50 protein-coding genes and 6 tRNA genes (2 of these 56 running past the window's edge) are annotated in these 57,671 nt (G+C 57.7%); 17 read left to right on the top strand and 39 right to left on the bottom strand.

The window, feature by feature from the left end; translation table 11 throughout:
• The 3 genes in view from rsfS to IY73_RS06840 are tightly spaced (at most 7 nt apart) and all read right to left on the bottom strand, a layout consistent with a single transcriptional unit that may run on beyond the window.
• Positions 1-194 carry the start of a ribosome silencing factor gene (rsfS, locus tag IY73_RS06850; protein ID WP_053962424.1) on the bottom strand. Its footprint begins 217 nt before the window's first position, so only the first 194 of its 411 coding nucleotides appear in the window; its start codon is at positions 192-194; its stop codon lies beyond the left edge, outside the window.
• A complete protein-coding gene (gene nadD, locus IY73_RS06845) occupies positions 191-904 on the bottom strand; it encodes a nicotinate-nucleotide adenylyltransferase (protein WP_082345510.1) in 714 nt (237 codons plus the stop codon). The genes rsfS and nadD overlap by 4 nt, the downstream gene beginning before the upstream one ends.
• Before the next feature lie 7 nt (positions 905-911).
• Positions 912-2,162 (bottom strand): glutamate-5-semialdehyde dehydrogenase, encoded by a 1,251-nt coding sequence (locus tag IY73_RS06840; protein WP_053962423.1) that lies wholly within the window; start codon positions 2,160-2,162, stop codon positions 912-914.
• A gap of 174 nt (positions 2,163-2,336) precedes the next feature.
• On the opposite strand from IY73_RS06840, the gene IY73_RS06835 reads away from it, so the two are divergent.
• On the top strand, positions 2,337-2,870 hold the full coding sequence (locus tag IY73_RS06835) for a hypothetical protein (protein ID WP_053962422.1): 534 nt from the start codon (positions 2,337-2,339) through the stop codon (positions 2,868-2,870).
• Positions 2,871-2,908: 38 nt separating this feature from the next.
• Here IY73_RS06835 and IY73_RS06830 read toward each other — a convergent pair whose 3' ends face one another.
• The 17 genes from IY73_RS06830 to IY73_RS06750 form a co-directional block, all read right to left on the bottom strand.
• The gene (locus IY73_RS06830; RefSeq protein ID WP_053979133.1) at positions 2,909-4,735 is read right to left on the bottom strand and encodes a YibE/F family protein; all 1,827 of its coding nucleotides are present in this window, start codon (positions 4,733-4,735) and stop codon (positions 2,909-2,911) included.
• Positions 4,736-4,788: 53 nt separating this feature from the next.
• Positions 4,789-5,862, bottom strand: coding sequence for a fibronectin type III domain-containing protein (locus IY73_RS06825; RefSeq protein ID WP_053962420.1), 1,074 nt, complete (start codon positions 5,860-5,862; stop codon positions 4,789-4,791).
• A 178-nt stretch (positions 5,863-6,040) separates the two neighbouring features.
• Complete coding sequence (locus tag IY73_RS06820) at positions 6,041-7,462, bottom strand: metallophosphoesterase (RefSeq protein WP_148562353.1); 1,422 nt, start codon at positions 7,460-7,462, stop codon at positions 6,041-6,043.
• A 161-nt stretch (positions 7,463-7,623) separates the two neighbouring features.
• Positions 7,624-8,793 (bottom strand): glutamate 5-kinase, encoded by a 1,170-nt coding sequence (gene proB, locus IY73_RS06815; protein ID WP_082345509.1) that lies wholly within the window; start codon positions 8,791-8,793, stop codon positions 7,624-7,626.
• A gap of 7 nt (positions 8,794-8,800) precedes the next feature.
• Complete coding sequence (obgE, locus tag IY73_RS06810; protein WP_053962418.1) at positions 8,801-10,276, bottom strand: GTPase ObgE; 1,476 nt, start codon at positions 10,274-10,276, stop codon at positions 8,801-8,803.
• Between the two features lie 112 nt (positions 10,277-10,388).
• On the bottom strand, positions 10,389-10,652 hold the full coding sequence (rpmA, locus tag IY73_RS06805) for a 50S ribosomal protein L27 (protein WP_053962417.1): 264 nt from the start codon (positions 10,650-10,652) through the stop codon (positions 10,389-10,391).
• Positions 10,653-10,679: 27 nt separating this feature from the next.
• The gene (gene rplU / locus IY73_RS06800) at positions 10,680-10,976 is read right to left on the bottom strand and encodes a 50S ribosomal protein L21 (RefSeq protein ID WP_053962416.1); all 297 of its coding nucleotides are present in this window, start codon (positions 10,974-10,976) and stop codon (positions 10,680-10,682) included.
• A gap of 207 nt (positions 10,977-11,183) precedes the next feature.
• Positions 11,184-14,498, bottom strand: coding sequence for a translation initiation factor IF-2 N-terminal domain-containing protein (locus IY73_RS06795; RefSeq protein ID WP_053962415.1), 3,315 nt, complete (start codon positions 14,496-14,498; stop codon positions 11,184-11,186).
• A 348-nt stretch (positions 14,499-14,846) separates the two neighbouring features.
• On the bottom strand, positions 14,847-15,266 hold the full coding sequence (gene ndk, locus IY73_RS06790) for a nucleoside-diphosphate kinase (protein WP_053962747.1): 420 nt from the start codon (positions 15,264-15,266) through the stop codon (positions 14,847-14,849).
• 162 nt (positions 15,267-15,428) lie between these two features.
• On the bottom strand, positions 15,429-16,952 hold the full coding sequence (locus IY73_RS06785) for a bifunctional folylpolyglutamate synthase/dihydrofolate synthase (protein ID WP_053962746.1): 1,524 nt from the start codon (positions 16,950-16,952) through the stop codon (positions 15,429-15,431).
• 668 nt (positions 16,953-17,620) lie between these two features.
• Positions 17,621-20,350 (bottom strand): valine--tRNA ligase, encoded by a 2,730-nt coding sequence (locus tag IY73_RS06780; RefSeq protein WP_053979132.1) that lies wholly within the window; start codon positions 20,348-20,350, stop codon positions 17,621-17,623.
• A 140-nt stretch (positions 20,351-20,490) separates the two neighbouring features.
• Entirely contained in the window at positions 20,491-21,477 is a 987-nt protein-coding gene (locus IY73_RS06775; protein WP_053979131.1) for a malate dehydrogenase, read from the bottom strand.
• Between the two features lie 335 nt (positions 21,478-21,812).
• Entirely contained in the window at positions 21,813-23,087 is a 1,275-nt protein-coding gene (gene clpX, locus IY73_RS06770) for an ATP-dependent Clp protease ATP-binding subunit ClpX (protein WP_053979130.1), read from the bottom strand.
• A 100-nt stretch (positions 23,088-23,187) separates the two neighbouring features.
• Positions 23,188-23,817, bottom strand: a complete 630-nt coding sequence (locus tag IY73_RS06765; protein WP_053962411.1) for an ATP-dependent Clp protease proteolytic subunit — start codon at positions 23,815-23,817, stop codon at positions 23,188-23,190.
• Between the two features lie 15 nt (positions 23,818-23,832).
• Positions 23,833-24,402 (bottom strand): ATP-dependent Clp protease proteolytic subunit, encoded by a 570-nt coding sequence (locus tag IY73_RS06760; RefSeq protein WP_053962410.1) that lies wholly within the window; start codon positions 24,400-24,402, stop codon positions 23,833-23,835.
• Positions 24,403-24,512: 110 nt separating this feature from the next.
• Positions 24,513-25,883, bottom strand: a complete 1,371-nt coding sequence (gene tig, locus IY73_RS06755) for a trigger factor (RefSeq protein WP_053979129.1) — start codon at positions 25,881-25,883, stop codon at positions 24,513-24,515.
• Between the two features lie 48 nt (positions 25,884-25,931).
• Positions 25,932-26,008 (bottom strand) — tRNA-Pro (locus IY73_RS06750).
• Between the two features lie 118 nt (positions 26,009-26,126).
• Here IY73_RS06750 and IY73_RS06745 point away from each other — a divergent pair.
• Positions 26,127-26,201, top strand: a tRNA-Gly gene (locus tag IY73_RS06745).
• A 77-nt stretch (positions 26,202-26,278) separates the two neighbouring features.
• On the opposite strand, the gene IY73_RS06740 is transcribed toward IY73_RS06745, so the two are convergent.
• Positions 26,279-26,779, bottom strand: a complete 501-nt coding sequence (locus tag IY73_RS06740; RefSeq protein ID WP_053979128.1) for a hypothetical protein — start codon at positions 26,777-26,779, stop codon at positions 26,279-26,281.
• A gap of 243 nt (positions 26,780-27,022) precedes the next feature.
• Positions 27,023-27,511 (bottom strand): hypothetical protein, encoded by a 489-nt coding sequence (locus tag IY73_RS06735; RefSeq protein ID WP_053979127.1) that lies wholly within the window; start codon positions 27,509-27,511, stop codon positions 27,023-27,025.
• Between the two features lie 204 nt (positions 27,512-27,715).
• Here IY73_RS06735 and IY73_RS06730 point away from each other — a divergent pair, with 204 nt between their 5' ends.
• The gene (locus IY73_RS06730) at positions 27,716-29,242 is read left to right on the top strand and encodes an aminopeptidase P family protein (RefSeq protein ID WP_053979126.1); all 1,527 of its coding nucleotides are present in this window, start codon (positions 27,716-27,718) and stop codon (positions 29,240-29,242) included.
• 157 nt (positions 29,243-29,399) lie between these two features.
• Here IY73_RS06730 and IY73_RS06725 read toward each other — a convergent pair whose 3' ends face one another.
• The 7 genes from IY73_RS06725 to IY73_RS06695 all read right to left on the bottom strand — a co-directional run bounded on the left by IY73_RS06725 (position 29,400) and on the right by IY73_RS06695 (position 36,854).
• Entirely contained in the window at positions 29,400-31,871 is a 2,472-nt protein-coding gene (locus IY73_RS06725) for a hypothetical protein (RefSeq protein ID WP_053979125.1), read from the bottom strand.
• 363 nt (positions 31,872-32,234) lie between these two features.
• The gene (locus tag IY73_RS06720) at positions 32,235-32,717 is read right to left on the bottom strand and encodes a ribose-5-phosphate isomerase (RefSeq protein ID WP_053962404.1); all 483 of its coding nucleotides are present in this window, start codon (positions 32,715-32,717) and stop codon (positions 32,235-32,237) included.
• Between the two features lie 159 nt (positions 32,718-32,876).
• Positions 32,877-33,485, bottom strand: a complete 609-nt coding sequence (locus IY73_RS06715) for a mycothiol-dependent nitroreductase Rv2466c family protein (protein WP_053962403.1) — start codon at positions 33,483-33,485, stop codon at positions 32,877-32,879.
• Positions 33,486-33,633: 148 nt separating this feature from the next.
• Complete coding sequence (locus IY73_RS06710; protein WP_148417784.1) at positions 33,634-34,167, bottom strand: VOC family protein; 534 nt, start codon at positions 34,165-34,167, stop codon at positions 33,634-33,636.
• Positions 34,164-34,976 (bottom strand): hypothetical protein, encoded by an 813-nt coding sequence (locus tag IY73_RS06705; protein WP_053979124.1) that lies wholly within the window; start codon positions 34,974-34,976, stop codon positions 34,164-34,166. Before IY73_RS06705 ends, IY73_RS06710 begins: the two co-directional genes overlap by 4 nt.
• 2 nt (positions 34,977-34,978) lie before the next feature.
• Positions 34,979-35,986, bottom strand: a complete 1,008-nt coding sequence (locus IY73_RS06700; protein WP_053979123.1) for a transketolase family protein — start codon at positions 35,984-35,986, stop codon at positions 34,979-34,981.
• A gap of 4 nt (positions 35,987-35,990) precedes the next feature.
• Positions 35,991-36,854, bottom strand: a complete 864-nt coding sequence (locus IY73_RS06695) for a transketolase (protein WP_053962399.1) — start codon at positions 36,852-36,854, stop codon at positions 35,991-35,993.
• Between the two features lie 479 nt (positions 36,855-37,333).
• On the opposite strand from IY73_RS06695, the gene pepN reads away from it, so the two are divergent.
• Positions 37,334-40,174, top strand: coding sequence for an aminopeptidase N (gene pepN / locus IY73_RS06690; protein WP_053979122.1), 2,841 nt, complete (start codon positions 37,334-37,336; stop codon positions 40,172-40,174).
• A gap of 29 nt (positions 40,175-40,203) precedes the next feature.
• Here pepN and IY73_RS06685 read toward each other — a convergent pair whose 3' ends face one another.
• From IY73_RS06685 to IY73_RS06670, 4 genes are read right to left on the bottom strand one after another with little or no spacing between them, the layout of a single operon-like run.
• A complete protein-coding gene (locus IY73_RS06685) occupies positions 40,204-41,580 on the bottom strand; it encodes a site-specific DNA-methyltransferase (RefSeq protein WP_053979121.1) in 1,377 nt (458 codons plus the stop codon).
• Complete coding sequence (locus tag IY73_RS06680) at positions 41,577-42,008, bottom strand: acyl-CoA thioesterase (protein WP_053979120.1); 432 nt, start codon at positions 42,006-42,008, stop codon at positions 41,577-41,579. Before IY73_RS06680 ends, IY73_RS06685 begins: the two co-directional genes overlap by 4 nt.
• 45 nt (positions 42,009-42,053) lie before the next feature.
• Positions 42,054-43,727 carry an energy-dependent translational throttle protein EttA gene (ettA, locus tag IY73_RS06675; RefSeq protein WP_053962395.1) on the bottom strand — a complete coding sequence of 558 codons (1,674 nt, stop codon included), beginning with the start codon at positions 43,725-43,727 and terminating at the stop codon, positions 42,054-42,056.
• 34 nt (positions 43,728-43,761) lie between these two features.
• The gene (locus IY73_RS06670; RefSeq protein ID WP_053979119.1) at positions 43,762-44,148 is read right to left on the bottom strand and encodes a single-stranded DNA-binding protein; all 387 of its coding nucleotides are present in this window, start codon (positions 44,146-44,148) and stop codon (positions 43,762-43,764) included.
• A 152-nt stretch (positions 44,149-44,300) separates the two neighbouring features.
• Between IY73_RS06670 and IY73_RS06665 the strand changes: the two genes are divergently transcribed.
• From IY73_RS06665 to IY73_RS08780, 4 genes are all read left to right on the top strand, one after another.
• Positions 44,301-44,373, top strand: a tRNA-Arg gene (locus tag IY73_RS06665).
• Between the two features lie 313 nt (positions 44,374-44,686).
• The gene (locus IY73_RS06660; protein ID WP_053979118.1) at positions 44,687-45,097 is read left to right on the top strand and encodes a hypothetical protein; all 411 of its coding nucleotides are present in this window, start codon (positions 44,687-44,689) and stop codon (positions 45,095-45,097) included.
• Between the two features lie 311 nt (positions 45,098-45,408).
• On the top strand, positions 45,409-46,149 hold the full coding sequence (locus tag IY73_RS06655; protein WP_148565066.1) for a tyrosine-type recombinase/integrase: 741 nt from the start codon (positions 45,409-45,411) through the stop codon (positions 46,147-46,149).
• A gap of 26 nt (positions 46,150-46,175) precedes the next feature.
• Complete coding sequence (locus IY73_RS08780; RefSeq protein WP_315861661.1) at positions 46,176-46,412, top strand: excalibur calcium-binding domain-containing protein; 237 nt, start codon at positions 46,176-46,178, stop codon at positions 46,410-46,412.
• 182 nt (positions 46,413-46,594) lie between these two features.
• Here IY73_RS08780 and IY73_RS06650 read toward each other — a convergent pair whose 3' ends face one another.
• Together IY73_RS06650 and IY73_RS06645 are read right to left on the bottom strand one after the other, a co-directional pair.
• Positions 46,595-46,795: a helix-turn-helix domain-containing protein gene (locus tag IY73_RS06650; RefSeq protein WP_053979116.1), complete on the bottom strand. Its 201-nt coding sequence runs from the start codon at positions 46,793-46,795 to the stop codon at positions 46,595-46,597.
• Between the two features lie 487 nt (positions 46,796-47,282).
• Positions 47,283-47,993 carry an HNH endonuclease family protein gene (locus IY73_RS06645; protein ID WP_082346611.1) on the bottom strand — a complete coding sequence of 237 codons (711 nt, stop codon included), beginning with the start codon at positions 47,991-47,993 and terminating at the stop codon, positions 47,283-47,285.
• A 275-nt stretch (positions 47,994-48,268) separates the two neighbouring features.
• Here IY73_RS06645 and cmrA point away from each other — a divergent pair, with 275 nt between their 5' ends.
• The 5 genes from cmrA to IY73_RS06620 all read left to right on the top strand — a co-directional run bounded on the left by cmrA (position 48,269) and on the right by IY73_RS06620 (position 50,540).
• Positions 48,269-49,078 (top strand): mycolate reductase, encoded by an 810-nt coding sequence (gene cmrA, locus IY73_RS06640; protein ID WP_053962392.1) that lies wholly within the window; start codon positions 48,269-48,271, stop codon positions 49,076-49,078.
• Between the two features lie 2 nt (positions 49,079-49,080).
• Positions 49,081-49,719 carry an oligoribonuclease gene (orn, locus tag IY73_RS06635; RefSeq protein ID WP_053962391.1) on the top strand — a complete coding sequence of 213 codons (639 nt, stop codon included), beginning with the start codon at positions 49,081-49,083 and terminating at the stop codon, positions 49,717-49,719.
• Positions 49,720-49,767: 48 nt separating this feature from the next.
• Positions 49,768-49,843, top strand: a tRNA-His gene (locus IY73_RS06630).
• Positions 49,844-50,051: 208 nt separating this feature from the next.
• A complete protein-coding gene (locus IY73_RS06625; protein WP_053962390.1) occupies positions 50,052-50,279 on the top strand; it encodes a CsbD family protein in 228 nt (75 codons plus the stop codon).
• Between the two features lie 188 nt (positions 50,280-50,467).
• Positions 50,468-50,540: transfer RNA gene (locus tag IY73_RS06620), tRNA-Lys, on the top strand.
• Between the two features lie 61 nt (positions 50,541-50,601).
• Here the strand turns inward: IY73_RS06620 and IY73_RS06615 are convergent.
• Positions 50,602-52,017, bottom strand: a complete 1,416-nt coding sequence (locus tag IY73_RS06615) for a DUF5692 family protein (protein WP_237023729.1) — start codon at positions 52,015-52,017, stop codon at positions 50,602-50,604.
• Positions 52,018-52,331: 314 nt separating this feature from the next.
• Between IY73_RS06615 and IY73_RS06610 the strand changes: the two genes are divergently transcribed.
• From IY73_RS06610 to IY73_RS06600, 3 genes are all read left to right on the top strand, one after another.
• Positions 52,332-53,372, top strand: coding sequence for a hypothetical protein (locus tag IY73_RS06610; protein WP_096334774.1), 1,041 nt, complete (start codon positions 52,332-52,334; stop codon positions 53,370-53,372).
• Positions 53,369-54,472, top strand: coding sequence for a DUF5692 family protein (locus IY73_RS06605; protein ID WP_237023728.1), 1,104 nt, complete (start codon positions 53,369-53,371; stop codon positions 54,470-54,472). Before IY73_RS06610 ends, IY73_RS06605 begins: the two co-directional genes overlap by 4 nt.
• 400 nt (positions 54,473-54,872) lie before the next feature.
• Positions 54,873-56,030 carry a L,D-transpeptidase gene (locus IY73_RS06600; RefSeq protein WP_053962389.1) on the top strand — a complete coding sequence of 386 codons (1,158 nt, stop codon included), beginning with the start codon at positions 54,873-54,875 and terminating at the stop codon, positions 56,028-56,030.
• A gap of 119 nt (positions 56,031-56,149) precedes the next feature.
• Here the strand turns inward: IY73_RS06600 and IY73_RS06595 are convergent, their stop codons facing one another.
• Positions 56,150-56,377 (bottom strand): DUF3618 domain-containing protein, encoded by a 228-nt coding sequence (locus IY73_RS06595; protein ID WP_053962388.1) that lies wholly within the window; start codon positions 56,375-56,377, stop codon positions 56,150-56,152.
• 114 nt (positions 56,378-56,491) lie between these two features.
• On the opposite strand from IY73_RS06595, the gene bcp reads away from it, so the two are divergent.
• Entirely contained in the window at positions 56,492-56,980 is a 489-nt protein-coding gene (gene bcp / locus IY73_RS06590) for a thioredoxin-dependent thiol peroxidase (protein WP_053979115.1), read from the top strand.
• A gap of 39 nt (positions 56,981-57,019) precedes the next feature.
• Here bcp and IY73_RS06585 read toward each other — a convergent pair.
• Positions 57,020-57,100, bottom strand: a tRNA-Leu gene (locus IY73_RS06585).
• A gap of 154 nt (positions 57,101-57,254) precedes the next feature.
• Positions 57,255-57,671 carry the 3' portion of a non-canonical purine NTP pyrophosphatase gene (locus IY73_RS06580; RefSeq protein ID WP_053979114.1) on the bottom strand. 273 nt of this gene lie beyond the right edge of the window, so the window shows 417 of its 690 coding nt (coding positions 274-690); its start codon lies off the right edge, out of view — the gene reads right to left on this strand; it ends in the stop codon at positions 57,255-57,257.

The following is a 57,671-nucleotide window of genomic DNA, read 5'->3' as shown; positions in this document are numbered from 1 at the left end:
TTGAGCAGAGCTTCTTCTACACCGTCCACAATGGCATTGACTTGGCGCTCATTGTCGGCAGAGGCGATGACGAAGCAATCAGTGATGGCAAGCCGCTCAGACACATCCAGAATACGAATATTGTCGGCTTTCTTGCTGTCTGCGGCTTGGGCCGCCCAGGTAGCGATCTCGATTGCGTTAGCAGAGGCTGTCACGCATTCTCCTTCGAAATAGTGGTGTAAGCATCAGGGGGCATTGGAACGGGGGCAGTTGCGACAGCGGTGCCGTCGGCACGCGCAGAATCATCCGGCCGGTACAGGTTGCGCTTCGCAATGTACTGCACAACACCATCGGGAACGAGGTACCACACGGGCATCCCCTCCTCGGTACGACGCCGGCATTCGGTCGATGAGATCGCCAGAGCGGGAATCTCGAGAAGAGTGACACGGCCTTCCGGAAGGCGGCTCTGTAACTCTTCATCAATAGTGTAGCCGGGGCGCGTGACACCAACGAAGTGCGCCATGTCGAAAAGCTGTTCCCAGTTCTGCCACGTCACAATTTTGGAGAGGGCATCGGCACCAGTGATGAAGTAGAGTTCGCTTTCCGGGTGCTGAGATTGGATATCGTGCAACGTATCGATGGTGTACGTTGGCCCCTGCCGATCAAGGTCACAGCGGCTCACCGAGAAGCGTGGGTTGGAGGCGGTGGCGATCACCGTCATCAGATAGCGGTCTTCCCCCGAGCTCACCCGCCGGCCGTGCTTCTGCCACGGTTCTCCAGTGGGGACAAAGACGACATCATCGAGGTCGAAGCGGGCAGCGACCTCGCTAGCTGCCACCAGATGACCGTGGTGGATGGGGTCGAAAGTACCACCCATAATACCGAGGCGGCTAGTGGCGGGAGAGTGCCGTGTGCTATCCATCATTGTGTACCTAGGGTCGAGTTTGGCCAGTTCCCCAAATAACCCACTTGGCACTGGTCAATTCTGGGAGTGCCATGGGGCCGCGCGCGTGCAGCTTCTGGGTGGAGATACCCATTTCAGCGCCCATGCCGAATTGTTCGCCGTCGGTGAAGGCCGTGGAAGTGTTGACGTAGACGGCTGCTGCATCGACGCAGTCGGTGAACTGCTGGGCAACGGTAACATCCCTGGTGATGATGGATTCGGAGTGCCCGGAGCCCCAGGTGTTGATGTGGTCGACAGCTTCCTCCAGACCATCGACTACTTTGAGGGCGATGTCCATGCTGAGGTATTCGTTGCCCCAGTCCTCGTCGGTGGCGGGAACCAGGCCGGGTAGATCCCCATGGACGGTGACGCCGGCGCCGTCCAAAGCGTCGAGCACCGCCTGCAGACCGTCGTCCCCCAGGCCTTTGTCAACTAGTACGGTTTCGGTGGCGTTGCATACGGAGCAGCGGCGCGTCTTGCCATTCAGCATGCAGGCGATGCCCATCTCCAGGTCCGCTGCGGAGTGGAGGTAGATGTGGCAGTTGCCGGTGCCAGTTTCGATAGTGGGAACGGTGGCGTTCTGGACGACTGCATTGATGAGGTTGGCACCACCGCGCGGAATGACGACATCGACTAGTCCGCGTGCCTGAATGAGGTGAGTGACGGTGTCGTGAGATTCTGAGCTGATGAGCTGGACGCCATCTGCGGGTGCCCCACAGGAGGTGAGGACGTCGCGCAGGATCGCGACGAGGGCAGCGTTCGAGCGTGCTGCGGACTTGGAGCCACGGAGGATGACCGCGTTCCCAGACTTGAGGGCTAGGCCGAACGCATCGACGGTGACGTTGGGTCGGGCTTCGTAGACGATACCGACAACACCCAGCGGAACGCGGATCTGCCGCAGTTTGAGACCATTACCGAGAGTACGGCCGCGAAGCACTTCGCCGACGGGGTCGGGCAGACCGGCGACCTGAGTGAGACCGCCAGCGATGCCTTCGATACGGGCCTGGTCGAGCGCGAGGCGATCGACCATGGCGTCGCTGGTACCTTTGCTGCGGGCGGTCTCGATATCCTCCTGGTTGGCGGCCAGGATTTCGTCGACCCGGTTGAGAAGGGTACGGGCGGCGGTCTGCAGGATTTCGTTCTTCTGCGTGGCGGTGAGCAGGCCGATGGCCCGCGAGGCGGCTTTGGAACGAGCAGCGGCGGCGAGAATGTCCTCGCGCAGTTCATCAGTAGCGGTCATGCTGTCTAGCCTACCTTTCCGGCTGAAAGAGGCGGGCGTGCCCGGGACTCCTTCCGGCAAGTTTCTGGCAACTTGCGTGTGTGGAGGGAATTTTTGCCCACAAGCATTTGTCGAACTTCTAAACTTGCCACTACCGCATTTTTATTCTCTTTTCCTTATTTCTCTAGGTGACGTATGTCTGAACCCATCTCGGATGCTGTTCCGCAAGGTCTCGCTGACGCCTTGCGGGATGAGGAGCAGTCTGGGGGTAATCGACGCGAAGGACGGGTCGCCAGTTTTTCTGTGCTGTTCTTGGCGGCTCTCGCACTCGTTATTGGGTTGGTAGTGCGGCCTGAGGACCCTCCGGGACCAATTGACCCCGCGCTGAAAGAAGTGGTCTCCGAGCTGGAGGCGGGATTGCAGACGGCAGATCCGCAGTTGCGCGCGGATCTTGTCCAAAAAGCCTTCTGTACAACATCTTCAGGTGCTGGAGCTGCGGCAATGCTGGAAAATATTCCACCGCTTTCAAGTGCAGCGGCTAATGCGCAAGGGCGTGTGCCCTGGGTGAGCCTTACACTCGACCATGTGGTGGTGGACGGCGCTACTGCGGCAGGTACACTCACCACTCGCTACAACCAGAAGGAGCTTCCGGGTACCCCACTTCCAGAAGATGTAGCTACTATTCCGGTCGCTTTCAGCTACGCCGAAAAGAGTTGGTGCATCCGCTAGTGGTGATTTCGCCGTGGAGGTAGGGCGGTAGTGGGTTGCTAGCGAGAGTGCCGGCCGTGCCGGGCAGGTGCTTCCTCTCCCCCGCTGTCATTTTCGCTGGGGTAGCGGTCTGCGGCGGTGTGGTAGTCGCCTACACCATTGTCGGTTCCCGCTGGTCGGGCGCGGCGCGGCTGGTAGTCGGAGATGGTGGGGGCGTCTCCTGTCGAGGTCACGGTGGGGGGCATGTAGGTGGCGTGGCTGCGGTCACCGCTGGTAAGGTAGCCGTCACCGGTTACCAGGTGGCCGTCACCGACTCGTTGAAATCCGCCCTGTGGCCGCGGGTAGCCGTTGTTGGGACGGGGCTGGCGTTCGGTGGGGAGGGCTGCTTCACTCGGACGCGCATAGCGGCCGGCAGTAGGTGGCGTGTGCGGTTCCCGGCCGCTGGTGGTCGAGTCCATGGGAGGGGATTGCGGATCGGCAGGCCGATGGTAGTTATCTCGGCGCAGGTACCCTCCGCCATTGGGGTGGACGATCTCCGCTTCGACATTTTCTTCTTCCCTGGATTCTTGGGGGGCGGGGATGGGTCGCGAGAGCGGCTCGTCGTCGTGTTCTCCTGCTGATCTGATGAGGGCACCTACTGTGACAGGAGCGCCATCGTCTTCCCGCCCGTGTTTGTGCGGAACTGCCAGCCAGGTAGCAATGGCGTTGGTGAGGGGGAAGGATAGCGCCAAGGTAATAGCACCAACTACCGAGCGGAGGATCTCCACGGCAATTACTTCACCGTTGAGGACTTCCCACATACCACGGGAGGACTGTTGGATGAGGAGGAGAAGTGGCAGCACCGAACCGGTGTAGGCCAGCACCAGAGTATAGAGCATGGAGGAGATATGGTCACGGCCCACTCGCATAGCTCCGCTGAAGACGCGGCTGGCAGATGCAGTGGGGTCCATTTTTGCCAGCTCGTATACGGTGGCTGCTTGGCTGATGGTGACGTCGTTGAGCACACCGATGGTGCCGATGATGAATCCGGCAATGACGAGACCCACAACTGGCAGCTGTCCCATGTACATCTGCATGGTAACGTTTTGTCCTTCTGACATCCCGGTGATGTGTGCCGTCTGCACTGCCAATTGACTCATGGTGACGGCACCCAAGAGGGATATTAGAGTGCCCAGTAGCGCCGAGGCAGTTTTCCAGCTAAACCCGTGGACGAAGAACATCACGAGGAAGAGTACGAGGCAGGAACCGCATACGGCAACGGGGATAACGGGGTGACCAGAGAGGATAGAGGGCAGCATCCACAGCACCACTACTGCCAGGGTGACGATGACACCGATGACGGCTCGCAGTCCTTTCCACGAGCCGGCGAGTAGCACGATGAGAACAGTCACCCCCAGCCAGATGGCCAGGGAGGTACGCCGATCCATGTCCTCAAACACGTAGCGGGTGTTTCCCGCAGATTTGTCTTGCGCCATGCGGATATGGTCGCCTGGTTTCACCATGACGGAGTCGCCCACCACACGGTTATTGAGAACAACAAACTGGGACGCGTTTTCGCCGGTGCGAATCTCCACGACGATACCGGGGCATTGGCCTTTCTTGGCCCCGTCTGTGGGGGTGAAGGAAGAGCCTTCGGGAAAGTGCGGTTGCACATTCATGGGACGTCCGAAGAGGACGTTATCGCAGGCTGTTTGTCCTTCTTCCAGAGCCTTCCCGTAGACCAGACTGTCGTTCATGCCGATGGACTGTTTGAGGGTTTCATCGACCGTCACGGACTTGCCTGAAGGCCACATGAGAATCATGCCGATAAGGGCGGCAAGGCCAAATATCACCAGCGCGATAGTGACCGTTTTCTCAGCAGCCGTCGTTAGGCGGAGTTTTCCCATAGTGAAGGTACCTACCCGTCAGTTGACGCTAGAGATACCCACTATTGTAGCCACTATGCCAGAGCGGACATATCCCGTTTCACGGTAAAGCAGCGATCCTGCATCCGGCTTACAGTGTATTCACCGTAGAAGCCATAGCTCTTGTCGTAGCGGTTGAATGCCGTTTGTGCCAGTGCTTGCACAGTAGGCGTGCGGTGGAAAGTGACGGTGTAGCCGCGTTCGTAGATGTCAAACAGCGTGAACCCACCGGGGAACGGGGTGCTGGCACAGAACTGGGCAAACTGGGGGCCACCGGGCAGGTCGGGGGCATCCCGGTGCGCACGGTGAGTGTGGCCGGCAGCCATGAAGAACACACCAGGTGCTTTCTGAAACAGCTGCTGCAGGCGCAGCGAGTCCTTCTTGTTGTAGATGAAGGGACGCTGGCCAGCGTTGGTGAGGGCAGCTTCTTCTGTCACCGGGAAGTGTGACAGCACCAGGGTGGAGCGCTGCGGGTCGGAGAGCATAGACGCCACCATTACTTCAGACCAGGGCTGTTTGGTGATTCCGGCACCTTCCATACCGATGTGGATGTCGTTGGCAACGGCGACAGTGTGGATGAATTTGCCGGCGGGCTGGGCAAGAGTGGAGACAATGCCGGTGACTTCCGGTTCGTTGAAGATATTGGTGCACCAGAAGCCGGGTTCGGCCTTCTTTCCGAGGGAGCGGCATTCGAAGCGGTACCGGGTGTTGGGTTTGCGGCCTTGGATGGTGACGTAGTGGAAGCCGGTCTTGGAGTAGGCACGGTGGACGCAGCGGAGGGGTTCCTTGGTGTCTGCCCGCGCGAGCCACACCTCGCCGTCGGATGCGACGCGATCATTGGGATAGAGATGGTCGGTGCGGGGAGTCTTAAAGGTCGTCCAGCTAAACACCAGGCTGGTGGGGGTAGCGGTGATGACTTCCAGGTCGGTAACGGTGGCGTCGGCGCCGGAAGTCATGCGGGGAGCAGCTGGTAGCGGGGTGATAACTGGGGTGGCTGCGGATGCGCGTGGCCCGGTGAGGACGGTGGCGGCGCCTAGCCCCACTGCGGCGCTTCCGGCGAGGAAAGAGCGGCGAGTGAGAGTACGGTTGGGCAGAGCATTCTCGTTCATACCTGGCACGGTAAAGGGGCAACGTAACGCCTCTTTAACTGCAAAGTTGCAGCGGTGTTGAAACCGTATGAAATCTTGCTCACCGGTAGATACGCCGACACCCGTCATCCTCTGCAGATGGCAGCAGTCGGAGTGACGGGTGTGCTGGGTCAGACGGGGTCGAGGTGTCTGAGTGAGATTAGCGTAGCGCAGACATGTCGCGTTTTACCGTGAAGCAGCGGTCGTGCATGCGGGAGATGGTGTACTCCCCGTAGTAGCCGAGGGACTGTTTGTAGCGGCTTAGTGCTACCTGCTGGAGGGCTTGTGCGGTGGGAGCACGGTGGAAGGTGACGGTGTAGCCACCTTCGTAGATGTCCATGAGGGTGAATCCGCCGGGGAACGGGGTGCTGGCACAGAACTGGGCAAACTGGGGGCCACCGGGTAGGTCGGGGGCGTCCCGGTGCGCACGGTGAGTGTGGCCGGCAGCCATGAAGAATACACCAGGTGCCTTTTGGAAGATGCGCTGGAGGCGCAGGGAGTCATCCTTGTCGAGGATGAAGGGGCGCCAGCCGACGGTGTTGCGGGCTGCATCTTCGGTGACGGGGTGGTGGGCCATGACGAGGGTCGGGCGTTGCGGATCCTGCATGAGGATCCGTTCGATGTCTTTCAGTTGCTTATCGGTGATAAAGCCGCTGTTGGTCATAGGCCAGGAGGAGTCGATACCGAGGACGCGGAGTTTGCCGTAGTCCATGGTCCAGCAGGTTTGGAGCTTGTGCTTGGGGAAGACGGCTTGAATGGGGTCGAAGGAAGTGGGGGTGGGCATTCCGAAGCCGTCGTGGTTACCGCGGACCATGTAATAGTCCTTCTGGTAGTCGCCGAAGGCGGAGAGGATGCGCTTGAGATCCTTAGCTTCTTCGAGTTTGCCGTGGTCGCAAAGGTCACCGTTGATAAAGATATGGGGGATGCCGCGGCGTTTCACTTCGGCGAGCATGGTGGAGACCATGATTTCCGACCAGGGGGTGGAGTTGATGGAGTCGCCGCTCTTGCCAAGGTGAATGTCGTTGGCGATGGCCACGGTCTGAATGTATTTACCGGTGGGCTGGGCGAGGGTGGTAAGGATTCCGGTGACTTCGGGTTCGTTGAAGATGTTGGTGAACCAGAGTCCGGGTTCGGCTTTCTTTCCGAAGGAGCGGCATTCGAAGCGGTACATGGTGTTGGGTTTGAGGCCGCGGATGGTGACGTAGTGGAAGCCGGACTTGGAGTAGGACTTGTGGACGCAGCGGAGGGGTTGCTTGACATCGGAGCGGGCGAGCCAGACTTCGCCGTCGGAGGCGACGCGCTCGTTGGGGAGGACGTGGTCGGTGTGGGGCTCTTTGAAGGTGCTCCAGGAGAAGGTGATACTGGTGGGGGTGACGGTCATGACTTCGAGGTCGGTGACGGTCACACTGTCTCCCGCAGCTGCTTTGGGCGCGGCAGGGATGAGGGCGTCGTTGACGGTGGCGGCGGAGGCCTGCGGGCCGGGAAGAGTGAGACTTGTGGCTACCCCTAGACCGAGGGCAGCTGAACCAGTTAAGAAGGACCGGCGAGTAATCGGGGAAGTTGTGGTTTCGCTCATACTCATGAAGGTAGTCCTGATGACTACCGTATGTGCAAAAAACACCTGGTAGATCACTTAATTTTCATCAGTAACCTACCGCTGGGGCACCATGAATTCATAGACTATTCATACAAACACTGGACATGTGACCACAAGCGGTCTCCGGACCCTCTCCGGGCCACTTCTTAGACCAGCACTAGATCGTCCGCATGAATGACAGGGGCGTGCATATCTTTAGGAAGCTCATCTGTACTCATGCGGTACATGAACTCCATCTCCCCTGCCGCATAGGACACAATGCCGCGCCCGACCAGCTCCCCCTCCCGGGTTCGCACTTCCACCACATCCCCACCATGGAAATCGCCTTCCCCGGTCACCACCCCAGCGGCCAGCAAACTACGTCGCCTCCGCACTGCCGCAGCTGCCCCCTCGTCCACAATGAGGGTACCTGCGTTGTCCGCGGAGTACCGCACCCAGAACTTCTTGGCGGTCATACGCTTCGGCCGCGCCATAAAAACCGTCCCCACAGAAGCATCCCGGAGTGCAGCATCAGCCTCATAAGATGCCGCCAACAGAACGGGAACTCCAGCATCGGCTGCCAGGAGCGCAGAAGAAAGTTTAGAGGCCATTCCACCCGTACCCAGCGCACCTCCGTCGCCTGCTTCCACACCATCGATAACAGCAGGATGGGCAACCTCAGGGATAAAGGTGGCATTACCTTGGCGAGGATCGGAATCATAGAGACCATCCACGTCAGACAACAGAATCAAGGCGTCAGCAGACACTAGATGCGCCACCAAAGCAGCAAGCCGATCATTGTCGCCGAAACGAATCTCGTCCGTCGCAACAGTGTCGTTTTCGTTGATAATGGGTACACCATGCAGCAGCCGGATTCGGTCCAGAGTATTCTGGGCATTCCGGGCCCGATCGCGCTTCCCCAAGTCACTCGCGGTCAACAGCACCTGCGCCACCGTGCGCCCATAGCGATCAAAGGACTCCCCCCACGCCTTCGCAAGTTCCACCTGACCAACCGCAGCAGCAGCCTGCTTGGTGGCGATGTCCCGAGGGCGCTTATGCAGCTTCAGAGGGGTAATACCGGCAGAGATTGCACCCGACGAAACCACGAAAACATCGGATCCAGCACACATACGCTCCTCCAGCACCGTCGCCAATTTGTCGAGCTTGGCACGATCTAACCCGCCATCGGGATGGGAGATAGATGAGGATCCAATTTTGACGACCACACGACGGGCTGTGCGAATTGCCTCCCGAGTGGGTGAGGACGGCACACGTGGCTGCGCGGCAGCGGCTAAGGGGGAAGAATCCTGCTGGGGTACGGACTGCGAACCGGACATTCTTTTTCTACCAGGTACTTTCGTCATTCATATCGGAGTCTTCATCGGCAAGACCGTGGCGGATACGCTTCGCGTGGCGACGTTCCTTCGCACTCACTCGCGTATTGTGGTCCAGGCGAACGTCGGTGCCACGACCAGTGGGCGTCATGTCGACACCGGCGAGGGTGCTGGGCTCCCAGTCGAAGCACACATCCCCAATAGTGACGGCACTACCTGGAACTGCACCAGCTTCCGCCAGCGCCTCTTCCACACCCAACTTCGCCAACCGGTCCGCAAGGAATCCCACTGCCTCGTCGTTATCGAAAGCAGTTTGCGCCACCCAGCGGGCGGGCTTCACGCCGTCCACAATGAACCCACCCGGAATTTCTGGGTCGTGGAGGATACGGAAACTATCGTCTTCCTTCATCTGCGGACGTACGTAGACGCGCTTCTCCTGCTCTACCGGATGCTCGTCACGATAGGTATGGACCATTTCGGCGAGGGCGAAGGAGAGTTCCTTCAGCCCTTCTCGGCTCACCGCGGAAATCGCGAAGACAGGCCAGCCGCGCGCACTGAACTCATCCTTAACGAACTCGGCAAGCTCTTTTGCCTCGGGAACGTCGACCTTATTGAGAACGACGATGCGGGGGCGGTCGGCCAGATCCCCCAACCCCATGTCACCTTCGAGGGCAGGTTGATAGGCGGCCAATTCGGCTTCCACCGCATCCACGTCACTCACCGGGTCTCGTCCAGGGTCCAAGGTGGCACAGTCGACAACATGGGCAAGCACGGCAGTGCGCTCGATATGGCGGAGGAAGTCGAGCCCCAGACCGCGCCCTTCGGCGGCACCGGGGATCAGGCCGGGCACATCAGCAATGGTGTAGGTAATGTCGCCCGCCGTCACTACCCCCAAGTTCGGCTGCAGGGTGGTGAAGGGATAGTCGGCGATCTTCGGCTTGGCGGCGGAAAGCACACTAATAAGTGACGATTTACCGGCCGAGGGAAAACCCACCAGCCCCACATCGGCCACGGATTTCAGTTCAAGTACCACGTCGCAGCTTTCGCCTTCTTCACCCAAGAGGGCAAAACCGGGAGCTTTGCGGGTTTTGGAGATCAAGGCGGCGTTGCCTAGCCCACCGTTGCCGCCCTTGGCGACAATGAACTCGGTTCCGGCACCGGTAAGGTCGGCCAGCAGCTCGCCTTCCGGCGTGGTGACGACTGTTCCGTCCGGAACTTTGAGAACGAGGTCGGCGCCCTGCGCCCCGTTGCGATGAGAACCCATGCCCGGCTGGCCTTTTCCCGCTTTTGCGTGCGGGCTGAAGTGGAAGTCAAGGAGGGTATGAACTTGGGGATCAACGACGAGGACAACGTCGCCACCGCGTCCCCCGTTTCCACCGTCTGGCCCACCGAGCGGCTTAAACTTTTCACGGTGGACGGAGGCACAACCGTGGCCGCCGTGGCCGGCGGTGACATGAAGGGTTACTCGGTCGATGAAGCGTGCCATCGTCTTCTCCGTTGTGTGGGTGGTTAAGCGTCTCTCTTGAGATATACAGCAAGGGCGGGCTTGGGTGTTGTTGCCCAGCCCGCCCCTGTTAAAAAAGATGTGGTGAGGTTTATTAGGCCTCTGCCTCAGCAGGAACGATATTTACCGTCTGACGGCCACGCTTGGTGCCGAATTCAACGGCGCCTGTAGCGAGAGCGAAGAGGGTGTCGTCCTTGCCACGTCCGACGTTGACGCCGGGGTGGAAGTGGGTGCCGCGCTGGCGGACCAGGATCTCGCCCGCGTTGACGAGCTGGCCACCGAAGCGCTTCACACCGAGGCGCTGGGCATTAGAGTCGCGACCGTTACGCGAGCTAGATGCACCTTTCTTATGTGCCATTTGCTTCTCCTTAGAGGAATTTCGGTGTTACTTGATGCCGGTAATCTTCAGCACGGTAAGCGGCTGACGATGACCCTGGCGCTTCTGGTAACCGGTCTTGTTCTTGAATTTACGGATGCGAATCTTCGGCCCCTTGGTCTGCTCAACAATTTCAGCAGCCACGGAGATGTTGTCAACATCCGAAGTTACGGTAGAGCCATCAACGACGAGGACCGGGGAAAGCGAGACCGCAGTGCCCGGCTCTCCCTCGATCTTCTCGACCTTGACGAGGTCACCTTCGGCAACCTTGTACTGCTTTCCGCCGGTCTTGACGATCGCGTACATCGGAGGGCGTCCCCTTAAAAGTGTTGTTTCTTCTCGAACAACCGGATGGTCATTCGACTGGACTAGTTTCTTGCCATTGGCGGGAGAGTTTCTACATTCTCACAGTGCGCTCCAATAGTGCATCAGAGCAGCTGTTGACGCGAGTATTCACCCGTTGAATGGCGACCTGTCAAGATTACTCGTTTTAACAGGCGGAAATCAAACTGACTAGGAAGAGCGGGTGGCACGGCGACGTGCGCGTCGTGGCGCCTTCTCCTCCACACTGGTATTTACGGCCACCGGGGCAGCTGCCAGCACACCAGAGACCACTTCTTTTCTCTCAGCCGGAGCCGCTGGTTCCGCATGTGCGGTAGCCGATCCGGCGGCCTGGGTGGCACGACGTGCTCCGCGGCGCTTGCGAGGAGTTGCAGTCTCCGAGACCGCTACCTCGACTACCGACGGCAGGGATGACGAGGCATTCTCCGCCGGTAGGACAAACTCAGCATCGCGTGCTGGAGTGGACGCCTGCGTGGGACGCACGTCTTTGCCGCTCTTCTTCGAGCCTTTCTTCCCTGACTTCTTGCCGGAATGCTCTCCTTGGGAACGGTCCGCTGTCGTCTCAGCAGAATCTGTGCTTTCGAGGGGAGTGGCAACTTCCGCGTCCTCACCCTCGGCAGCCAGGTCTGCCTCATCGTTCTGTTGGTCAGGCCCGGTACCATGCCGGCGTCCCCGTCGGCGACGCCGCCGCGCAGTGGGTTCTCCGGATTCATCGGCAGTGTCCACAGCAAAGCCATTATCTACTGTTTCTGCCGATGTCGCCGCCCCTTTTTCAGCGTTCACAGGCGCCGCCTGCTGACTGTTCTGCTCGCTGCTCTCGCTGGAAATGGATTCCTGCGAAGATGCATCAACGGTGACCTTGGGTGTGGTGCCCGTGGCAGCGGAACTATCGTCGTCCTTCTTCCGACCCATTGCCTTCATCATGGGATGCTCGCTGGGGTTGGGCCCCTGATGGTCCTTACCGCCGTCGCTGCCCTTGGACGACGCCTCCTTATCCGCGGAGTTCTTGTCCTTCGACTTTCCGCCCTTGGCCGCCTCGTTCTTCTCCGCATTGCGGCCTTTGCGGCGTCGCCCACCACGCAGATCTTCCGCGTTGTTGCCACTGGTGATGGACTCCACCGGGTCTTCTTGCAGGATGTAGCCGGTGCCAGAGCAGTGCGGGCACGGCTTCGAGAATGCTTCAAGCAGGCCAGTACCTAAGCGCTTGCGAGTCAGCTGGACGAGCCCCAGACTGGTAACTTCTGAAACCTGGTGGCGGGTGCGGTCGCGACCGAGCGCTTCCCGGAGGCGACGCAGCACGAGATCCCGGTTCGATTCCAGCACCATATCGATGAAGTCGATAATGACAATGCCACCAATGTCGCGCAGTCGCAGCTGGCGCACAATTTCTTCGGCAGCTTCAAGATTGTTTCGGGTGACGGTCTCTTCCAGGTTTCCGCCCGAGCCCGTGAATTTACCGGTGTTGACGTCGATCACCGTCATGGCTTCAGTGCGGTCGATGACGAGAGTACCGCCAGAGGGCAGCCAAACTTTCCGATCAAGTGCTTTAGCCAGTTGCTCGTCGACACGGTAGGCCTGGAAAACATCCACGCCCGTGTTCTCCCAGCGTTCCACCCGCTGTTCCAGCTGCGGTGCAACCTTCTGCACATAGTCAGTGATGGTCCCCCAGGCGCGCTCACCTTCCACGACGAGCTTCTTGAAGTCGTCGTTGAAGAGGTCCCGCACGACCTTCACCAACATGGTGGGTTCTTCGTGCAGGGTGCGAGCCTTGCCGTCCGCTTTCTGCTGAGCTTCCTCAGCGGCCTGCTGTACCGATAGCCATTGCTCGTGCAGCATATCAATATCGCGCTTCAGATCCTCCTCCGAGGCATCCTCAGCAGCGGTGCGAATAATCACTCCGGCGTCACCGGGAACAATGTTCTTGAGAATACCCTTTAGGCGTTTGCGTTCAGTATCGGGTAGCTTGCGGGAAATTCCAGCGCTGCTTCCATCTGGCACGTACACCAGGTAGCGTCCTGCCATCGAGATCTGAGTCGTCAGACGCGCACCTTTATGGGCAATGGGGTCCTTGGAAACCTGCACCACCACCATGTCGCCAGTCGAGAGAGCCTGCTCGATCTTGCGGGACTTGCCTCCCAGCCCGGCAGCAGCCCAGTTCACTTCACCGGCGTAGAGCACCGCATTGCGACCCCGTCCGATGTCGATGAAGGCAGCTTCCATGCTGGGCAGCACATTCTGCACGCGGCCCAGGTAGATATTGCCCACCATGGATGCCTGGGTGTCGGAGGTGACGAAGTGCTCCACCAGAATGTTGTCTTCCAACACACCCACTTGAGTGGTGACTCCTGGGTGGTCGGAACGCTCCTTCTCTCGCACCACCATGGTCCGTTCGACGGACTCACGGCGTGCAAGGAACTCAGCCTCGCTGAGCACAGGAATGCGGTTGCGAGCGTTGTCACGGCCTTCACGGCGACGCTGCCTCTTGGCCTCGAGTCGGGTAGAGCCGGAGATACCTTGTACTTCGTCGGAGCTGGAGGTGCGGCGACGGCGTGTACTGCCCCGTTCGTGCACCACCGTGTTCGGCGGATCGCCCTGGGTGCTGTCGTCGGTATCAACGTCGCTGCGGCGACGCCGGCGACGACGACGGTGAGTCGAGGACGTGTCCTCTCCCCCCTCAGCTGCGGCTTCTGTATCCTCAGCAGCGGTCGTTGTGGTCGCATTCTCCTCTGCTTCTACAGGGGAGGTCTGCTTCTGCTGCTTTTTCTTGTTGCCGGCTTGTCCACTCTTCGAGCCGGATTGGGTGGTGTTGTCTGTTCGGTCGGTGGTGTCCGCGTCGCGGTGGGTACCCTCCGCCGAGTCTTCGGAGGTGTCGGAGTCATCACCGCGGCCACGGCCACGGCCACGGCGTCCGCGGCGACGGCGCCGGCGAGCGGAAGGCGAGCCCTCATCATCACTCTGCCGGGAGTCGTTCTCCTCCTGGTCTGCGGCGTCCTCCTCGTCATCCTCATCCCTTCCCATATCCTGGGCGGTGACCACGATAGGCGCAGTTGCCTGCAGCATGGCGTTCACGGCGAAGGGGTTCGCGACGGCACCAGTGCTGAAAGGGTCTTGCGGGAGCGGAGCCGTCATAGGTTCGGCATGCTCGACCGCAGTAAAGGGGTTCATGAAGGGACTAGCTGCTGCTGAAGCAGATTCTGCCGTGTCGTCCTGAGAAGGAACAGGGCGTTCCGGATCGGACGCGGTGGCGGTAGCAGCGTCAGCTGCTACCAGTTCTGCGGGCGTGTCAGCGAGTAGAGTGGCGACGAACTGTGCCGCAACGTCAGATGTCACGCTGGACTGGGCAGACGTGACGGTAACGCCGTGCTGAGCAAGCGCGGCGATCAGATCTTTTGAGGCCATGCCCAGGCGCTTGGCGAGGACGTGGACACGGATTTTCTGTGGCAAGTCTGCAAGTACAGCTTCTACCGTGGTGCTTTCTGGCAGCACACTATCTCCTTTACCTCCGGGCGCATCGGTACCGAGCGGCCACACGGAGGGGTGTATTGAAATGTCGGATGGTCTCTTGGCCCAGTCGGCTGCAGTTCAGCTGCTATGCGCAGTGGTTCGTCGGGGTATGACGCTGCGCCGTTTCCAGGCGACGCCAGGCACGGAAAGGAAACGCGGCTCACCCCGCAGGGCGGCGCTGACACCTTACAAATATGATTGGCGACTCCCCTATTGTGTCACACAATCCCCCAATACACCGAAGCCGGCGAAAAAACGTCGAAACGTTCTCTACGCCGGCTTCACGGGGGGAGAGATCTAGTTATAGGGAAAAGAAACGATTGAGAGATTTTAGTCGAGCGGAAAATCCGGGAACCACGTGGAAATTTCCCGCTTGGCAGACTCTGGAGAGTCCGAGCCATGGACCAGGTTTTCACGGGTGATAAGGGCGTAATCACCGCGGATAGATCCGGCCGTGGCCTTGGCAATGGGGTCAGTCCCACCGCACAGCTGACGCCAGGCGGCAATGGCAGACGGGCCTTCCAGAACACCAGTAACAACCGGGCCAGAGGTGATGAAGTCCACCAGCGGCTGGTAGAAATCCTTACCTTTGTGTTCGGCATAGTGCTGTTCGGCTAGCTCCTCCGAAACGTGGCGGAGCTCAAGAGCCGCAATCGTGAGGCCCTTGTTCTCAATGCGGCGAAGAATCTCGCCTACCAAGCCGCGCTTCACGCCGTCCGGCTTGATCATAAAGAAAGTCTGTTCTGTCATATGCATATAGTAACGAAAAGCAGATTATTCCCGAATATTCCACGCTTAATCACGTATCCACAGATTATTCGCAAGAACCCGCACGACGTGAGCCAATACTGTGCTTCTCAGTTGTGCGACAGTTATCGGTCACCGTGGCGACACGTGCCGTCCAGCGAAAGTTTAGGCAGGGTCTTTGCGGAATAGTGAGCGAGCTTCCCCCGCCGTCACCACACTGCCGGTGACAATGACCCCAGCTCCGCTCATCACGCCATTCTCATCAATGTTCTCGGCCTCCACCGTCGCGAGAGCAATCGCATCTGTAAGGGTAGGAGCGGTATCAATCTTCTCGACATCAAAGACCTGCCGAGCGAGCTCGGCAAGGTCCTCAACAGGGAGGGCTCGCGGGCTGCTGTTGGTGGTCAGAATAACCTTGTCCACTACCGGTTCGAGAGCCTCGAGGATGCCCCGCGCATCTTTATCGCCCAGAATTGCCAGTACACCCACCAACCGGTTGAACTCAAAGTACTTGTCGAGTGCACGTGCAAGGGCTTTTGCCCCATGCGGATTATGGCAGGCGTCCAGCAGCACAGTGGGAGCGGTGCGTACACGCTCCAGCCGTCCAGGCGACTGCACCGCCTGGAATCCATTGTGCACTGCCTGGTCGTAGAGAGGCTTGTCGTAGCTGGCCCCGTAGAATGCCTCTACCGCTGCCAATGCCACTGCTGCATTCTCCGCCTGGTGTTCACCGTAGAGGGGCAGGAAAATGTCGTCATAGCTGCCGGAGAGCCCCTGGATAGAGATCACCTGGCCACCTACGGCCGGCCGGCAGGCGGACACTTCAAACTCCAGCCCTTGCCGCGCAACCACCGCATTCGCCTGTACCGCTTCTTCCAGCAGAACATGGAGCGCGGCGGGGTCTTGGTGGGAGATAACGGCAACAGTCCCGTGCGGATTGTGGGGAGTGTTTTCCCCTTCGGTGGGCTTAATGATGCCCGCCTTCTCGGCGGCGATCTTCTCAATGGTGTCGCCCAGATAATCCATGTGATCCATACCGATCGGGCACACGACCGCCACTTCGGCACGAGCCACCGAAGTCGCATCCCAGCGTCCACCCATCCCCACTTCTGCCACGACAACGTCCACGGGAGTATCGGCGAAGCAGCAGTAGGCCATCGCCGTCAGCACTTCAAACTTAGTCATGCGTGGTCCACCTTGCTCCAGCGACCAGGCATCAACCATCTCCACGAAAGGTTTAAGATCCTCCCACACCTCCACATAGCGGCGGGGGCTGATGGGAGCACCATCTATGCTAATGCGCTCGGTGACAAGCTGGAGGTGAGGGCTGGTAGTACGTCCCACCCGTTGGCCCATGGCCCGCAGTAGGGCATCAATCATGCGGGCGGTGGAGGTTTTCCCGTTGGTACCCGCCACCTGAATAACCGGCGCAGTCTCTTCCGGATGGCCCAACATATCCATCAACCGCTTCATGCGGGAGAGGTCAGGCGCAATCTGTCGTTCTCCCCACCGCGTATCGAGTTCTTTCTCCACGGCAGCCAACGCAGCAAAGTCCTCCGCAGTAGGCTTCTCTACCCGGTAGCGACTGGGATCGTCGTCCTCGTCGTAGACGGTCAGGTCCGGGATATTGTCACCCGTGTCGATGTCGATGCGACCGGTGTACTCGCGGTACAGGTCCTCCCCCGAAATACTGTCTGCGTCCTCAGCGTCGTCTGTGTCTTCCCCCGCATGTGACACGTTGTAGGCGTCCAGGGCGCGGGCCAGCGCATCCATTTGTTCTTCGTCAAATTGGGAGAGGAGATCCCGCAGATTCTGTTGAATCTCCGGCGTGAGTACCCCGTCTTCTTCGAGGAGCGGATTGAGGCGACGTAGCCCGAACGGAGCTTCGGGGTTGAACTCCTCGTCATCCTCCTCGTCAGACGCCTGGTCGACGATGCGTTCGGCAGCCGCCGCCAATGCGTCAAGGTTGAGCCCGGACTCCCGAAACACGTATTCGGCGAGGGCATCAGCCGGGTCTGCTTCTTCCGTCGCCGCTGTGCGGGCAACCTCGTCAGCATCGGCGAACTTATCCCCTGTTTGGCAGGCGCATGGCTCGTCTCGGTTCTGCTTGTTGGCATGTCCCGCCATGAAGTTGCGATAGGCTTCTTCCTCCGGCAATGCAGCAGGGTTACCAGCGCGGAGGGAAGCTAGTGGATCGTCAGCGTTGTAGACGTCCCGATAGTTGAGGTTCTTTGGCAGATCGCTCATCGTTCTATGCTCCTCTAGGCAACGGCGGTTCGTCTATGTCCAGACAGTGTGGTTAGTGCCCCGGTGTGGGTCCGGGGCAGCTAACGCAACACTGTTCTCCTGGGTAGGTGTTACTGCTGGGCTGGCAAGGTTGCCAGGCGTTCGGTCAAGCGAGTAACTTCTGCTTCCGCGACCTCGCGACGAGCCTTAATCTTCTCCACAACCGCAGCCGGGGCCTTATCCAGGAAGTTCTGGTTGCCCAGTTTCTTCCCAGTGGTGTCGAGTTCTTTCTGGGCTACCGCCAGATCCTTTTCGATACGTTTCCGTTCGGCTTCAATATCGACGGTATCGGAGGTGTCAAGTTCCACTACTACGGTGGCACGGGAGAGGCGGACTTCCAGAGATGCGGTGGCGTTGAAGTCCGCGGTAGGCACCTCCAGACGGGCGAGCGATCGAAGAGCTGCGACCTGGTTTTCTAGGTCGGCTGCTTCGACGACGCCCACTAGGCGGGCGGGGACCCGCTGGGAAGGCTTGACGCCCTGGTCAGCACGGAAACGACGCACCTCAGTGACAAGTTTCTGCAGGTCTGTAATACGTTGCAGGGCGGTTGCATCAGGTTCTACAGTGTAGGCAGCAGGCCATTCTGCGACCACTAGAGATTCCTCACCCGTGAGGGTGGTCCACAGTGCCTCGGTAACGAAGGGCATGACCGGGTGCAGAAGGCGCAGCAGGGTGTTCAGCACATGCCCAAGTACGAGGCGGGTTGCAGGGGCACTGGGCAGATTGTCTGCGGGGCGGCCCAGCTGAGCCTTGGCGAGCTCCAGATACCAGTCGCAGAACTCATCCCAGGTGAAGTGGTAGAGAGCTTCGCAGGCCTTGGAGAATTCGTAGACGTCCAGGCCGGAGTCCACATCGTCCCGAACCTGTTCGAGACGGTCGAGAATCCAGCGGTCAGCATCCGTCAGTTCGGCCCGGTCAGGCAGCTCCCCTACCTCGGCACCATTCATGAGGGCAAAGCGGGTGGCGTTGAAGAGCTTGGTGGCGAAGTTGCGGCTGGCCTGGCAGTTGTCGTCCCCCACCGGAATATCAGCACCAGGGTTGGCGCCACGGGCGAGGGTGAAGCGCAGTGCGTCTGCCCCGAAGCGTTCCACCCAGTCGAGGGGGTCAATACCGTTGCCGAGGGACTTGGACATCTTGCGGCCATGCTCGTCCCGCACCAGCCCGTGCAGGAAAACATCGGTGAAGGGAATGGGGCCGATGTTGCCGGCGTCCTTGCCGGTGGCACCTTCTTTACCGACGAAGGTGGCGAACATCATCATGCGGGCCACCCAGAAGAAGAGGATGTCGTAGCCGGTGACGAGAACGTTCGTCGGGTAGAAGCGTTGGATGTCCTCCGTAGGGTAGGGCCAGCCGAGAGTAGAGAAGGGCCACAGGCCAGAGGAGAACCAGGTGTCGAGGACGTCAGGGTCCTGTTCCCAGCCGGCCGGGGGCTCATCTTCGGGTCCACAGCAGACGATTTCCCCATCGGGGCCGTACCAAATGGGGATGCGGTGGCCCCATTTCAGTTGGCGGGAAATGCACCAGTCGTGCATATTGTCGACCCACTCGAACCAGCGCGGTTCTTGGGAGGCCGGGTGGATGGTGGTGAGCCCATCGCGTACGGCATCGCCGGCCATGGTGGCCAGCTTTTCCACTTTCACGAACCACTGCAGGGACAGGCGCGGTTCGATGGCTTCGCCGGAGCGCTCGGAGTGGCCGACGGAGTGCACGTAGGGCCGCACTTCCTTGACGATGCGTCCCTGTTCACGTAGTGCTTCGTTGAGGGCCGGGCGGGCGTCTTCACGGCTCAGGCCGTCGAAGCGGGTACCGGTATTGGAGATGTGGGCGGTGGCATCCATGATGTTGATCATGGGGAGGTTATGCCGCTGCCCCATGGCGAAGTCATTAGGGTCGTGCGCGGGGGTGATCTTGACCGCGCCGGTGCCGAATTCCATGTCGACGTAGTCATCGGCAATGACAGTGAGGGTGAGGTCGTCGCGCAGCGGGTGCGGGAACACCTTGCCGACCAGGTGCTGGTAGCGTTCGTCGTCAGGATGGACGGCGATGGCGACGTCGCCCAGCATAGTTTCGATACGGGTGGTGGCCACGACCAGGCTGTTGCCCTCTACAGGCTTACCGTCTGCACCAATCTCACCGTAGGCAAAGTAGACCAGTTCGCCTTCATCATCGGAGTATTTCACTTCGATGTCGGAGACTGCGGTCTGCAGCACTGGGGACCAGTTGACGAGTCGCTCGGCACGGTAGATGTAGCCGGCATCGTAGAGGCGTTTGAAGATGGTCTGGACGGCGCGGGAGAGCCCTTCGTCGAGGGTGAAGCGTTCACGTTCCCAGTCGAGACCGTCACCGATGGCACGCATCTGGGTACCAATGAAGCCACCGTATTCGCGCTTCCACTCCCAAACCTTTTCCACGAATTCCTCGCGGGAGAGGGAGTGGTAGTCGATGCCTTGGTCGGCGAGCTGCTGTTCCACCTTGGATTGGGTGGCAATGCCGGCGTGGTCCATGCCGGGGAGCCAGAGCACCTCATAGCCTTGCATACGCTTGCGACGGCAGAGGGCATCCATGAGGGTGTGGTCGAGGGCGTGGCCCATGTGGAGTTTGCCGGTGACGTTGGGAGGTGGCAGCACGATGCTGTAGGGGGGCTTACTGCTGTTGACGTCAGCGTGAAAGTATCCGGCGTCTACCCACCGTTGGTACATGCTGGACTCGACGGCACGTGGATCCCAGGATTTGGGGAGTTCGCCGGAGCGATCAACGGAGGTGGAAGGGGCATTCTGAGCGGAATATTCTGCACTGGTCACGCTTGCAAGTTTAACGGTTTGCAGGGCTGCTTTCGAACTGGGGGCGCACTAGCGGGGCGGCAGTGCAAGAGAAACGCACCCGGTATAAGTACCGGGTGCGTTTCAGGAGTTGAGGGGCGGTCGAGAAACCGCGGTGGCGGCTAGTCGAGCAGGCCGAGTTCCTTGACGGCGGCACGCTCAGCTTCGAGGTCGTCAACGCTGATCTTCATGCGCCCAGCCTGTGCGGCGGAGATTTCCAGGCCCTCGACACGGTTCCAGTTGGTGCCGTCGGAGGTGCAGGGAACGCCGTACATGAGGCCCTCGGGGATTCCGTAGGAGCCGTCGGAGGGGAGGGCAACGGTGACCCAGTCGCCTTCCGCGGTGCCCTGGTACCAGTCACGCATGTGGGTGATGGCGCCGGTGGCGGCGGAGGCGGCGGAGGAGGCACCGCGAACCTCAATGATGGCGCCACCGCGCATGGCTACCTTGGGGATGAATTCGTCGGCGAGCCAGGCGTCGTCGAACTTATCGGCGGCAGCTTCACCGTTCACCTTGAGGTAGGTGACGTCGGGGAACTGGGTGTTGGCGTGGTTTCCCCACACGGTCATGTTGGTGAGAGCGTCGACGGGAACGTCGAGCTTCTTGGCGGACATGGAGAGAGCGCGGTTGTGGTCGAGGCGCATCATGGCAGTGAAGCGGTCGTTCGGTACGTCCGGTGCGTAGTGGTTGAGGATGAGGGCGTTAGTGTTGGCGGGGTTGCCGACCACGAGGGCGCGGATGTCGTCTGCGGCGTGGTTATTGATGGCTTCGCCCTGCGGCTTGAAAATGGCGCCGTTGGCAGCGAGCAGGTCGGCACGATCCATGCCTTTACCACGGGGGCGGGCACCTACCAGGAAGGCAGTGTTAGCGCCGTCGAAGGCCTGGTTGGCGTCATCGTAGATGTTGATGCCGGCGAGGAGCGGGAAGGCGGAGTCATCGAGCTCCATGGCGACGCCTTCAGCAGCCTTGAGTGCCGGGGTGATCTCCAGGAGGTTCAGTTCGACGGGCTGGTCGGGGCCGAAAACGGCACCTTCAGCGATGCGGAACAGCAGGGAGTAGGAGATATTGCCAGCAGCACCGGTGACGGTGACCTTCTTGGGCAGAGTCATCTTCGGAAACACGTCCTTTCAGGATCCGAACTATGTTTTGTCGGCGATCAGTGAACTTACCCGGTGGGGTGAAGTCGTGTACTTCTAGTGTCTCACCATCTTGGATGGTTCGCTAAGCGTCGTCGGGGGCGACCAGAGGAAAATCGTGGGAAAAGCCACGCCGTCACTTAGTGAAACTAATGTTACCGCAGGTCACGCGAGTATTTTCTGGTTTGGTGACAGGTTCGTGAACATTAGATATGCCCTACTGAACACCTTTTGTGAGGAACAACACAGCCCACTGCGCGCGGGGAAAACCCGGCTGCAGTGGGCTGGCGGAACTCTACTGAAGGCGACTATCCGACGTTCTTCTCGACGGGGGCAATATCGAGACGATGCATATGCGGAGCGGTCTTGTCCCGGACGGTTTCTTGAGTGATGGTGACCTTTTCCACATCCTCTGCCGAGGGTATCTCGAACATCACGGGCATAAGGACTTCTTCCATGATGGCGCGCAGTCCACGAGCACCAGTGGAGCGTTCCAATGCCTGATCGGCTAAAGCATCCACGGCCTCGTCAGTGAACTCGAGGTCTACCCCATCCATCTCGAAGAGCTTCTGGTACTGCTTGACCAGTGCATTTCGCGGCTCGGTGAGAATAGCTTTGAGCGCGTCCTTGTCGAGAGGCTCGACAGAGCCGACGACGGGAAGGCGACCAATAAATTCGGGGATGAGCCCAAACTTGCTGAGATCTTCCGGTTTCACCAGCTTAAAGTAGTTGGTGGACTTGGTTTCTTCCTCGGTAACGAGGTCTGCACCAAACCCTACGCCCTTTTTACCGACGCGGTCTGCCACCACTTTCTCCAGGCCCGCGAAAGCGCCGGCGGCGATGAAAAGGATGTTGGAGGTGTCGATCTTGATGTAGTCCTGGTGCGGGTGTTTGCGCCCGCCGTTCGGGGGAACGGAAGCGACGGTACCTTCCAGGATTTTGAGAAGGGCTTGTTGTACGCCTTCCCCGGACACGTCACGGGTGATGGAGGCGGATTCGGCCTTGCGGGAGATCTTGTCGATCTCATCGATGTAGATAATGCCTTTTTCAGCTCGCTTCACATCGTTGTCGGCAGCGTGGAGGAGCTTCAGCAGGATATTTTCGATGTCTTCACCGACATAACCAGCTTCGGTAAGCGAGGTAGCATCAGCGATGGCGAACGGCACATTGAGCATACGGGCAAGCGTTTGTGCCAGATAGGTTTTGCCACAGCCGGTGGGGCCGAGTAGCAGAATGTTGGATTTGGCAATCTCTACGTCTTCTTCGCGGGGACGTCGGCCGCCGAGCGCACGAATGCGCTTGTAGTGGTTATAGACGGCGACGGCAAGGACGCGCTTGGCGTCGTCTTGTCCCACGACGTACTTGTCAAGGAACTCGCAGATCTCCTTGGGGGTGGGCAGATCGTTTCCGGTGGTGGTCTGGGTGGAGTCGTTCAACTCCTCTTCCAGAATTTCGTTGCAGACGTCTATGCATTCGTCGCAGATGTACACGCCCCCACCGGCGATGAGTTTCTTCACCTGGCTCTGCTTCTTTCCGCAGAAAGAGCATTTCAGAACATCGCTTGAATCGCCAACATATGCCATCGGGCTCGGCTGCTCCTTCGGGGTTCTGTAGAGGTGCGGATCCGCAACTAACGGTAGAGGGGTCGCGGGAGCTATTACCTTCTACCGTAGTCGCTTCTCGTTATTTCTTGGCGGAGGCTTTCCGGTAATCGAAGACGGTATCGATAATGCCGTAGTCTTTGGCCTCTGCAGCGGTCAGAATCTTGTCGCGTTCGGTATCTTCACGCACTTGCTCTGAACTGACATTGCAGTGGCGGGCCAGAGTCTCTTCCATCTGACGGCGTACTCGCTCAATTTCGCGCGCCTGAATCTCCAGGTCCGACACCTGTCCGCGGATACCTTCAGTGGCCGGCTGGTGGATGAGAATGCGGGCATTGGGAAGGGCGGCACGCTTGCCGGGGGTGCCGGCGGCGAGCAGTACTGCGGCAGCGGAGGCTGCCTGACCCAGGCATACCGTCTGAATGTCAGGGCGCACGTACTGCATGGTGTCATAGATAGCCATCAACGAGGTGAAAGAACCACCCGGGGAGTTGATGTACATCGTAATGTCGCGGTCGGGGTCGAGACCTTCCAAGACGAGCAGCTGCGCCATGATGTCGTTGGCGGCGGTGTCGTCAACCTGCGATCCCAGGAACACAATGCGCTCTTCAAAGAGTTTGTTGTAAGGATTGGACTCTTTTGTGCCGTAGCTGGAGTGCTCGATGAAGGAGGGGACGACGTAGCGGGCTTCGGGAAGCTGGAATCCGGTCATGGGTGATGTGCTCCTTTACTTCTCGGTGCCGGGAACGTGCTCGATGACGTGGTCGAAGAGGCCGTAGTCGCAAGCTTCTTGCGCAGTGAACCACTTGTCGCGATCAGAGTCTTTTTCGATCTGTTCGACGGTCTGGCCGGAGTGCTGGGCGATGAGTTCGGCCATTTCCTTCTTCACCTTGGCAAAGTTTTCGGCCTGAATGGTGATATCGGTGGCGGTGCCGCCCACTCCAGCAGAAGGCTGGTGCATGAGGACACGGGTGTGCGGCAGGGCGTAACGCTTGCCGGAGGCGCCTGCGGTGAGCAGGAATTGTCCCATGGAGGCGGCCATACCCATGGCGTAGGTCGCGACATCGCAGGAGATGAACTGCATGGTGTCGTAGATGGCCATGCCGGCCGTGACGGAGCCACCGGGGCTGTTAATGTACATGCTGATATCAGCAGTGGGATCCTCGGCTGCCAGTAGCAGCATTTGGGCACAGAGGCGGTTGGCGACCTCGTCGTTAACTTCCGATCCGAGGAAGATAATGCGCTCTTTGAGGAGCTTTTCGAAGACTGAGTCGGGAAGATTCAATCCGTCGGCCATGGGTACCTGCTTTCTCCGTTTCTGGTGGGAAAAGATTCGCCGTCTATAGCGTAACGAAAACGGGCGCAGCCGGCTCGCTCGCTACGCCCGTGTTCGCTTTGAGATGGGGTTTACTCTGCGTCGCTGGAGGCAGCGTCGTCAGAGACAGAGGAATCAGCAACTTCCTGGAAGAACACCATGAGGTCTTCCAGGGAACTACCATCGGTATCCTTGGCGTCGACATCACGCACCACAGCGAAGAGGGCCTTGTTGCGGCGCACATCGCTAAAGAGGTTGCTAAGCTGGCCCTGCTGCTGGACGAGCTTGACAAACTGTTCGGGATCCATGTTGTTCTGTTTTGCCTGAGCAACCACGGCTTCAGTGAGGTCATCCTGGTTAATTTCGATGCTGCGCTCTTCTGCCAGGGCGTCGAGCAGTAGCCAAGAGCGGGTGGCGTCCTCGGCAGACTTCTTGGCGTCAGCGTAGAAGGTGTCGAGGTCGGAACCCTGGGATTCGAGGATGGACTTGAGGATGTTCTCGTCGCCACCGAACTGGGAGAGGATCTGCTGGATCTGGCCCTGGGCCTGCTCTTCCACAATGCCTTCGGGAATCTCGAAGTCGGCTTCTTCGATGAGCTTGGCAAGGACAGCATCGCGCAGGTTGGAGGCCTGCTCGGACTTGGCAGCGGCGTCGGCGCGCTTGGCCAGGTCGTCCTTGAGCTCCTCGAGGGTGTCGAATTCGGAGGCCATTTGGGCAAAGTCGTCGTCGAGTTCGGGGAGTTCCTGCTCCTGAACTTTCTGAAGGACGACGGTGACGTCGGCGGCTTCGTTGGCGTGGTCACCGGCGATGAGCTTGGAGGAGAAGGTCTTGCTTTCTCCAGCCTTCATGCCAGCGAGGGCCTCTTCGAGACCTTCGATGAGGTCGCCCTGGCCGATGCGGTGGGACAGGCCCTTGGTTTCAGCTTCTTTGATTTCCTCACCGTCGATGGAGGCGGAGAGGTCGAGGGAGACAAAGTCGCCTTCCTTGGCAGCGCGGTCAACGCCTTTGAGGGTGGCGAAGCGCTCACAGAGATCGCTGAGGCCCTGTTCGGCGATTTCGTCGGCGGAGCGACGAGGATCCACGGTGATCTCCTTGCCGGCAAAGTCCGGCACAGTGATCTCGGGGCGGCAGTCCATCTCGGCCGTGAATTCGATGAAGTTGGGGTCATCGATCTTGGTGACATCAACTTCGGGGGTGGAGAGGGGCTGCACGTTGTTTTCGCTACATGCCTCTTCGTAGCGGCTCGGCATCATGTCGTTGATGACCTGCTCGAGCACTGCGCCGCGGCCGACGTGGTTTTCGATCAGCTTGGCGGGAGCGTGACCCTTACGGAAGCCGGGAATGTTGACCTGCGCCGCGATAGTCTTGTAAGCCTTGTCGAATTCTTCCTTGAGCTCCTCGAAGGGAACCTCAATAATCAGCTTCACGTGGGTGGAGGTGAGCTGCTCAACAGTGCTTTTCACGGAATTGTTCTCCTTGTTTATAGGGGTCACGTTGATGGATTCAAGTTTTGGTCGGGATGACAGGATTTGAACCTGCGACATCGTGCTCCCAAAGCACGCGCGCTACCAAGCTGCGCCACATCCCGGGGCAACTCAACAGTACTTTTCAGCACGAAGAGTTCCTGCACCATCTTACGTGCAACCTCGAAATTTTTGTAACCAAGGTTTTCTCGGGTAGTCTTAGCAGGCACAGAGGTTATCTGTGGGGATGTCGTATAGTGGCTATTACCCCAGCCTTCCAAGCTGGAGACGCGGGTTCGATTCCCGTCATCCCCTCCACCCCACTAACTCAGCCCACACCAAGAATGCTTGAGTGGGCTGGGTTTTTGTGTTATCTGTAGTGCTCGTTACAACCTCTAGTTATGCTGTGCAACTTCCTTTTTCCCTACCGGTTTCAGCATCCCCGCTGCCAGCAATACCAGCCCTAATGCGAGCGTAATTCCCAATGCCAACAAGGTTGATCCAGGAATCATGGATTGATCAACGTAGAGCAGTGAGCGAATTCCTTTTCCCAGGAACTGCAGTGGAGTCCACGGGTAAATCCAGTTTGCCCACAATTCTGGCAAAAACTCGCGCGGAAGGGTCACTGTCGCCATCGACAGCAGCCACAGCAGAATCGGGATGCTCACACCACGACGACCCGTGAGGACCACCCCCCCGACAGTGAGTCCCATCAGTACCAGCGAGCCACACCAGGACAGCACATACAACAATCCGGTGGGTGTATCCATGTCGAGTAGCGCTGTGAGGATACCAACCGACACCCCAGCCACTCCGGCGCTGGCCACAATCAGGCCAATGAGGTGCAGGAAGACTACAACCAGCTGTGTTGGACGAACTATATAGAAAATTCCCACTGATCTATATCTTGGGCGAGATTGTGGTGCGAGCTGAGGTCAACGAGGCGACGCTTCTACGTCAAATTGATGACGTCATCATCCCCGCGCTGCGTTCCGTACACTGAGCCTACAAACTTCTGGGTATACCGGAGCACCGACACGATGTGCCCCTCAGCTTCATTCCACGCCAACGGCGCATGGAAAACGGGGTTTCCTCGCGTACTAACGCGTCACTAAGCCGGAGGCACTTGTGTGGGGCAATTACTTGTACTGAGCGTGCAGCTCGACAACGGAACCCACCTTCGGCACCTGCAGGATGAGGTAGCCCACAATGCCAGCGTCACGGTTGTTCTTGAGATAGACCGGCTGTTTTATACCATAAGACACCATAGTTTGTTCTTTGGTGTAGGCGGGCAGCGGCTTGCCCGCTTCCTTAGCAGCTGCTTGCTCGTAGCTAAGCCCCCCGTTCTTCACATACTTATATGCACCCATGAGGGGCCGGGTGGGGGAACCACAGGTGGGATCGACGGTAAGAAGGCGGTACTCCCCCACTTTCGGAAGCTCGCCCGTGATAGCGCAGCCATTGCCTTCGGCGTCCTCAAGCACGCTGGAGGACGTGACGACGGCCGAAGTGTTGGGGGCGGGCATGGGGATGGCTCCGGCTATGCCGGTGCCGAGCAGGAGTGCGCTAGTAGCTGCCGCAATCGCGGTGGCGGTGCGGATGAGCGGGGAAGTGCGGCGACGCTGCATGGTGTCCTCCGGAAAGAGTAGTAGGTGGGCGGTGGACGCCCTGCTTATGCCTTTTTGCTGTCCCAGTATAACGCACACAAAGTTAGGGTGAGCTCATCAATACGCTATTCCTTGTACGGGAGCTCGTGATAAAACGGAAGAATCAGCTGGTGGTGTCCGCACCACCCGTCGTCCCCTATCCGGGGCTCACTGAGGAGGTTATTGATGACCCAACAGGATCTCACTCTAGAGGCACTGCGTTCCCCACAACCCTTGGGAGAACGCGCCGCTAATCGTTCCCGCTCCCCCAAGTCCTCAACATTCGCCGAGTTCATGGGAAACAATTGGGTGCAGCCTGCTGCCAGCGGAGACACTGGCTCCGTCTCGACAGTGGCGGAGTTCTTGCCGGCCCGCCACGCGGCGGTGGAGCGCCATTATCCGGATACTGTGTTGGTTATTCCGGCGGGCTCGTACAAGACGCGATCGGCCGATGAGGATTATCTTTTCCGTCCGCACTCTGCCTTTGTGTGGGCAACAGGCCTGGGAAAGGAATATGAGCCGGATTCTGCTGTGGTGTTTTATCCGCAGGCGGAGGGACACAAAGCGGTGCTATATTTCCAGCCTCCGGCATCCCGCTCTACGGATCAGTTTTATGCGGATTCGCGCTATGGCGAGTTTTGGGTGGGGGCTCGCCCGACGATCGCGCAGATGGAGGCGTGGACCGGCTTAACTGTGCGCCCATTGACTTCGTTGGAGGAGGATTTACGGGGTAGTGCGGATGGTACTTCAGTACGTGTGGTGCGTGGCGAGGATGCCACCATTGACGCACTAATTGCGCAGGTGGTGGGTGACGAGTGCTGGGAGTCGACTGCTGATGAAGATAAGACCTTTGAGGTGTTGCTGGGCACTGTGCGTATGTGGAAGGACCAATGGGAGGTTGAGCAGCTGCAACAGGCAGTGAATCTGACGGCTGAGTGTTTTGAGAGTGTTATTGCCGCCATTCCGCAGGCGGTAGGTCATCCACGGGGGGAGCGAGTGGCTGAGGTGGCTTTCTCCTCCGCGGCTCGTTTGGGCGGGCATGGCACGGGTTTTGACACGATTGCGGCAGCTGGCGTGCACTCAACCACGTTGCACTATATGGAGAATTCAGGCCCGGTGGCGGAGGGCGACTTACTACTGATTGATGCGGGTGCGGAGCTGGATTCCTTGTACACAGGTGATATCACGCGTACTTTCCCGGTGTCGGGAACATTCTCCCCGATGCAACGGAAGGTATATGAGGCTGTGCTGGGGGCTAATGAGGCGGCGTTCCGGCAGGCTCAGCAGCCGGGCTGTAAGTATGGCCAGGTGCATGATGCGGCTATTCGTTTTTTGGCGGAGACGCTGGCGGAGTGGGGTGTGCTGCCGTGTTCTGTGGAGGAGGCGGTGAGCCCGGAGGGGCAGCAAGTGCGACGGTGGATGCCGCATGGTACGGGACACCATTTGGGTGTGGATACGCATGATTGTTCGGTGACACCGCGGGAGTTTTATGTGGATTCTCCGTTGGAGCCGGGCATGGTGTTCACGATTGAGCCGGGTCTTTATTTCCGTGTGGATGATGAGTTGGTACCACCGGAATTGCGCGGGATTGGTATCCGTATTGAGGATGACATTGTGGTGGAACCGGATGGTTCGGTTCGTCGTTTGTCTGCTGCTATTCCACGTTCTGTTGATGAGGTGGAGGCGTGGATGCGGGAGGTTTGGGCCCGCTAGTTGCGGTTGTGAAACTGTGCTGTGGGGAGGTGATGTGCAGTTTCTTGAGTACCCTACAGACTGTTGGTGTGGCCTTGTGAGTGCCGCGTGTTGACGTCATAGGGCCATAAGGGAGGGCCCCGCCATTGTGGCGAGGCCCTCCCTTTGTTATGCGGTTTTAGTTGCGCTTGGTCGTGGTGCTCGTGACCTTGGGCTCTTTGGTAGTGGTTGAGCTACTTTCGGAGCTGGTGGCAGGAGCGTACGGGTCGTCCTTGGTGATGGACGTCGTGGGATCAAGCTGGTCGAAGTCACGGTTGTACGTGATCTTGTAGTCGGGATCCGGCGAGGGGTTAACCTCATCCTTGTACTCGACGTCATCGGGATCGAGTTGGTCGGGGACGCGGTTGGGGTCGTGACGCTGGATCATCGGTTCACGCTCGGGCACGTCGGTGTTGAGGTTCGCATAGTCGGGTTTGAAGAAGGGGTTAGCGAAGGGCAACACCCACTTGTTGAAGAGGATGATGTTCGGTCCTTTGGGGGCTTCGTAGAGGCCCTTCTTCTCGGCTAGCGCGGCGTCCTCTTCCATCTGGGCGGTACCGCGTTGCCACTTAGCTTGACGGTGGCCTTTATCTTCTGCAAGGCATACAGACTGCGTGACTTTCTGCCCCATAGGTAGCAGCACGTCACCCGCGAAGAACATGGTGGGGATGGGGTTAATGATAAGGTCCCAGTCCAAACCCAAGATCGTCAGCAGCTGGATAAATTTGGACTTTTCAAATAGTCGGCCGAAGATGATCACATCCCCCAACACTGGTGCACCAAGTGTTCGTCCGGGGTTTGAAGGATCTGTACCGGGAGGGCCGACGGGGATAGACCCGAACCATGGAATGAGAATACCGAAAGAAATTGCTGGTAAGGGGAAAAAACGGATATTCAAAGCAGGGGTGACAGTAAAAGTTGCAGGATCATCAGTAGCAGCATGCTCAACTAAACCAACCGTGCCGCAGAATAGACCCAACGCAGCTTGCCCGGCAAGTGCCGGGGGAATAACCCCAGGAGCAACTGTACCTCCGGCAAGGCTACCCCCTATCAGGACTCCCGCGAGAGCCCTACACACATCTTTTGTCCCGACAATTTCTGGCCCAAGAACCGCTTCGGCAATTGCCTTCCGGATAGCTTTATCAATTCCTTTATTGGCACCATTAATCACCGCTTGCATGATTGCCCTAGTGATGGCCCACATAATCTGGGCGATGATTTTCGCCACTGCGTTCGAAACAATAGCAATGTCTGCAGCATTATCGACAGTGATCTCGCCCATCGGTACCCATTGATAGGCGCGTCCATCAACTGCACCAAGTGCAGTGCCACCAACATAGGTGAGGACTGGGTTATTGATGAGACCAATCAGACCGCCGATCTCCCACGCTTTCAGAGGGATCAGGGCCTTATTGACCTTAATCTCCTCCATGCGGAGTAGCACAAATTGTGCCACCTGGTCGAACAGTTCGCGATACTGGGGTTTAACGTCCTTGCGCATGATAAGCGTGGTGCGCTTACCGATGCGACGGAAGTTCATCTCCGAAATCGGAGGACAGTCCTCGTCGGCAACCTCAACATTATCAAGAGGAGCTTCGAGCTGGTGCACCCCATCAGTAATATCCTTCGGCAACCAAGCCGGCAGGTCATGGTACTGGTAGTTGCCGGGGTTGGAACGAGAGTTCGTCTTAGAGAGACAGTTCTTCTGTAGCTGCTTCTGAATAAAGTTCCCCAGACCCAGCACAATGCTTGGGCCCAATGCCAACGTCCTCTCGACAGGATCAGTCAGACCACCAAGATTGATGCCCAGAATCGTCGCCCGAATAATAGACGGGAAAGTCTCGTTATGCCACTGGCCATAAATCTGAACCCAGTAGAACCACCACAGCACCGTCTCAACAGCCTCATTAATGGTGATGTCCTGAACAGACACCGTCGAGCGCCAACCACCATCACGGGCCTTCAACAGAGCCCCGACCAGGTAGTTCACGCCATGGTCGTCGAACTCGCGGGCCGGACCCGTCAGCTGAGTTGCCGGATTAGAAACAATGAGGGTCGGCAGCTGAACGTAGTTCATTGCCGTCTCTAGCATCCGGACCTGCTGGTCGAAGACCTTCATCGCGGCCTTATCCTTGATGAGCCTGCGCAGCTGATCCTCAACAAGGTGCGCCACACCACCAAAGGTCAGGTCGTCAGAGGTTTCGCAGTACAAACCCTGAGCTTCTGCAGCGGACTGGGAGGTGTGCTTGCCAGTGTAGACAATCTCACCATCCTTGTTACGGATAGCTTCGCGTCCCTCGGCCTCAGCGTTGGGATCTTCCGGCTGAGTGGTCGTAATGGACGCCTTCGGCGCGTCAAAAAGATCGCGCAGATGATTGATGGAAGTCACCGTTGAGGCAGGAGCCTTCGTGCTGGTGGCTTCGTCAGACTTTCCGCCAAACAGCCCGCCCAGGAAGCCCTTCGTGGACGTAGAGGTAGCGGTGCTCGTCTCCGAGCTAGTCGGTGCGGCAGATACAGCGGGCGCCAGTGCACACACCATGCTGCTAGCTACCAACAGACTGGTAGCCGAGGTGGCGAGGGCACGCAGGCGATTCCGAACGCGGGAAGACATAGATAAACCTCATTTAGACGCAATACTGCTACCAAAACTTTATCTGAGTTCTCGGGATAAAAAAACATGGCGCTTTCAAGTAATTCACAGTTTTAACCCGTTCGGTTTAATCAATCCGTCCAGCTTTTCTAGATTTTTTGATAAATACCAAAACTGAAACCTTCCTACCTGCACAAACAATTTATCCACCTGCCGCGATCCGACGCCCGGCTTCGAGAATTTTGTCTACCAATTCACGAGAAATTTGCTTCAGTTTCCGTGATATCGTCCAACTTCTCACAGGTTATTTCCTGACTCCTTGGGAAATAAAAAACGGGATGTTCCCGCCGTACGGAAGGAACATCCCGAAAAAAGATACCGAATCTATACCTTTTGTGGTTCAGGAGCACCTTCGTTAACCCCTGTTTCCTCATACTTGGACAAAATGTCGATGCGACGCTGGTGGCGCTCTTCTTCAGACCACGGTTGAGCAATAAATGCATCTACCATTTTCAGTGCATCGGATTCTTCAGTGAAGCGACCGCCGAGACTCATCACCCGTGCGTTATTGTGCTCGCGCGCCAACTTGGCAAGCTCCACATTCCACACGAGGGCACAACGAATTCCCTTCACCTTATTGGCGGCCATCTGCTCGCCGTTACCGGAACCGCCAAGCACGATGCCGAGAGACCCCTCATCGTCACGGACATGTTCCGCGCAGGAAACACAGAAGGCAGGGTAATCATCAAGGGCGTCATATTCGTGGGCGCCACAGTCCACGACCTCGTGACCCTCTTCTTTGAGATGGGCCGCGATAGCATTCTTCATATCAAAACCGGCATGATCGGAGCCAAGATAAATTCGCATAGCTTTAGCTTAATGGGAGCCAGGCAAACGAAAAGCCGAATCAGAGCAAAATGCCCCAATTCAGTGTTGTGCGGCAATCGCTCAACACCATAAAAATGCCGTTGCTCAGCGCTCCTCTACAACGCCATTGCCCCGTAAACGCCCCTGTAAAAGCAGCGTCTAGACGTCAAAGACAGGGGATTCCGTGCGGGATCGCTTGAGTTCGTAGAAGTAGGGGAAGTTTGCCAGCGCGACTGCCCCGTCAAACACCTTCCCTGCTTCCTCGCCCTTCGGAACACGACTGATGACCGGACCGAAGAAGCCAACACCATTTACATGGATACACGGGGCACCCACGTTATCTCCCAGCACATCCATGCCGGCATGGTGCGAGGCCCGCAGCTCTTTCTCGTAGGTGGTCTCGTCCCAATGCTCCATAAGGGTAGTGGGCAGTCCAACGTCCACTAGAGCTTCCTCAACGGCAGCCTTGTCCTGGGGACGCCCACCATTGTGGAATCGCAAACCAATAGCGGTATAGAGATCCGCGAGGACGTCTTCCCCATGTTCCTGTGCTGCCGCGTTCAGCACACGGACGGGCCCCCACGTCTTGTCGATATGTTCCCGGTAGGCGGGGTCAAGATCGCGCCCCTCGTTGAGGACACCCAAGCTCATCACATGGAAGCCTAGGTCGAAATCACGAACCTTGTTTGCCTCAAGGATCCAGCGGGAGGTAAGCCAGCACCAGGGGCAGGAGGGGTCGAACCAAAAATCTACGCGGGTGTCAGACATAGCGGCCTTTCTCTATTGAGGGGGAAAAAGCGCAGTGCTCTTTCACTTGACGATAACCCAGCGGGGTATACGTTTATTCCGAAAATAGCACTGACCCCACCTCCCAGGAGGTGGGGTCAGTGAGGGTTCTGCGTTCTACGACAAGGAATTACTTGTAGTAGGAGGCGTACTTGCCCTTCTTGTCGATCAGGCCCTGGGTCCAGCCGAGCCACTTCAGCAGCAGGCGCTGACCATGGAGGTCCATGATCTCAATGAAGTTGCCGTCAGGGTCCTTGCAGAAGCACCAGTGGGTGCCGGCAGTGGCATTGATCGGGGTGACAAACTCAACTCCCTGGGCTTCCAGTTCGGCACGAACCTTCGGTACGTCGCGAACAGAGATGCAGGCATGGGTGTAACCGGGACGGTTCCACTCACACTTCTGCTTGTCCTGCTTGGGAGTGAATTCGAAGATCTCCAAAACTCCACCGTCGGGAGTACGCAAGAAGCCCAGGCGGGTACTCAGGCCGGAAGCGCCATACATGTTAGACATGGGCTCCAGGACCGAGTTATCCAAAACCATCTCAGAAACGAGCAGGCAGTTGAACTTCTCGTGGTACCACTTGACAGCTGCCTCAAAGTCGGACACGGTAACGCCGACGTGCATGAGGCCGTGAATCTTCGGGCTAACGAATGGGATTCTCACTTTGCGTAACCTCCGATGGTGAGAAGAAGATCGCCGAAGTCTGCACCATACTCGGGGGCACCGAACATGAGAATACGTCCAGCAGTGGTGGCCTCAAGCATGTCGTCGATCTCCAGTAGGGTGCCAAGGGCACTCGGGACGGAGTCGAAGGACAGTTCGAAGAACGGGCGAGAACGCTTGTAGTAGCCGCGGGATGCACGGGTACGGCCACCCTTGACGCGCACGTAGGCGGCCAAGTCAGGCTTACCCTGCACTGACAGCTGGTACACACGGTCAGGCTGCTTCTTGGCCCACTTCTTGAACTTCGGATGTCCGGCCTTGTTGAGCTGGGAAATACCCGTGGTCAGCAAGTAGAACATCAGCTTGGTGAGAAGTGCAGCTTCGTCCGGATCCTCCGGGGGCTCAGTGGCACCCATCAGCTTGGAGAGGACGAGCAGCGTGCCAATCGTCTTCACCAGCAGTCCGGGCTTCTTCAGAGCTCCGCGGAACTTGGGAAGGGCGAGTCCACCGGTGAAGAAGGTGACGAGATCTTCACGGCTCTTGAACTCGATTTCAAAGTCGGGATAGTCGGTGGCGGACAAGCGGGGCTGCAGAGCTCCATCGGTGATTTCAAAGTGCATGGCGTCCTTCTGCACACCATTCACATTGAATTCGCCATCCGGAGCGCAAGCGCTGATCTGGACAGTACCGTTGGTACTCCCCCAGAGCTTGGTCAGGCCCGGCTTACCTTCAACGAGCGGCTTCAGAGTAGGCAGAACAGCCTTCAGGAAGACGATCGTTGAATACCGAGTCTTGTCAGCATCGCTCATTCTTAGACCTCATCATCCCAGTCGTCGTCCTCTTCGACCTCAATCTTCATGAGTTCGCGAACGGTTTCGATGATGCCGTTCTCGTCAAAGCCGTAGTAGGACATCAGGTCTTCCGGCTGGCCGATGATGGACCAGCAGTCCGGAACACCCAGCTTCTTGAAGGTGAAGCCCTTGCCGGCGGTGGCGGCGACATCGGCAACTGCGGAGCCCATACCACCAATGATGTTGTGGTCTTCCACAGTAACGATGCGGCGGGTCTCACTCACAGCAGCCTTGATAGCCTCTTCGTCGAGCGGTTTCAAGGAGTACAGGTCGATCACGCGGACAGACAGGCCGTCCTCGTTCTTCAGGAAGTCGGCAGCCTGGACGGCACGCCATACGCCAGCGCCGCAGGCAATGATGGTGAGGTCAGTGCCTTCACGGAGCGTGTTGGAACCACCGATACGGAAGTTCTCAACGGGCTCCTCGTACACAACCTGGTCGAAGCCGCGGTTGATACGAATGTAGACGGGGCCGTCGTGCTCGTAGGCAGCTTCCACAGCCTGGGCGGTGGACATACCATCAGCAGGGTTAAGGACGACCATGCCTGCGAAGGAGCGCATGATGGCGATGTCCTCGGTGCAGTGGTGGGTCGTACCGGCCTGGCCGAAGGAAGTGCCAGTGTGGGTGGCGATGATCTTAACGTTCTTCTTGTTGTAGCAGATGTCCGTGCGGACCTGCTCGCATGCGCGCATAGAGGCGAAGGCGGCGAAGGTAGACACGAACGGAGTGAAACCGGCAGCGGCAAGACCGGCAGCAATGCCCATCATGTCCTGCTCAGCAATACCAACGTTGAAGAAACGCTCGGGGAACTTGTCACCCAGCAGACCAATCTTGGTGGACTTGGCGAGGTCGGCGGAGAGGCCAACAATATCCTCATGCTCGGCAGCAAGTTCGGTGAGAACGCGGCCGTAAATTTCGGCGGTGGACAGGTCAACCTGGGCCTGTGCCGTATAAGTCATACCAGCCATTGCGTTAGGCTCCCTTCACTGCTGCAAGCCGCTGCTCGTGGTAGCGGTCTAGGCTATCGAATGCTTTATCTGCCAGATCCGACGCGAATGCACCGTAGTGCCACTTGTAGTCACCAGCGATGAAGTCAATGCCGCAACCCTTGGTGGTGTTGGCAATGATGGCAGTAGGCTTCCCCTTGACTTCGCGAGCCTTGGCGAAGGCGTCGACGATCTCGGGAATGCTATTGCCGTTAATTTCGATGACCTCCCACCCGAAGGCGCGCCACTTGTCGCCGAAGCTCTCCAGCGGCATGATGTCCTCGGTCGGGCCATCCATCATCAGTTTGTTGCGGTCAATGATGGCGACCAAGTTGTCCAGCTTGAACTTGGCGCCGGCCATAGCAGCTTCCCAGTTCGAGCCTTCGTCCGATTCACCGTCACCCAGCAGGGTGTAGGTACGCCATTCCTTGCCCAGCAGCTTGGCGCCGAGGGCCATGCCCACGGCGATCGGCAGGCCGTGGCCGAGCGAACCGGTGGAGATTTCGACGCCGGGCACCATGTGTGAACAGGGGTGCATACCCAGCGGGGACTCGGTGTGGTTGTACTCTTCCAGCCATTCCTTGGGGAAGCAGCCCTTGTCAGCAAGAACAGGGGCGAAACCAACGCCGATGTGGCCCTTCGACAGCACGAAGCGGTCGCGGTCCGGGTCGTCTAGTTTCTTACCATCGAAATTCATCTCGTTGTAGTAAAGAACCGTCAAGACGTCCGTTGCCGAGAGCGAACCACCGATGTGACCAGACCCTGCCCAGATAACCGTCTGAAGGGTAAGCTTCCTGAGCTCGGAGGCCTTGTCTTCGAGCCGCTTCCATTCGGCTTGATCCAACGCCATGTGACATCTCCTTCCGAGGAGTTGATAAGCGCAACACAGACTGGCAGGGGCTCCGCGGATCCTCCCTCGCTAACGAAGGATTCCCACTCACAAAAACGAGAATGCCCGTCCGATCGCACAATTAAACTAATTGGAGCTGACTCCTAGGCTACCGAGGGCTTGGGCAAATTTTTTGGATCTGGATACGCTAGCTCACTGTTCTTGAAAAGAAGTGGAAACACCCAGCTCAAGGCCTATGTTGCATTATCAAATGTTGCCGAGTGTTTCCGCTACAACAAGGGCTTCGTAACCCCCTACTGACATTGCGGGAATGAACAACTAGAGTCTCAACTAAAGCGATTAAGCTACCAGTTTATCGCTTTTCTTAGGTTCGCCCCCTATTAACTAAAAACACCCTAAAACGCATCTGTGACGATCACACAAAAGTGTCTCTGAAACCGTCACAGAAGCCCACCACTCACCCACTGAGGAGCTACTCCGTGACGTCATTCAACCTGACCCGAGAAACCGCCGCCGACCGCGCCGCACACCTCACCGTCACCTCCTACACCATCCACCTTGACGTCACCCAACCCACCACCCACCCCAACACTGCAGAAAACTACACACTCCCAGACGCCCCATCCGGGATCTCCCCCCTCACTCACTTCCGCTCCCACACCACCATTCAACTCGACTGCCCCACTCCCGGCTACTCCACCTTCCTCGACCTACGCGACGCACACCTTCTCTCCGCCACCCTCAATGGCGACCCCCTCGACGTGCACGCCTACAACACCACTCTTTCCACTACCGGAGAAACCGGCGAAAACGGTCTAGCCCTCCCCTCCCTCGCCGACCACAACACCATTGTCATCGACGCCTGGTGCCGCTACTCCACCACAGGTGAAGGCCTCCACCGCTCCGTCGACGCCGCAGACGGCACCGTCTACCTCTACAGCCAATGCGAACCCGCCGACTCCAAACGCGTCTTCGCCTGCTTCGACCAGCCCGACCTCAAAGCACCCATCGACCTCACAGTGACGGCACCCACCAGCTGGCACATCATCAGCAATAGCAGCATCGACAGCTCCACTACCGCCACCTCCCCCATCTTCGGCGAAGAAAAAGCCAGCACCCACCACTTCCAGCCCACCAACCCCCTCTGCCCCTACCTCTTTGCCCTCTGTGCCGGCCCCTACCACCAATGGAGCGACACCTACCAGTGGACCGAGGAGGACGGCACTACCCTCACCATTCCTCTCAACCTTTACTGCCGCGAAACCCTCGCCCCCTACTTCGACCCGGGCAACATCTTCACCCTCACCAAAGGCGGCTTCGACTACTACCACCGCACTTTCGGCATCCTCTACCCCTTCACCGGCTCCTACGACCAGGTTTTCGTCCCCGACTTCAACGCCGGCGCCATGGAAAACGTCGGTTGCGTCACCTACCGCGAAGACTACGTTTTCCGCTCCCACGCCACCGCCTGGAAATACGAGCGACGCGCCGATACCGTCCTGCACGAAATGGCACACATGTGGTTCGGCAACCTCGTCACCATGCAGTGGTGGAATGACCTCTGGCTGAACGAATCCTTCGCCAGCTGGGCGAGCGTCATGGCCCAACTCGGCTCCACCAACTACCAAACCGCCTGGACCACCTTCGCCTCAACCCAGAAAAATTGGGCCTACCGGCAAGACGACCTCCCTTCCACCCACCCCATTGCAGCCAGCATGGAGAATCTGGAAGAGCTGGACGCCAACTTCGATGGCATCACCTACGCGAAAGGCTGTGCCGTCCTCAAACAGCTCGTGGCCTACGCCGGCCTAGATCCCTTCCTCAAGGGTCTGCGAGACTATCTCCGCGCCCACTCCTACAGCAACGCAACGTTCCAAGATCTCCTCGATGCGGTCAGCCGCTACTGCGACAAGGACTTTCATGCGTGGGCAGAAGCCTGGCTCACCACCACCGGGCGCAACACCCTCTCGCTCGACTTTGACATCACCACCACGGCCGAAGGACAGGATCTCGCTGACGTCGACGCCACTGTGGGTGACCAGTCCGCCCGTTACAGCTCCGTCACTCTCCACCAAAGTGGCGCTGCACCGGGCGCCGGCGAACTACGTCCCCACCGCGTCGGCGTGGGCATCTACTCGGTAGCCCCAGCGGCTAGCGACGGGATCGTGGAAGGCGGTGCGCACACCAGTGCAGACGCTTCGCTCACTGTAGATGAGGCGGGCGAACTCGTGCGTACCCACTACACCGAAGTGGACCTCGACGATGAGTCGACCACCGTCACGGACCTGCGGAACCTCCCACAAGGAGCGCTCCTCCTCCCCAACGACGAGGACCTCACCTACTGCCAGATCGAACTGGATGCACAGAGCGTAGAAACCGTCATCGAGCGCGTCGAAGACATCGTGGACCCGCTCGCTCGCGCCCTCTGCTGGGGTGTGTTGGAGGAGATGACAATGCACGCCACCCTACCTGGATCCACCCTGGTGGAGGTTATTGCGCGGGCAATCGAGGCGGAGTCTGAACTTCCGGTAGCGGAGCACCTGATGGCCCGGGCAGTGCAGGTACTGCGGTACTTCACCGATCCTGCCTGGGCAGAGGCCGAAGGGTGGGCACTTTTGAGCGATGTTCTTCTCACCATCGCCCAGAATCCACAGTTTGGCGCCGACCAGCAGCTGATCGCTTTCACCACTTTCTGCCAGTGCAAGCTACACAAGGATCAAGTGGCGCTGCTGTACGAAGTGTGGAAAGCGGACTCACTGACCCCTGCAGACATTGAAGGTTTAGAGTTGGATACCGACCTGCGGTGGACTGTGCTGACGGCACTGGCTGCCCATGGGGCTGTGACACAAGACGATGTGGATGCGGCACTACGCGCCGACAACACCAGTATGGGTGTGCGCCGGGCACTGACTGCGGGGGCTGCGCTGCCCACTGCGGACAATAAGGCTGCCGTGTGGGAGAAGCTTTTTGCGGTGGAAGGCGAGCTGGCGGGCAACTGGTCCGTGGTGGCGCTCTTGGATGGTTTCGCATGGGCTGGCCAGGATGCGTTGGTAGCTCCCTTCGCGCAGCGGTACCCGGCTGATCTGGCGCGGCTATGGGAGAAGCGTGGCGGCGAGGTGGCTGCCACGGTGACGGAGCGGGCCTTCCCGTTGTGGGGTGCTCCCGCGGAGGTGAGCCAGCTGATAGAAGAACTGTTGGAGAGCTCAACGACATTGCCGAGTGGTGCTCAGCGTTTCCTACGTGAGGGGCTTTTTGACCTGTCTCGAGCCCAGCAGGGGCGTGCGCTGGACAGTTCTCTAAGCGACAACAGTGGAGATTAGCGGGCTACGGTTACTGGGCCGTCGTGGCCCTAGTAGCGCGGCTCGACTGCCAGCCAGAATGGTGTAGCCCCAACGTCGTCCAACCGCATACGTATATGAGTGGCGACAGTGTTAGGGTTACTTTCTGCCATCATGAAGTGCCTTCCCAGCCGGTGGGCGACGACGCCGGTGGTGCCTGATCCAGCGAATACATCCCACACATAGTCACCAGGCACTGTAGCAGCGTTGATGATGCGTTCTAGGAGAGGCTCGGGTTTTGGAGTGGCGAATTGAATGTCATCCCCAAACTTTCGGCGCAACTGTAGTTTTGCCGAGTCTGAAGAGCCAACTTCGTTTGCTGGCCAGATTGTTTTGAGCTTCTTGCGGCGGCCCGGGTGCATCCGGTCGATCTGGAAGATGTCGAGACGGATACCTTTTCTCCCACGCACCTGGCGGGCGAATAATTCGTCGGATCGCTCGGCGACGGTGGATGCAGACCAGCGCCATACGGCAGGCTGTAAATCCCCAAAGACGGGCATGATTTCTTTGGCACCGGTGAAGGGCGCGCTACGCACAGCACCGGTGTCAGGGTTCGCGTAGAGCGGATAGCTCATGGTACGTGCGGTGACGGGGTTGAACCTTTTATTGGTGTTGCGCAAAGGAAGTAGCCGGTAGCGCCCTTGGCTATCTTCATAGGGAAAGTCTTGGGGGTCGACGGAACCGGTGATCCCGGGCTCAAGGGTGACCATACTGGTGTCCTTTGCGTACACCAGGAGGTAATCGTGGCAGGCGGCAAAGAAGCGGTCGAGCTGCCGCCCTTTGGGGTTGATCTCCACAACAATCTGGGCAATGAAGTTCTCTCGCCCGAAGATCTCATCGAGCAGAACACGAGCGTAAGGCATTTCAGAGTCGTCGAGGTGGACCCAGATACTTCCGGTCGGGGCAAGGGCATCCCGCAACGCAGTGAGGCGAGTGCGCATCATGCCCAGCCAGAGATGGTGGTCGAGTCCGTCACTATAGTCAGTAAAAATGGTGCCGGTATTGTAAGGCGGGTCGATGTAGACGAGTTGGGGTGCACGGAGACCATTAAGCGCTGTGAGATGTTGGATGGCGTCGTAGGCGTCACCGCAGACCACCATATCTGGGGTATCGTCGCCGGCATCGAGGGCGGTGAGGAGATTGTCGAGAGTGTCGTGGGCTACAAGCGCTGCCTCAGCAGGACTGCCTGCCGTGGACGTTTCCGCACCGATTCCCGCCGCGGTGGTCGCTTCCACCGCTGCGACTGGGCCGTATTGGAACGGTGTAAGGGCTACGTCGGGGAGGCAGGCGTCAGAAGCAACCGCATGGTAGTGCGTGTGCCCAGCAACAATAAGTTCTTCCCGGTTATCCCAGTTCAGCGTGGGGTTTTCGAAGTGTTGGACGGTCACTGCTCACCGTCAGCAGCGGCTTGATACTCGGTGAGCATAAGTTGGAGTGCCGGTTCGAGCTCCACCTGGCGTCGAGAGTCGACGTCAAAGGCAACCAGTACACTGTCCACCACGGCGACGACGTCACCACGCTCGTCACGCAACTCGTGCCGGAGTGTGTAGCTGCTGGCCGTGACGGCTTGCACCGTCAACTCAACTTTGACTTTCTCCCTGCCGAAGAGGAGTGGCTTGAGGTAGTCCACTTCAAGGTGGCGTACCACCATCGGCGGTGCAGTGAAGCCCCGCCGAATCCACGTGTCCTTGACAAAGCGGAGACGCGCTTCACGGGCAAGCTCAATGTAGGTGGAGTCGGTGACTTCGCCTAATTGATCGAAGTCACTCCACCGGATTTCTAGCTCACAAGAGTAGTTTCCTGCCCGGGGCGACATGGTGTTACTCCCTTCTGCCAAGGACCCGTGGGTGGTGTGCGATGGTTAGTCGCGGGTGAGTTTGCGGTAAGTGACAGAGTGCGGGCGGGCCGCGTCTTCCCCTAGTCGCTCGATCTTATTTGCTTCGTACCCTTCGAAGTTTCCTTCGAACCAGAACCATTGTCCTTCTTCGACGTTGCCTTCCCAGGCGAGGATGTGGGTACAGGTTCGGTCCAGGAACCAGCGGTCGTGGGAGATCACCACGGCACAGCCGGGGAACTTGGTGAGGGCATTTTCCAATGAGGAGAGGGTCTCCACGTCGAGGTCGTTGGTCGGTTCGTCGAGGAGGATCAGGTTGCCGCCCTCCTTTAGAGTCAGTGCCAGGTTGAGGCGGTTGCGTTCACCACCGGACAGTACACCAGCCTTCTTCTGCTGGTCTGGGCCTTTGAACCCGAATGCAGAAACGTAGGCGCGTGATGGCATCTCGTTCTGGCCGACGACAATGTGGTCGAGCCCATCGGAGACGACTTCCCACACAGTCTTGTTGGGGTCGATGTGTTCGCGGTTCTGGTCCACGTAGGACAACTTCACGGTTTCGCCTACACGGACTGTGCCGGAATCCGGCTCTTCCAAACCGACGATGGTTTTGAAGAGGGTGGTCTTACCTACACCGTTCGGGCCGATAACACCAACAATCCCGTTGCGTGGCAAGGTAAAGGAAAGGTCCTTGATGAGAACACGCCCGTCGAAGCCCTTGGTGAGGTCGTTGACTTCCACCACCACATTGCCAAGGCGCGGCGGGGTGGGAATCTGGATCTCTTCAAAGTCGAGCTTCTTGTACTGCTCAGCTTCGGCGACCATCTCTTCGTAGCGCTGCAGACGAGCTTTCGACTTGGCTTGGCGGGCCTTCGCGCCGGAGCGCACCCAGGCCAGTTCATCCTTTAAGCGCTTTTGCAGCTTGGCATCCTTACGACCGGCAACTTCCAGGCGTTCAGCCTTCTTCTCCAGGTAAGTGGAGTAGTTGCCCTGGTAGGGGTAGAGGTGGCCACGGTCAACTTCGCAGATCCATTCAGCAATGTGATCCAGGAAATAGCGGTCGTGGGTAATGCACAGCACGGCGCCCTTGTAGTCCTGCAGGAACTTCTCCAACCAGGCAACGGATTCGGCATCCAGGTGGTTGGTGGGCTCGTCGAGGAGGAGCAGATCGGGGGCTTGCAGCAGGAGCCGGCAGAGGGCGACACGGCGCTTCTCGCCACCGGAGAGCTGCGTCACCGGGAATTCTCCCGGGGGGCAGCGAAGTGCATCCATGGCCTGGTCGATGCGGGAATCGATTTCCCACGCGTCCGCATGGTCTAGCTTCTCCTGCAGTGCACCCATTTCCTCCATGAGTTCATCGGAGTAGTCGGTGGCCATCTGCTCAGCGATCTCGTTGTACCGTTTGAGGTTCTGCATGACCTGGCCGAGACCGTCTTCTACGTTTTCCCGGACGGTTTTGTCTTCGTCCAGCTGCGGTTCCTGCATCAGGATGCCAACGGTAGCCTCCGGGTCCGCGAAAGCATCGCCGTTAGAGGGCTGGTCAATTCCGGCCATGATCTTCAGAATGCTGGACTTACCGGCGCCGTTCGGGCCGACAACACCAATCTTCGCACCGTGATAGAAGGACATGGTGACGTCATCCAAGATGACCTTCTCACCAAAAGCCTTGCGCACATTACGCATGGTGTAGACGAACTCTGACACGAATCAACCTCTCCTACTGGGGTATCTAACGTGCTCAGTCTACCTGTTCTGCAACATCCTCAGGAACGGACATGCCTGTTGTGCGGCCGCGGAAGCGCAGATCGAGCCCAACTGTGGTGGCGGTGAGCTTCACCACCGTTACCGGACGCTCCGCACCTTGAGGCGTGAATTCATCGCTCAGCAGACGTCCAGTAACAATGACGGCGTCTCCCTTCCGGAGTGTGGCAGCGACATTCTCGCCCAGGTTCCCCCAGCAGACCGTCTCGATAAAGAGAGTGTCGTTTTCTTTCCAGGACTGGCTGATGGAGTCGAAATAGCGGTGGTTAGAAGCTAGGCGGAAGGAGGCAACTGGACGCTCTGCAGCATGACGCAGCTGCGGGTCACCAGCGAGGTTTCCCATGAGGGTGATCGTGTTCGACATTGGTGGGCCTTTCCCGTGAGATGTGACATGGTGCGGCACGCAGTGACGGTCCGCGTGCCACCGCCTAACTGTTCCATGCGGGGTGGCGAGGAAAACTCGGGAAGGAAGCCGAGTTCTGTGCTTTTCCACAGTGGCACTACACTGTGGATGATGCCTCCATAGCTCAGTGGACAGAGCAGTCGGCTTCTACCCGATTGGTCGAGGGTTCGAATCCTTCTGGGGGCACGTGCAGAAACCCCTAGTAGATCGACATAAAAGCTGGTTTATCAGGGGTTTTACTATATTTACAGTAGGTGCTTAAGGGGGCACGAAAGGGCACAAAAATGCTCTAAAATGCACCAGATGTAGCCAAAATGTAGCCAAAGAAACGCACGAAAAAAGCGGGGGCACCCAGCACAAACACCAGGCACCCCCGCCCCCGGCTAATCAAATTCCGGGACAGTAGGGAGTTCCGTAGGCCGCCCAGCAGCGTCCCACGTCACAACGAAATTCCCAACACCTTCGCAAAGAAAATGCTCAAAGACCTAGGAGCCACAGAATGAGCAACACCTACACCATACGCGCCCGTCGCGAAGAGGGCTGGTGGATCGCCACTGTTGACGAAGTACCAGGCCTCAACCATCAAACAAAACGACTTGACCAACTCGAAGAGTGGACACGCTCAGGCTTAGAGCTCTTCCCTGAAATCGAACCACACCCGGAAACCGCACAAATCCGTATCGTAGTGGAGCCTGCATTCGATATCGCTAAAAAAGCGGTACAAGCGAACAAGGAAGCTAAAGACGCGCAAGACAAAGCCTCTTCTCTTATGCGCCGAGCTGCCCGCGAGCTCTCAGCAGCCAACCTCCCCTACCGCGATATAGGGACGATACTCGGTGTCAGTTTCCAACGCGCCCAAAAACTCGCCACATCGAGAGCGTCCATAAATACACCACCAGCAAGGGAATAAGGTGGGCAGTAGCCTACAGCCGCCCTGACGGTACCCGCACCAAAAAACGTGGCTTCCTCACCAAAACAGCGGCCAAGGCGTGAGAAACAAAACAGGCCTCAGACATCCTCACCGGCCAGTGGATAGATAGCCAAGGCGGGAAACAAACTATCGGCGAGTTGGGGGACGCGTGGGTCAGCCGGCAGACCCGCCTCAAGCCATCCAGCCTCCGCTCTCTCAAAAACGTGTGGGAAGCCAAAGTGAAACCTTACTGGGGCGATAGGGCACTCGATAGCGTCAGGCATACTGAGGTCGCATCCTGGCTCGCAGGAATGACAACTAACGATGGGAAGCCGCTCGGCGCTACCACAAAACGGTACGCCCACCAGATACTCAGCAATATCTACCAGGACGCGATCCGTGACGGGCTAATCCTCACCAACCCAGTTGAGGGTATACCCCTGCCCAAAAAGACCCGCGCACAAAAAACCTACCTCACCCACGAACAACTACAAGCATTCGCGGCAGCCTGTGGGGAATACGAGACGCTAATCCTCGTCATGGGCTACTGTGGGCTACGGTGGGGTGAGGCTATCGCGTTGACCACCGATGATATAGACCTCCTGCGCAGGAGGATCACAGTCAACAAGAACGCCGTCTGGCTCGACAAAAAAGTCCATTTAGGCACCCCTAAAAGCAACGAGGAACACAGCGTGCCGTTAATCGCCCTGGTTGCCGAGAAACTAGACAAGCACATGCGTAGCCACCCCACAGGCAGCCTAGTATGGGCAACACCCAAAGGGGGCTATGTGCCCCGCCCCAACGCCCGCGAGGGCTACTGGAGACGCGCAATAAGAGAATCCGGAATCCCCCGCATCACACCCCACGATCTACGCCATACAGCAGCCAGCCTAGCCGTACAGTCAGGGGCGAACGTAAAAGCTGTACAACGGATGCTTGGCCACTCTTCCGCCGCTATGACGCTCGATGTATACGCCGATCTTTTCGATGATGATCTAGACCGGCTGGCGGATCACCTTGATGCTGCAGCGCGGCGTGTTGCCAAATTGTAGCCACGATCGTTATTTCCCTGCTGTTTTTGCAGGTCATAGCCATTACGTGTGAGGGTTCGAACCTTCTGGGGGCACGCACAGTAACAACTATTCCCTTGCAGTTCCTGGCACTGAATTTCGCTGAGGCCATTCCGACCTCAGCCGAGGTCTACTACGAGAATTGCGATGCTGTTCGGGCCGCCGGGGTCGCGCCGCGCAAGCGAGGGGAACCGGGCTACCGAGCAGGCCTGGACCGCGATCGTGACGGATGGGCATGTGAATAAGTCCGCCTGGCCGCTTAGCGGTACTCGCACACTACCCGCCCTTACTCTTCTATTTCTGTCTTCTTTAATTCCGACAACAGTATTCTTCACAGACAGCAACGTGCCCCCAGCTGGGATACTGGAGGCACGTTGTGGTTGTTATGTCTATTGACCGCTTAAAGTTTTTAGGAGAGAGCAGCGGCCTAAAGGCTCAGAATGCGGTAGACACCCGGACGAGAAAGCCCAGTTGCTTCACAGATTTCGGAGATGCGAACACCTTTTTCGTGGGCAGACTGAACCAACTGGTAACGCTCATTCTGCAGTTTATCCAGCTGCTTTTCTACTTTGCGCAGCCGGGTCGACTGCTCCTGCAGCTGACCAAGCATTTCCCACTTGTTAGACATATAACTCCTTCTATCGATCATTGTTGACCTGCGGAGCGCACTCGGGGGCCATGAGAGAGAGGTTATTCTCCCTGGTCACAGGGCAACGGAGCAGGTGTTGTCCACTTGATACCGAGTATCCGACTGTAACCAGTAACCCTATGGTCACCGCAAATGTCTTTTACAGGATATACCTCGTTACGACATTGATTTATGGTTTTCTACAAAGCTTTGAGAGAAACTGTCCAGAATTTCGTAACTTTCAGAAAGAATCTTACAATTTGGGATTATTGATGGTCAATAGTGGAATTATTTTTGCATAGTTCTTCAAAACTCGCCTGTGTACTTTGTTTTTAGAAAAACTTTCATGCTAATTAATTCTAGATGAAAATGTTGCACAATCGGCATAAATATGGCTTTTATTCGATAAAACCCTGAGAGAACCATTAGTACACTCTTCAATTTACTTCTTGTGATCTTCGTCACCTGTTAGAAAGAACAAACAATTTCACTTGGTGAGATTCGGAATGGAGCACTTTCGCAACACTCTCATCATCGCTGTTTGTTCGGCTTCAGTAACCCATAAACCATAAAGCCGCTTTACCTCCACTTGGCGCGCTACATATTCACAGCGGTAAGCCTTATTGGGAGGTAACCAGGTAGCCGTATCACTTGCACCTTTACGGGAATTAACCCATCCTGACACCGCTAACAAATTGCGTGGATCATTCGCGAAAGCCAGCCGCTTCTCAAACGGCCAATACTGCGCACCCTTCACCCAGGAATCTGCGAGAGCAACAACATGGTCGATCTGCACCAAGGAACTCGTCCTCTCCCCTCGCTGAAACTGCACAATCTCACCAGTGTAGGGATCCAACAAGGTGCCACTCTCCACCACACACCCTTCAGTCCCGGGGCGGACGGTCACATTCACCAGGTCACGACGCAAAATATCCTCACGGGTGCGGCACCCATTATGACCCATAGGAGCACTGTTGTTGTCGTCCCAACTCCTCCCATACTGGGAACGCTTATAGCCAGTCTTGGGCGCGCGGCCTTTCACCACTAAGAGACGCGCATGCGCTAAAACATCTCCATAACTCACCAACCCGAAGTCCCGGAGAACAGTGAATCTGAGTGCCGGAACGACTCCAACCACCGTGCTCGTTGTAGTGGCTGACAGAGACTCCGGCACGTTCACTGCACTACTGCCACTCATAGGAAGAGTCTCCGCAGCGGATGCTGACGGCTGGAAGCTCTCTCCCCTCGACGTGACAACCCCTGGTGCGGGCGAGGAAAGCGGTACTGTCACCAATGCACTGGTCGCCGGACCACAGCCAGTAGCAACCCCGAGAAGCAGAACGGCTCCCACTGCCCCCACGCTAGACAGCAACACACTAGGGCGACGACGTAATGAACACTCGCCGGAGCGGCAGAGAGATGAGCTGCGATGGAGAGACATGCTGCGCATACTTATAGCCTAGACTTAGGCACATGGCACTTCCGCAACCTTTTGCACAGACTTTTTCCGTTATTACCGGCGCATCCCAGGGCATTGGCAGGTCACTGGCATTACACCTCGCAAAACAAGGCTACAACGTGATTCTGGTAGCCCGGCGCGCTGGCGTTCTCGATAAACTCGCAGCCGAGATCACCTCCACCTACGGTGTTGAGGTTCTTTGCCGCCCCTGCGACCTCTCAGATCCCGCGGCGCGTCTGGCACTTACCGACGAATTGCGCACATTGGACGTCACCATCCTCTGTAATGATGCGGGTACCGCCACGTTTGGTAGCGTGGCCAAGCTTCCGGAAGAAAAGGAACACCTGCAGTTCCAGCTCAATGCCAATGCCGTCCACGAGCTTGTGCTCGCCGTTCTGCCACGCATGATTGCACGCGGGGAGGGGGCTATCCTCAACGTCGGCTCTGCGGCGGGCAACATGCCCATTGCCTACAACGCCACCTACGCAGGGACAAAAGCCTTCGTTAACACGTTCTCGGAATCCCTCCGTTACGAGTTGGCAGACTATGGCATTAACGTCACACTGCTGGCGCCTGGGCCAGTGCGCCCTGCGGATAAGCCGAAGGAGGAGGAGACCTTCCTCGACCGAATGATCCCCTCCTTTATGTGGGCAAACTCTGACCAGGTTGCGGAGAAGTCGCTGGCCGCCCTGGCTGCCAACAAGCGTCGCGTTGTCCCCGGAGTTTTGGGCAAGATGCTCAACGCGGTGGGTTACCTTCCCCACGCTATTACGAGCCCCATTAACAAGATCACCTACGGTGCTTTGGCAGGTGACAACAAGTGACGATGATTTCTCCCGACAATCTGCCGGCAAAGCTTGACCGCATTGTGTGGATTGACTGCGAGATGACGGGCTTAGATCGCACGAAAGATGTTCTCGTGGAGATCTCGGTACTTGTCACTGACGGTAACCTCAGAGTACTCGGCGGCGATGAGGGCACAGAGCCAGGTTTGGACATTGTTATCCACGCATCCGATGAACTCCTTAACGGCATGGATGAGGTTGTTACCGAAATGCACGCCAAGTCTGGGCTGACGGATGAAATCCGCCGCAGTACCATCACTGTTGCCGAAGCGGAGCAGCAGGTACTCGCCTACATTATGAAGTTTGTGGACGAGCCCCGCACCGCGCCTCTTGCCGGTAACAGTATTGCCACTGATCGCGCCTTCATTGCGCGTGATATGCCGGAACTTGATGCGTTCCTGCACTATCGCATGATTGATGTGTCGACGATTAAAGAACTGTGCCATCGCTGGTTCCCACGGATCTATATCAACCAGCCCCCCAAGGGCATGAATCATCGCGCTATGGCGGACATTAAGGAATCCATCAAAGAACTGGCCTACTACCGTGCCGTTGCGTTCGTGCCATCGCCAGGGCCTAGTGATGCGGAGATCAAAGGAAAACTCGCCGATTTTTCCTAACCGTCATTCTCCGCTAATATTAGCTTGCTGCCACAAGCAGCACTCTTGGTGAGTGTAGTTCAGTTGGTAGAGCACCAGGTTGTGATCCTGGCTGTCGCGAGTTCGAGTCTCGTCACTCACCCCATAAAGACCCCCGTACAAAGGTACGGGGGTCTTTTCGCGCACAGCGATTATATTAAGGTGACCTGCTAGTTTCTTCACTTATTAACTATTATTAACTAATAATCACTGCCTTATTGGAAAAACTTTGTTATGATGGGTTCAGACAGAGCACGACGCACACTTTGCACGTAAGGCTCGTAAAATACCAAAGAATTCCAGAAAGGACCCTCATGTCCCTCGAAGACAAGATCAAGAACACCGCTGAAGACGTTGCCGGCAAGGCCAAGGAAGGCGTTGGAGACGTCGCCGGAGACGAGCAGCTGAAGGCCGAGGGTAAGGTTGATCAGGCTAGCGCTTCCGCCAAGGACGCTCTGGCTGATGCCAAGGACGCCGCCTCCAAGGAGGCTGGCAAAGTTGCCGACAAGGCCAAGGGCTTCATCAACGGTCTCAAGAAGTAATCTTCTTCCCTGCACTAGTGACGAGGGTTAGGACGGAGTGCATACTCCCCTTAACCCTCGTTTTCGTTGCACATGCCACCCAGAGCATTACTAGTTTACCCATTCTTACCAGGCAATTTGTTTCTCGGAAAAGAACGTTATAAAGTTTTCTCTGTTGCGCAGCACGCCAGCGCATCACGATAGAGTATGCACCACTAGCTCAATTGGCAGAGCAACTGACTCTTAATCAGTGGGTTCAGGGTTCGAGTCCCTGGTGGTGTACAGAGAGAAGGTCCCGGTTAGCTTAGCTAGCCGGGACCTTTGCCATTCTCTTGAGTAGTCTCTACTGCTTACCTACTTCCTGTATAGGTACCGACGTTGCCGCATTTTTCGCGGACGTCTCCGCAGCATCTAGCGATAACGTCACATCCCACTGCGGATCAGGTACCACGCCCTTCGCCACCAACACAGGATCGGCAGTTAGCGGCGTGCGCAGTTTCGGGTACCGTTTGTCCTTCTTCCCCCACCAGAAGTGGTGAGTCACGTACCCATCGACCGGTGGTGTCGGGGTCTCTGGCTCAAACCCAAGTTCGGCAGGTGTTTCCGGAACCATATCCGTCAGGAAGTACTTGTCTTTGTCATCAAAGTGGTCATTGACGGTCTTCCGGAACTCACCCAACTCGAAGAAGAGCGCGTTGGTAATCGGATTCCGCTTGTACTTAATGATCTTGTACAGCCAGTAGATGAACACGCCCACGTTGAAGATAAGCGCCGCCCACGCACACACAAGGTTCGCGTTGGGATCCATGGTGGCATATTGGGACATCTTGCTTGGCGGTGCTGACAAGCTGGGTACCCAATTGTAGAAGGCGATCCAGAACATGAGGGTGAAGCAGCGGAACCAAATCCACTGCCCCTTGGCCCAAGTGAACGCGGGAATGGTGCAGGCAAGCAGCAGTGCTAGCGTGCAATACCAGGTGTAGTCTGCCAGCGAGTTATAGAGGTAGGCATGGTTCCACAAGTCGTAGGCGATAATCCACGGCCACACTTGGTCAATCCAAATAATGCCACGTACTTTCTGCTTTTTGTTGCTCGTGATCATGATCTTGCCCAGACCTGTCACGGTAATGCAGTTCAACAGCCCAGCAACCGCTGTAATGAGGTTCCACGAACCGCCGATGGTCCGGAAGCCAGTCTCTGGGTCAATACCCACATGCCGCGCTGCAAAGTTGTGTGCCAACGCCTGATACCAGGCGTCTGAGCCCACTGCAGCGCTAATACCTCGCGACTCGGGCAGCCCGTTCAACATATCGGCACCGTGGGTGGCGTTGATATTGGCGAGACAGTGCCAGTTTGCCGCACATGCATAGTACGTATCCCTATTGACGTAGATAAGAACGTCGCGGACGTTAGCCTCCATAATGTTGAGCACGAGGCACGCCCACAGAATGACGCCAATCCAGATCACGTTGCGGTGCGCTGACTCCGGATGACGTTTGGCGTATACAAGGATCGCTCCCGTAAGAGTAGCCGTAAGCACCATGAGCGCGTACTTAGCAAAGGGGAACCATCCCAGAATGGGGATACCTTGTTTGATAGCGAAAGGCATCATGATGATGCCAATACCGGTCCAAAGAACAAAAATGGTCCAGTTCCAACGGCGATTAATCTCCGCAATGAGAATCTGCGCCGCGAAGACCACAATCCAGATGATGTAGACGCGGAGAGGGCCCACTTCCCAGAAGAAGAGTGAATCCACAGTCCGACCTCCTGCCATTGTGATGACGGTTTGAAGGGATGATCGACCGCGCAAGAGGAGCCCTGGGAGCACTGCGAGGAAGGCAGCTCTCGTGGGTCGCTACCGCTCAAATTACAACTAATAAACTTCTGAGCAATAGAAAATGAACATGATCTAAATCACTGTTCAATTCGACGTAAATACCATCTCAGGACGCTAATTTAAATCCCGGGTATCGACGCAAATCTCCAGGTGAAAAGGGAAATAATAACCTGGCGCGAGGATACTTAGGATTTTTTCACATATTTTCTCCACTTCTCTAGAAAGGAGTAGGCATGTGCGCCTCATCCCATAAGTGGAAGGCACTCAGCATAGGCGCCAGCGGGGCGGCCGCCGGCATCGCCTCCTTCATGACGGTGTTCAGCCAATTGACGGGCAAAGCCACCAAAGCTGAAAATGCCTGGACCTATCCTGGTGACGACCTTATCGACCGCAACTACACCAACGGCCGATCTTCCACCTACGCCATCGACATCGACGCCCCCGCCTATGCGGTCTACCGCATCCTCAAACAAATCGGCGCCGACAAAGGAGGATCCTACAGCTCTGAATTCCTCGAACGAGCCTTCGCCCGACTCCCTTTCTTCAACTCCTACGAGATTCAAGAAGAGTGGCAGCAGCCCGACTCCCTCATGCCCGGAGACGTCGCGACCTTTGACTTCCACGGCATGACCATGGAATGGACAGACGTTGTCCCCGGCAAGTACCTCATCGAATGGGTCGACACCAAACATCCGCCCGCAGCTCCGGGTAGCTACGCCTTCCGCTACCCGGGTATGAAGCACTACGCCGCCGCCTGGTGCTTCTACCTTGTACCCCTGAAAAACGGGAAGACTAGACTTCTCAACCACTGGCGCGTCGCCTACGAGCCCGACAACCTATGGACCTGGTTCATCAACTGGATGCAGATCGATTTTGTCGGTGGCTGCATGGCCCATCTACAAAACCTCTACATCAAACGCACCGTTGAATTCCGCAAAAAGCAACAATTCACCGGTCGCTTAATGCGCGGAATGCTAGGAGGCCGGTTCTTCCGCTCCGACACGCCCGCCGGCCGCTGGGACAACACCCCCTTCTTCGAAGAAACGTACACCCAATGGTTCCGCTATGGGCGCCAGCGACCCGCCGTCACCGACTTCCGTGAACCCGTAACCGACAACCCCAATTGGCCACCCACCGATGCCGACAGCCCCTGGGCAACCACCGTCGACTCTGACTATTACGTCGGTTGGAAAGAACCCGTCTTCTCCTGGGAAGAACAAATGCGCCAGAAGAAAGAAAAAACCTACCTACCGAATTGGGGTAAAGAACAATGAGCTACCACGTCGACTACCCCACCCTCTTCTTCTTTGAGCGCGGCGAATGGTGGGACTACGTCATGCTACTCGTGGTGATTGCCGCTCTCGCGGTAGCCGCCTACCTCGCACAACGCTACAAATGGGTAGCCATTGCCGTGTTCATCGTCATCCCGATTCTCCTCACCATCTTCTGGTGGCCACACTCCACCGAAGGAACCAACTCAGCCGGGTGGTTCCCCATCGTCAAGCAGTATTCAGCGCTCCTGGGAAGCCTCTCCCTAGTGGCGTTGCAGTACTTCCCCAAACTCCGACATAAATACTGGTATCTCTGCATTCCGCCAATTATCTTGACGATTAACATTCTGGAAGCTGTGGTCCGAGACTTCCAGTGCTACAGCATCTACGGAATCGACCCCGCCCAAGGAATGGTGACACTCGGCGGCCCCTGGAACATCATGAACGGCATTGCCGGAATTCTCAATTTCCTCATGATCTCCGGCTGGGTCGGAATATTCGTCTCCAAGAACAAAGAGAAGGCCATCATCTGGGGCGATCTGACGATCTGGTGGATTATTGCCTACGACTTCTGGAACTTCGCCTACGTCTACAACTGCCTGGCAGACCGCGCCTGGTACTCCGGACTCGCTCTACTGCTGTCCTGCACCATCCCAGTCATCTTCAAGTTCGCACGCGGCTCCTGGATCCAATACCGGGCCTACACACTCACTTTCTGGTCGGCCGTCGTCCTCACCTTCCCGGCCTTCATGCATACGTCGATGTTCGCGCATCGCTCCTCCCATAACGAGACCGCGCTATTCCTCGTCTCACTCGTGGCACTGCTCGTCAACATCGCGGTAGCTGTATACCACGTATACCGGATCGCGAAGTTCCGTCGTAACCCCTTCACCCAGGAGGTCTACCCCGACACCCCAGACAACACCGCCATCATCGCCACAAACGCAAGCGATGAAGACAAGGAGCTTATCGCTGCCCGTGCCGGACGCACACCCGCCGAATTAGGCTACGACCTGCCATGGGACGAAGCTGCCAGCCATGCCAAAACCCGCAACCTCCAACCCCCATCTTTACAAGGAGCACCTCCCAGCACACCCTCATAAACCACGCGTCTCCACATAGTGAGGCGCACCCTCACACAGCCTAACAACCACCCACTCCCGAACGTACCCAGGTACGTTCGGGAGTTTTTTCTTATTACACCCCGTCAGTAGACTGACATCTGTCACGTTCCTACTTGGTGTCGCACTGTGAACGATGAGGTCATCACCCGTCACGAAGGGCGTTTCGCCCATAGTAAGCAAGCGCCCTCACCCAGCGTCCCCAGTAGGTACAACACTGCTTCCTTCGGTACTGTTACAAATGAAGCGAAGCTCACCATAAATACAGTGAGTGACCCCACCGGCCAGCCGCGTCAGACGACACAAAAGACGCAGCCAGGCCGTGCGAGTACACCCCAATCACCAACTACTCGCACATTATTTTTGCTTTCGGAGGTTCCATATGCGTCGTCCTGCTCGACGTAGCTCGGCTCTCGCAGCCCTCGCCGCAGCAACTGCTCTGGTAGTCGGCCTATCCGGCTGCCAAGACACGCAGCAAGCTAGTAGCCTGCCGTCTATTAAGGCATCTGTGGGAGAAGCCGCCACCAACGTCAACGTCATCTCCCCTATCCTCGTGCAAGCCACCAGTGGCACCCTTGGCTCCGTCAAACTCATCAACGACGAAACCGGAAAAACAGTGAAGGGCGCCAAAGACGGAAACCAGTGGTCCAGCACCGAACCACTGGGATACGACCAGACGTACACCATCAAGTCCTTCGCTACGAAGGACGGCAAGCGCTTCAACTTCCAGCGCAGCTTCCGCACGGTCAAGCCAGACAACCTCACCATGCCCTGGGTCTACCCCCTTGACGGAGCAGTCGTCGGCATCGCCCAGCCCGTCGCAATCAAATTCGACGAACCTATTGGTGACCGCCAAGCCGCCCAGGACTGCATCCACATCACGACCACCCCAGCCGTAGATGGCGCCTTCTTCTGGGTCAGCAACACCGAAGTGCGCTGGCGCGGTGAACACTTCTGGAAGCCCGGCACCAAGATCAATGTTCAGGTCAAGTGCTACGGTCATGACCTCGGCAAAGGTCTCTACGGCCAAAAAGATGTCCGCTCCACCTTCACCATCGGTGACCGCGTGGAAGGCTTCGCCGACGACCAGACCCACCAACTCGTCATCAAGAAGAACGGCAAAGTCGTCAAGACCATCCCGATCTCCATGGGATCCAACCTTCACCCCACCCCGAACGGTATCTACTACATCGGCGACAAGCACAAGTCTATGGTGATGGACTCCTCCACCTTCGGCGTGCCGGTCAATTCCCCGCAGGGCTACAAGACCAAAGTCAACTGGGCTACCCGCATGTCCTACAGTGGCATCTTCATCCACGCCGCCCCCTGGTCCGTATGGGCACAAGGCTCCAGTAACACCAGCCACGGCTGTCTCAACGTCTCCGTCGCCAACGGAGAATGGGTATACAACAACCTCAAAGCTGGCGACCCCGTAACTGTGAAAAACACCAAGGGCCCCACCTTGCAAGGAAACGAAGGCCTTGGCGACTGGAACATCCCCTGGTCCGAATGGAAAGCCGGTAACGCAAAAACCGACTGACCTACCCCCACGAAAGCAATAAACGAAGCGCCCACCAGAGAGTGTGGGCGCTTCGTTTATGTCCTAAAGATGAAATCTCGCACTAGCCGCTAACGTCTGCAGGCTAGAACGAACCCGGATTACTTGCGACGAGCGAGACGGATCACCAGCGTACCAAGAATGACGGCAGCGGCGACACCCAGCGCAATCTGAACCTCGACCTTTTGCAGCGCGTCCTGAGCGGCAGCCTTGCCCTTCTCCACAACATTGGTGGGATTAACACGGTCGGCAATCTCATCAAGAGTTGCGGCAAGGTTATCGCGAGCGACAGCAATGTTCAGCTCAATAGCTTCGAAGTCCTGGGCCATAATGTCCTCCAGCAAAGTTTTTCACGTACGCACTCCGAAAAGTGTTTCCCCTCTAGAGTACTGCAATACTGCCCAATCTCCGATGAATCGACGGAAAGTCGCTACTCTGGCACTATGAGCACAGATATTCCACATGACAAGGTCCGCCTCTCCGAAGGCGACACCGCCCCCTCCTTCACCCTCACCGATGACCACAACAACACCGTCAGCCTCTCTGATTATGCAGGTAAACACGTTATCGTTTACTTCTACCCGCGCGCCGACACTCCTGGATGCACCAAAGAAGCCTGCGACTTCCGGGACAACCTGGCCCAACTGAACGGTTCCGGAATTGACGTTATTGCCATTTCCCCCGATAAGCCGGAAAAACTTGCCGCCTTCCGCGACAAGTACGAGCTCACCTTCCCCCTGCTCTCCGACCCTGATAAAACCGTCATGCAGGAGTGGGGTGCATTCGGAGAAAAGAAAAACTATGGCAAAGTCGTCCAAGGCGTCATCCGCTCCACCTTTCTCGTGGACACAGATGGCACCATTGCCCTAGCACAATACAACGTCAAAGCTACTGGCCACGTGGCACGCATCATCACCGAACTCGATGTCTAAAGCAATGAACCCCGGAAGCACAGCTTCCGGGGTTTCTTGTGCGCGAGGCGGGACTTGAACCCGCACGTCATAGACACTAGAACCTAAATCTAGCGCGTCTGCCAATTCCGCCACTCGCGCAAGCCCTGTAAACAGGACTCTCATACTGTACAGTTCAGACCAGCCTTCACGCCAACCCGGCAGCCAAAGGCTGGCCACCAGAGCAAACCACAGCAGCAAACCACAGCAGCCAGCCACAGCAGCCAGCCAGAGACTCGCCACCAGAATCCGAGTGTCAGCAGCGCTCAGCCTCGCGGCTCACGGCAGCGGAATCTACCTCCAATTGAGCTAGGGCTCTCAACAGCGGTACTGCCGCACGCAGGGCCTGGCCGCGGTGAGAACGCGTGTCCTTCTCCAACGCCGACAGTTCTGCAGAGGTCCGTCCATCTGCATCCCAGGGCTGGAAGATCGGATCATAGCCGAAGCCATTATCTCCGCGCGGCGCAGACGTCAGCACGCCGCGCCACTCTCCCTCCACTACCATCTCAGGCGCGAGCCCACGTTCCGCCAACTCCGTAGAATTCGCAAACGATTCTGGCACCACAATCGCCACCGCAGAAACAAACGCTGCCCCACGGTGTTCCTCGGAAACATCCCGCAACTGCGCCAATACAAGCTCCAGGTTGTCCTGGTCACGGCCGTGCTCGCCACA

This window comes from Lawsonella clevelandensis, assembly GCF_001293125.1.
Lineage (GTDB): Bacteria > Actinomycetota > Actinomycetes > Mycobacteriales > Mycobacteriaceae > Lawsonella > Lawsonella clevelandensis.
Note: the sequence above shows the minus strand (reverse complement) of the source record. Positions and strands in the feature narration are given on the sequence as shown.

What these genes read in the sequence shown, in the direction of transcription:
- IY73_RS06625 (WP_053962390.1), top strand. Translation starts at nt 50,052, where the DNA reads ATGTCCCTCGAAGACAAGATCAAGAACACCGCTGAAGACGTTGCCGGC.
- IY73_RS06725 (WP_053979125.1), bottom strand. Translation starts at nt 31,871, where the DNA reads ATGTCTTCCCGCGTTCGGAATCGCCTGCGTGCCCTCGCCACCTCGGCT.
- clpX (WP_053979130.1), bottom strand. Translation starts at nt 23,087, where the DNA reads ATGGCATATGTTGGCGATTCAAGCGATGTTCTGAAATGCTCTTTCTGC.
- IY73_RS06830 (WP_053979133.1), bottom strand. Translation starts at nt 4,735, where the DNA reads ATGGGAAAACTCCGCCTAACGACGGCTGCTGAGAAAACGGTCACTATC.
- IY73_RS06840 (WP_053962423.1), bottom strand. Translation starts at nt 2,162, where the DNA reads ATGACCGCTACTGATGAACTGCGCGAGGACATTCTCGCCGCCGCTGCT.
- IY73_RS06600 (WP_053962389.1), top strand. Translation starts at nt 54,873, where the DNA reads ATGCGTCGTCCTGCTCGACGTAGCTCGGCTCTCGCAGCCCTCGCCGCA.
- obgE (WP_053962418.1), bottom strand. Translation starts at nt 10,276, where the DNA reads ATGGCACGCTTCATCGACCGAGTAACCCTTCATGTCACCGCCGGCCAC.
- IY73_RS06610 (WP_096334774.1), top strand. Translation starts at nt 52,332, where the DNA reads ATGTGCGCCTCATCCCATAAGTGGAAGGCACTCAGCATAGGCGCCAGC.
- IY73_RS06605 (WP_237023728.1), top strand. Translation starts at nt 53,369, where the DNA reads ATGAGCTACCACGTCGACTACCCCACCCTCTTCTTCTTTGAGCGCGGC.
- IY73_RS06730 (WP_053979126.1), top strand. Translation starts at nt 27,716, where the DNA reads ATGACCCAACAGGATCTCACTCTAGAGGCACTGCGTTCCCCACAACCC.
- IY73_RS06775 (WP_053979131.1), bottom strand. Translation starts at nt 21,477, where the DNA reads ATGACTCTGCCCAAGAAGGTCACCGTCACCGGTGCTGCTGGCAATATC.
- IY73_RS06655 (WP_148565066.1), top strand. Translation starts at nt 45,409, where the DNA reads ATGACAACTAACGATGGGAAGCCGCTCGGCGCTACCACAAAACGGTAC.
- IY73_RS06700 (WP_053979123.1), bottom strand. Translation starts at nt 35,986, where the DNA reads ATGGCTGGTATGACTTATACGGCACAGGCCCAGGTTGACCTGTCCACC.
- IY73_RS06705 (WP_053979124.1), bottom strand. Translation starts at nt 34,976, where the DNA reads ATGAGCGATGCTGACAAGACTCGGTATTCAACGATCGTCTTCCTGAAG.
- cmrA (WP_053962392.1), top strand. Translation starts at nt 48,269, where the DNA reads ATGGCACTTCCGCAACCTTTTGCACAGACTTTTTCCGTTATTACCGGC.
- IY73_RS06765 (WP_053962411.1), bottom strand. Translation starts at nt 23,817, where the DNA reads ATGACCGGATTCCAGCTTCCCGAAGCCCGCTACGTCGTCCCCTCCTTC.
- nadD (WP_082345510.1), bottom strand. Translation starts at nt 904, where the DNA reads ATGATGGATAGCACACGGCACTCTCCCGCCACTAGCCGCCTCGGTATT.
- proB (WP_082345509.1), bottom strand. Translation starts at nt 8,793, where the DNA reads ATGTCCGGTTCGCAGTCCGTACCCCAGCAGGATTCTTCCCCCTTAGCC.
- IY73_RS06695 (WP_053962399.1), bottom strand. Translation starts at nt 36,854, where the DNA reads ATGGCGTTGGATCAAGCCGAATGGAAGCGGCTCGAAGACAAGGCCTCC.
- bcp (WP_053979115.1), top strand. Translation starts at nt 56,492, where the DNA reads ATGAGCACAGATATTCCACATGACAAGGTCCGCCTCTCCGAAGGCGAC.
- IY73_RS06720 (WP_053962404.1), bottom strand. Translation starts at nt 32,717, where the DNA reads ATGCGAATTTATCTTGGCTCCGATCATGCCGGTTTTGATATGAAGAAT.
- rplU (WP_053962416.1), bottom strand. Translation starts at nt 10,976, where the DNA reads ATGTACGCGATCGTCAAGACCGGCGGAAAGCAGTACAAGGTTGCCGAA.
- IY73_RS06825 (WP_053962420.1), bottom strand. Translation starts at nt 5,862, where the DNA reads ATGAACGAGAATGCTCTGCCCAACCGTACTCTCACTCGCCGCTCTTTC.
- IY73_RS06835 (WP_053962422.1), top strand. Translation starts at nt 2,337, where the DNA reads ATGTCTGAACCCATCTCGGATGCTGTTCCGCAAGGTCTCGCTGACGCC.
- IY73_RS06595 (WP_053962388.1), bottom strand. Translation starts at nt 56,377, where the DNA reads ATGGCCCAGGACTTCGAAGCTATTGAGCTGAACATTGCTGTCGCTCGC.
- orn (WP_053962391.1), top strand. Translation starts at nt 49,081, where the DNA reads ATGATTTCTCCCGACAATCTGCCGGCAAAGCTTGACCGCATTGTGTGG.
- IY73_RS06760 (WP_053962410.1), bottom strand. Translation starts at nt 24,402, where the DNA reads ATGGCCGACGGATTGAATCTTCCCGACTCAGTCTTCGAAAAGCTCCTC.
- IY73_RS06670 (WP_053979119.1), bottom strand. Translation starts at nt 44,148, where the DNA reads ATGTCGAACACGATCACCCTCATGGGAAACCTCGCTGGTGACCCGCAG.
- IY73_RS06735 (WP_053979127.1), bottom strand. Translation starts at nt 27,511, where the DNA reads ATGCAGCGTCGCCGCACTTCCCCGCTCATCCGCACCGCCACCGCGATT.
- IY73_RS06645 (WP_082346611.1), bottom strand. Translation starts at nt 47,993, where the DNA reads ATGAGTGGCAGTAGTGCAGTGAACGTGCCGGAGTCTCTGTCAGCCACT.
- ndk (WP_053962747.1), bottom strand. Translation starts at nt 15,266, where the DNA reads ATGACAGAACAGACTTTCTTTATGATCAAGCCGGACGGCGTGAAGCGC.
- rpmA (WP_053962417.1), bottom strand. Translation starts at nt 10,652, where the DNA reads ATGGCACATAAGAAAGGTGCATCTAGCTCGCGTAACGGTCGCGACTCT.
- IY73_RS06820 (WP_148562353.1), bottom strand. Translation starts at nt 7,462, where the DNA reads ATGAGTATGAGCGAAACCACAACTTCCCCGATTACTCGCCGGTCCTTC.
- IY73_RS06650 (WP_053979116.1), bottom strand. Translation starts at nt 46,795, where the DNA reads ATGTCTAACAAGTGGGAAATGCTTGGTCAGCTGCAGGAGCAGTCGACC.
- IY73_RS06715 (WP_053962403.1), bottom strand. Translation starts at nt 33,485, where the DNA reads ATGTCTGACACCCGCGTAGATTTTTGGTTCGACCCCTCCTGCCCCTGG.
- IY73_RS06660 (WP_053979118.1), top strand. Translation starts at nt 44,687, where the DNA reads ATGAGCAACACCTACACCATACGCGCCCGTCGCGAAGAGGGCTGGTGG.
- IY73_RS06680 (WP_053979120.1), bottom strand. Translation starts at nt 42,008, where the DNA reads ATGTCGCCCCGGGCAGGAAACTACTCTTGTGAGCTAGAAATCCGGTGG.